The sequence below is a fragment of the Delftia sp. BGA-UO-ETr-SB1 genome (assembly GCF_059567865.1).
Map to the genome: position 1 here is coordinate 1,891,267 of NZ_JCAQOW010000006.1, position 57,671 is coordinate 1,948,937.

Genomic DNA, 57,671 nt, shown 5'->3' on the forward strand with positions numbered 1-57,671 from the left:
TGGGCGGGGTTGAAGGCCTTGCCGCCGGTATAGGCGTAGATGGCGTGGCCCTGAACATCGATCTTCATTGTTGGTGTCTCCCTTGTCGGCTCACGCTGCCTTTTCAGCGGCCTTGAGGGCGCGCTTGAGGTCATCGATCAGGTCGTCGGCATCCTCCAGTCCGATGGACAGGCGTATCGTGCCCTGGCCGATGCCGGCCTGGGCCAGTGCTTCGTCGCTCATGCGGAAATGCGTGGTGCTGGCCGGATGGATCACCAGGCTGCGGCAGTCGCCCACGTTGGCCAGGTGGCTGAAGACCTTGAGCGTCTCGATGAACTTGCGCCCCTGGTTGCGGTTGCCCTTGATGTCGAAACTGAACACCGAGCCCGCGCCGCGCGGCAGCAGCTTCTTGGCGAGTTGGTGCGAGGGATGGGTCTCCAGCAGCGGGTGGCCCACGCGGCCCACCAGCGGATGGCTGGCCAGGAATTGCACCACCTTCTCGGTATTGCGGATGTGGCGCTCCATGCGCAGCGGCAGCGTCTCTATACCCTGCAGGATCAGCCAGGCCGTGTGCGGGCTCATGCAGGCGCCGAAGTCGCGCAGGCCTTCGCGCCGCGCGCGCAGCAGGAATGCGCCGGTGCTGCTTTCCTCGCTGAACACCATGTTGTGGAAACCGTCGTAGGGCTCGGTCAGCTCCGGGAAGCGCCCCGACTTTTCCCAGTCGAAGCTGCCGCCATCCACCACGATGCCGCCGACCACGGTGCCGTGGCCCGACAGGAACTTGGTGGCCGAGTGGTAGACGATGTCCGCGCCATGCTCCAGCGGCTTCATCAGCCAGGGCGAGGTCAGCGTGGAGTCCACCAGCAGCGGCACGCCGGCCTCATGTGCAATGGCGCTGATGGTGGGGATGTCCAGCACATCCAGGCCCGGGTTGCCCACCGTCTCGCCGAAGAACAGCTTGGTGTTGGGGCGCACTGCGGCGCGCCAGCCGTCGATGTCGCCGGGCTTGACGAAGGTGGTTTCTATGCCGAAGCGCGCCAGCGTGTAGTGCAGCAGGTTCTGCGAGCCGCCGTACAGCGCCGTGCTGGCCACGATATGGCTGCCCGCGCCCATGAGCGTGGCCACCGACAGGTGCAGCGCCGCCTGGCCGCTGGCCACGGCGATGGCGCCCACGCCGCCTTCCAGGGCCGAGACACGCTGCTCCAGCACGGCATTCGTGGGGTTGGAGATGCGGCTGTAGACGTGCCCTGGGCGCTCCAGGTTGAACAGCGAGGCCGCATGGTCGCTGGACTCGAACACGAACGAGGTCGTGAGGTGGATGGGCGTCGCGCGCGCTCCGGTGGCGGGGTCGGGCTGTGCGCCCGCGTGCAGCGCCAGGGTGTCAAAGCCGGGGTCCGAGTAGCCGGGCATTCCTGTCTCCATGGTTGTCAAGGCAAGCGGGCATTGTGGGCTATATTTCCTGTCAGACACGGGCTTGCCGCAACCACGGCGACACAGACAAATTTGGAGATACGGCATGAAAGTAAGTGACATCCTGCGCGTCAAGGGCAACACCCTCTACACGGTGTCGCCGGACGAAAGCCTGGCCAGCGCGGTGCAGGTGATGTCGGAGCGCGATATCGGCTCCCTCGTGGTCATGGAGCACGGCGACGTGGTCGGCATGCTGACCTTCCGCGAAGTGATCCAGGGCTTCGTCAAGCATGGCGGGGTGGGCGAGACGCTGGTGCGCTCGGCCATGGACGACGCTCCCATGACTTGCACCATGGAAACCGACATGGACGAGGTGCGCCGCATGATGCTGGACCGCCACGCACGCTACATGCCGGTGATGGACAAGCGCATGCTCATGGGCGTGATCAGCCTGTACGACGTGGCCAAGGCCGTGGTGGACAGCCAGAACTTCGAGAACCGCATGCTCAAGGCCTACATCCGCGACTGGCCCGAGGGCGAGCGCCAGGGCGCGGACTGATCATCGGGTCGATATCTACCGACCGTTCGACCATTTCACTTTGGGCAGCAAGGCCTCCGAACGCAAAATGCGGCGGAGGCCTTTGTCTTTGCGCGCAGGGCGCAAAGCAGACAGTCGCGTGAACAGCGAATGGATGGGCCGCAGGACCTGTCAGTGCACCCGGCGGCGTTTGGGCTTGAGCAAGGCGCTGGGCGGCACGTCATAGGCCTGTCTGAAGACACGGCTGAAGTGCGAGAAGCTGGTGAAGCCACAGGCCAGCGCCACATCGGTCACGCGCCGCGCATTGTCTGCCCGAAGCAGCAGGTGCGCCTGGGCCAGCCGTTCGTTCCAGAGCCAGCGGCTAGGGGTCAGGCCTTCGGTGGCAAACAGCCGCGCCAGGCTGCGCAGCGACATGCCCATGTCCTGGGCTACCTGCAAGGGCTTGAGCTCGGGGTCGTCGAGCCGGGCCCGCATGTACTGCTTGGCCTGGGCAAGCCTGTTGCGGGTTCTGAAATCGCCAGGGCTGGACGATGTCAGCAGCACATTCAGCAGCGAGGGGCGAAGGTCCTGCTCCTCGTCCTTGTGCTGAAGGCCTGGCGATGCCGGTGGAGTGCTGCGCGCAGGGTCGCTGTGATCCTGGCTTTGCGTTGAGTCGTAAGAGGCCTGCATTTCACGAACCTCCCGCAGTTTGCGGCTGGTGCCTGTGTGGTGATCCGCAGGCGGTTGAAAAAGGGTGGATTGCAATTTTAACTATGAATATTTGCAATCCGATAGCTATATTTGTTATCGCCGGGCGATGGCTGCCTGCGCAATGCACCGCCGCCGCGGGCACGGCGCTTGCGGGCTACCCGGGCATAATCGTCGGCCTATGAGCGGAAACACCTTCGGCACCCTATTCACTGTCACCAACTTCGGCGAATCGCATGGCCCGGCCATAGGCTGCGTCATCGACGGCTGTCCGCCCGGCATGGCGCTGAACGAAGCGGATATCCAGCAAGAACTGGATCGCCGCCGTCCCGGCACCAGCAAGTTCGTGACCCAGCGCAACGAGCCCGATGCGGTGGAAATCCTCTCGGGCGTCTACGAAGGCCGCACCACGGGCACGCCGATCGCGCTGCTGATCCGCAATACCGACCAGCGCAGCAAGGACTACTCCAACATTGCGCAGAGCTTTCGTCCCGGCCATGCCGACTACGCCTACTTCCAGAAATACGGCATCCGTGATCCACGCGGCGGCGGCCGTTCCTCGGCACGGCTGACGGCCCCCACGGTGGCCGCTGGTGCCGTGGCCAGGAAGTGGCTCAAGGAAAAGTTCGGCACCGAGTTCCGCGCCTGCATGACCCAGGTGGGCGAGTTGTCCCTGCCCTTCGAGAGCTGGGAGCATGTGCGCAACAACCCCTTCTTTGCGCCGGTGGCCGATGTGTCCCAATACGAGGAATACATGGATGCGCTGCGCAAGTCGGGCGACTCCTGCGGCGCGGCGTTGCGCGTGCAGGCCAGCGGCATGCCGGTGGGCCTGGGCCAGCCGCTGTATGACCGCCTGGATGCCGACGTCGCCTACGCCATGATGGGCCTGAACGCGGTCAAGGCCGTGGAGATCGGTGCCGGTTTCGACAGCGTGGTCCAGCGCGGCACCACGCACGGCGACTCGCTGAGTCCCGAAGGCTTTCGCAGCAACAACGCCGGTGGCATCGTCGGCGGCATCAGCACGGGTCAGGATCTGGAAGTGCGCATAGGCATCAAGCCCACCAGTTCCATCATCACGCCGCGCGAATCCATCGACGTGCAGGGCCAGAGCACCGAGGTCATCACCAAGGGTCGCCACGACCCCTGCGTCGGCATCCGCGCAGCGCCCATCGCCGAGGCGCTGCTGGCCCTGGTGGTGATGGACCATGCGCTGCGCCACCGCGCACAGTGCGGTGACGTGGATTCGGGCTTGGCTCCCATCCCTGCCGCCGCACCCTGAAAGCACTGCCAGGCCACCAAAGAAAAAGCCGCCCAAGGGCGGCTTTCTTGCGTCCTGCCGGCCTGATCAGCCGGGATTGCGCACCTCATCCATGACGTTCTTGAAATCGTCCACATCCTCGAAACTGCGGTAGACGCTGGCGTAGCGGATGTAGCCGACCTTGTCGAGCAGCTTGAGCTCGCGCATCACCATCTCGCCCAGGCGGCTGGAGAGCACTTCGCGCTCGCCCAGGTTGCGCAGCCGCTCCTCGATGCGCTCGATGGCGGCATCGATCTGCTCTGTGCTCACGGGGCGCTTGCGCAGCGCGATCTTGAACGAGCCCAGCAGCTTGGCGCGCTCGTACTCGATGCGTCGCCCGTCCTTCTTGACGATGGCGGGAAAGCTGACCTCGGGCCGCTCGTAGGTGGTGAAGCGCTTGTCGCAGCCGCCGCACTGGCGGCGGCGGCGGATGAAGCCCCCATCCTCGGCCTCGCGGGTCTCCACGACCTGGGTGTCCGGATGGCTACAGAACGGGCACTTCATGGCAGGCCTCTATGCGTGCAACTCAGGCGCCGTAGACCGGGAAGCGGGCCGTCAACTCGGCCACCTGGGCGCGCACGCGGGCCAGGTTGGCTTCGTCGGCGGGGTTCTCCAGCACGTCGGCCAGCAGGTTGGCTGTCAGGCGGGCTTCCTCTTCCTTGAAGCCGCGCGTGGTCATGGCGGGCGTGCCCACGCGGATGCCGCTGGTCACCATCGGCTTTTCGGGATCGTTGGGGATGGAGTTCTTGTTGATCGTCATGTGGGCGGCACCCAGCGCGGCTTCGGCCGCCTTGCCGGTGATGCCCTTGGCGCGCAGGTCCACCAGCATGACGTGGCTTTCCGTGCGGCCGGAGACGATGCGCAGACCGCGTGCCGTCAGCGTTTCCGCGACAACCTTGGCGTTCTTCACGACCTGTTCCTGGTAGGTCTTGAACTCGGGCGACAGCGCTTCCTTGAAGGCCACGGCCTTGCCGGCGATGACATGCATCAGCGGGCCGCCTTGCAGGCCGGGGAAGATGGCGCTGTTGATGGCCTTCTCGTGCTCGGCCTTCATCAGGATCACGCCGCCGCGCGGGCCGCGCAGGCTCTTGTGCGTGGTGGTGGTGACCACGTCGGCGTGGGGCACGGGGTTGGGGTACACGCCTGCGGCGATCAGGCCGGCATAGTGGGCCATGTCCACCCAGAAGATGGCGCCGACTTCCTTTGCGATCTTGGCGAAGCGCTCGAAGTCGATGGCCAGGGCGTAGGCCGATGCGCCGGCCACGATGATGCGGGGCTTGTGCTCGCGCGCCAGCGCTTCCATCTTGTCGTAGTCGATGGCTTCTTCGGCATTCAGGCCGTAGGAGACCACGTTGAACCACTTGCCCGACATGTTCAGCGGCATGCCGTGCGTCAGGTGACCGCCTTCGGCCAGGCTCATGCCCATGATGGTGTCGCCGGGCTTGGCAAAGGCCATCAGCACGGCCTGGTTGGCCTGGGAGCCGGAGTTGGGCTGCACGTTGGCGGCTTCGGCGCCGAACAGCTTCTTGACGCGGTCGATGGCGAGCTGCTCGACCACATCGACGTTCTCGCAGCCGCCGTAGTAGCGCTTGCCCGGATAGCCTTCGGCGTACTTGTTGGTGAGCTGGGAGCCCTGGGCTTCCATGACGGCAGGCGAGCAATAGTTCTCGCTGGCGATCAGCTCGATATGTTCTTGTTGACGCAGGTTCTCGGCCTGGATGGCGGCAAAGACTTCGGCGTCGACCTTCTCGACGGTATTGGTGCGTTGAAACATGGCAGTCCTGTGAACTTGAAATTCCCTTGAGGCCAAGGGCTGCCCAGGCGAACGGCGGAACACTCCAGATCCCGCGTGCGCATGGAGGCTGGGCGGTACGCTCCCCGGTGGTTCACAGAAGGTGGTCCTTCTCGGGCCTTCTGCTGGTTTCCACGTCAGCGGCAGCGGTGCGTGAAGCGGCTGCGCCTATCGCCAGTTGCGTACCCCGCTAGTGTAGCTGAGCCGGTGGCGCCGAAGACCTGGCAGGGGCGTTGCAGAAGGCGTTTGCGTGGGCCACCTGCAGTTGGATCGGGCATGAAAAAAGCTGGCCTTGGCCAGCTGTGCACTCACTATGCCGGGAAGTCAGGCTACAGCGCCGGCTCCTGGGACTGAAGGGCCACCTGCTCGGAGCGGGCAGAGGTGTTGCTCGAGCTGACCGGCACGGCTGCAGGCGCAGCCGCTGCTGCCGAGCCCGAGGCCTCGGCCACGGGGGTGGCCGGCTTGGTGGAGGCGATCTGTACGGCCTGCCGGGGCTGATCGACCTTGGCAGTCATCAAAGGCACGGCACGCAGGCCGGCGGCCATGCGCAGGCGCTGGTGCTCGGCCAGCACCTTGGCGGCGTAGCCACCGTCGGTGGGCAGGTTGGCCGCGCCCACGTAGTAGCGCAGACCTCCTTCGATGGAGCCGGCGCGCTCGATGCATTCCTTGAGCACGCGCACGCCCACGCGCAGATTGCTGACCGGGTCGAAGGCAGCATTCTGGCCACCGAAGTTCTCATACTTGTCGGTATGCACCGTGGTCATCACCTGCATCAGGCCCTGCGCGCCGACAGCGCTTTGCGCAAACGGGTTGAAGCTGGACTCGATGGCCATGATCGCCAGGATCAGCGTGGGGTCCAGGCGGTTGACCTTGCCCAGGTCATAGGCCTCGCTGACCAGTGCCGCGATCGGCTCAGGCGCCACGCGGTACTTCTTGCTGAGCCAGAAGGCCACGGCTGCCTGCTCCTTGGGCAGGTTCTTGGGATTGGTCGCCGTCGCCCGATCGCTGGCAGCGAGTTCGACGGGAACACCCAGCTCGGCCATCTGGCGAGCGGTCAGCCAGGAGCGCAGCTGGCTCTCTCCGGCATCGCGCAGGTCAGGGCGGGCGAACAAGGTGATGGCCATGAAGGCCACAGCAAGGCCCAGCAGGGCGAAGCTGTTGTGGATGATGGCAAGAAAACCGTTGGCCACATCGATGGCGAACGTTCGCGCGGCGGCGAAAAATTTTCCTGACGCTGGCATAGCTTTTTCCTTTCTAGGGGCACCAACCCGAAACGGCCTTCGCCGAAGCGAAGGCCGGTGAGGCTGACACCCTGGATTGGGTGCTGCGGATCCGGGAGGCTGGCGCTTGGTGCGCCATTGCGTTGTAGGCCTGCGGGATCTGCTCAGTCGTGAGGCAGCAGAAACAAAAAACGCTCTATTCGAGCGCTGGCGGATTCTAGGAGTTCACCAAATACACGGTCAACACTATGAAATCAACTTTTTAGATCAATGAATAATAACAAACCATGGATGCAAACACAGTTTTGAGGTCTTGAAGAGCGGGTGGCGTGCTACCGATGTACGCCGCTTCCGCCGTTTTCAGAGTGCGTCATGAAATTGCAATGAAATGCAAAAGCACTGGCAGGCCGACCCTGCGTCCTTCTATATTGGAGGCGACTGCTCCTGCAGTCGTCTCGCCAAGGTGGAAGACAGGTAAAAGTGGTGTTCGATAGTGCGAACACCGTGGTTCAAGTCTTCTTCCGCGGCCTTCCTGGAAGCAATCTCTTGCTTCCAAGCAGCAAGGACCATCCTCTCCTTGACTGCGGAAAACGGTCGGGACTTGTGCCCGCCGTAAAGCCCGGAAGCCGGTTCACGGCTTCCGGGCTTTGTCGTTCAAGGATGGCCGCAACGTCAAGAAATGTGCCGTGGTGCGGACCCAGCCGTTGCTGCCGCCCCAATTTCTGGTGCAATGCAGCCGTTGCCCTGTCCTGTATCCCAGGATGAGGGCTGTACTAGTTACCAGAGCCCCATGCAATCTCTCTTCAAGCACCGCTGGCTGCGCAGGCTGACCATCGCCCTTGTGGCGTTCCTTTTGCTGTGGCTGCTGCTGTGGGCGCTGGTGCCCGTTGTGGCCAAGAGTCAACTGGAAAAGCAGGCATCGGCCAAGCTGGGCCGTCAGGTCCGTGTGGGTGCAGTGGAGTTCCGGCCCTGGTCGCTGGAGCTGACCCTGCGGGACCTGAGCATTGCCAGGAGCCAGGCGGAAGGCGCGGCGCCGGAGTCCGTGCCGTCTGCATCTTCGTCCCCCCAGCTTCAGATCGACCGCATCTATGTCAATGCCAGTATCCAGTCGCTGTTTCGGCTGGCGCCGGTGCTGGATGCCATCGAGGTCGATGCGCCGGTGCTGCGCCTGACCCAGCAGAGCCTGGGGCATTTCGATGTGGACGATGTGCTGGCCAGGCTGGCCGAACCCGGCGACACGCCGCCCTCCAGGCCCGTGGGCTTTGCGCTGTACAACATTGCGCTGCGCGACGGCCGCGTGGAATTGCAGGACGAGGTCCAGCAGCGCCAGCACATGCTCGAGCAGTTGCAGCTGCGCCTACCATTCATCAGCAACCTGGAGTCCAAGCGCGAGATCAAGGTGCTCCCGCACCTGTCCTTTGCGCTCAACGGCAGCCGGTTTGAATCCAGCGCCCAGAGCACGCCCTTCACCGAGCAGCGCCAGACCGCTGTCGATCTGAACTGGCAGGGCGTGGACCTGACACCTTATTTGGGCTATGTGCCCGTCACCGCGCCTGTCAAGCCGCGTTCCGGTGTGCTGGATGCCAACCTGCACATCTCCTTTGAGCAGGCCGAGCAGGCCGTGGTCCGCATCACCGGGGAGGTCAGCCTGTCCGGCGCCGAGCTGCACGACCGCGACGGCGCCCCCCTGCTGCGCTTCGAGCGCCTGGCCGCCGTGCTCAAGAACGTGCAGCCGCTGCAATCGGTTGCGGAGCTGGAGTCCGTGCAGTGGAGCGCTCCCGAGATTTTTGCGGCCCGCGATGCGCAAGGCCGCATCAATTGGACGGCGATGGGGGGGGCTTCCTCCCCGGATGCCAGGCCGGCAGCGGAAAAGCCTGCCTCCGACGCGCCCCAGCCGTGGAAGGTCAGCCTGGACAGGCTGTCCGTTGCCAATGCCACGGTGCACTGGCGCGATGCCGCTCCCGACGCTGGAAAGTCGGGCGCTGCGCTGCAGGCGCGCGAGCTGTCGTTGCAGGTGCGCGATATCCGCTGGCCCCTGGAGCAACCGCTGCAGCTTGCTGCCAGCATGCAGGTGCAGCCCGAATCGGCGGGGGAGGGGGCGAAACCTGCCGAGTTGCAGCTGAGCGGGGCCTTGACCGACAAGCAGGGCCAACTGGCCATCTCCGCGCGGCAATTGCCGCTGCAACTGGCAGCACCGTACCTGTCCGCCCATCTCAAACCCGAGCTGACGGGTCTGTTGAGCACCGATGCAGGCCTGGGCTGGAACGGTTCCGCCATGGTGGTTCAGGTGGCCGGGCTGGGCGTGGAGCAGTTGAGCCTCAAGGACAAGGCCGCGCCCGTCGATATCGCGCACCTGCAGCTGGAGCAGGTGCAGGTCAATCTGGCCAGCCAGCAGGTCTCCGTTGGCCGCCTCGCACTGCAAAAGCCGCAGCTGGCCGTGTTGCGCGATGCCCAGGGCCGGTGGATGTACGAGCAATGGCTGCCGCCCGCCTCCTCGGCACCCGCATCGCAGGACGCCGGCAAGGACAAGTCCCGGCCCTGGGGCCTGAAGCTGCAAGCGGTGGAGGTCGATGGCGGCGCCATTGCGCTGCGTGACGAAGCGCCCGTGCGCAACGCGGATTCGGCGCGCACCGTGTCGCTGGACCTGGGTTCACTGCGCCTTCGCATGGGCGCCATCGAGCCGCTGGCCGCAAAATCCGCGCCCACGCCGCTGGAGCTGTCCGCCCAGGTCGGCTCGGGCCGGCGCGTCCAGGCGGGCTCGCTGAGCCTGCGGGGGGACCTGGGGCTGGCGCCGCTGTCGCTTCAGGGCAAATTGCAGGCGCGCAGCCTGCCGCTGCATGCGCTGGAGCCCTACTTTGCCGACATGCTCAATGTGGAGTTGGTGCGTGCCGACGGAAATTTCCTCGGACAACTGCGCTTTGTCAGCCAACCGGCCGGCCCCGAGCTGGCGGTGCAGGGGGATATCGAGCTCGTGGATCTGCGCATGCGCTCCGCGCTGGCCTCTCCCGTGCAAGCGGCGGGCGAGGCCGCAGGGCAGGGCGCGCCACGCACGGCGGCAGGTGCCGTGGCTGCCGTGCTCAGCGAGTCCACGGCCGACCGGGCCAAGGCCCAGTCGGTTGCCTTGGGACTCGGCCTGCGCGATGAACTCGTGGCCTGGAAGACGCTGGCCGTGCGCGGCCTGGACCTGCAGATGCAGCCTGCCCAGCCGCTGCGCCTGAGCGTGCGCGAGACGGCGCTCAGCGACTTCTTTGCGCGCGTCATCGTGCAGCGCAACGGGCGCATCAACCTGCAGGACATCGTCAAATCGGCGAAGTCCCAGCAGTCCCTGGAGCAGAACGCCACGCCGGCTGCGGATGGCACGGCGGCTTCCGCCGAACCGGCGCCGCCGCAGGCTGCCTCCGGGCCTGCGCCCGTCATCAAGATCGGGCCGATTGTGCTGACGGGCGGCAGGGTCCAGTTCTCCGACTACTTCATCCAGCCCAACTACTCGGCCGACCTCAGCGAGCTGGCGGGCCGCCTGAGCGCCTTCTCGTCCGAGCAGCCTGCCAGCCAGCAGGCGCCGCAACTGGCGGATGTGGAGCTGCGCGGCCGCGCCCAGGGCACGGCTTCGCTGGAGATCACCGGCCAGGTCAATCCGCTGGCCAAGCCGCTGGCCCTGGACATACGTGCCCAGATGCGCGACCTGGAACTGCCCCCGCTGTCGCCGTACTCCATCAAGTACGCGGGCCACGGGATCGAGCGCGGCAAGCTCAGCATGGACGTCAACTACAAGATCGAGCCCGATGGCCAACTCACGGCGCGCAACAAGCTGGTGCTGCATCAGCTCACTTTCGGCGAAGCCGTCGAAGGCGCGCCCGCCTCGCTGCCCGTGCGCCTGGCGGTGGCGCTGTTGGCTGACCGCAACGGAGTCATCGACCTGGACCTGCCGGTCAGCGGCTCGCTCAACGACCCGCAATTCAGGCTGGCGCCGGTCATCTTCAAGATCATTGGCAACCTGATCATGAAGGCCATCACCTCGCCTTTCTCGCTGCTGTCGGGCGCTTTTGGGGGCGGCAGCGAATCGGGCGTGGTGGCCTTTGCGCCGGGGCGTGCCCAGATCGACGGCAAGGCCCGCGAGAGCCTGGACAAGGTGGTTGCCTCCCTCAAGGATCGCCCGGCCCTCAAGCTCACCGTGATCGGCGAGGCGCGCGAGGCGCAGGACAAAGAGGCCTGGAAGCAGGCGGAGCTCGATCGCCTGCTGCTCGCCCAGAAACGCCGCCAGGTGCTGCGCGACGGCAAATCGGCAGAGTCCGTGACCGAGTTGCCCGCCTCCGAAGTGCCGGCCTTGACCAAGGCGCTGTACAGTCGCGCAGACTTTGCCAAGCCGCGCAATGTCATCGGCATGGCCAAGGACCTGCCCACCGACCAGATGCGCAGTCTGCTGCTGGAGCAGATTGCCGTGCCCGACGATGCCATGCGCGAACTGGCGCTGGCCCGCGCCGTGGCCGTGCGCGACTACCTTGCCCAGCAGCAGTTGCCGCTTGAACGCCTGTTTCTGGGGGCTCCAAAACTGGACTCCGACGACCAGGAATGGAGTCCGCGCGCCCAGCTCAGCCTGTCCACGCAGTAGCCCGGTTTTGGCTCCGCTTCAAATAACGGCGAGAATATGGTTTTCCCGGTCCGGCTAGCATGCCCGCATGCGGCCTGGCCGGCCGCGTCTGGCGGCCCGCGGCAGCCAGACATTCAACGATTGATTCATGTCTTCTCTTTCCCCCCGCAGCACCATGTCCGATGCACCTGAAGTGAGCCCTGCTTCTGCCAAGAATCCCGAACAACACCCCTTGGATGTGCTCACGGGCGGTGCCTTCTCCGCCGAAACCTCGGGTGATCGCGCCGCGCGCATCCGCGACTGGCTGGCAACCCAGCCTTCGGTCGAGCAATTGCAGGACGTCCTCAAGGAACTGAGCGCGCGCGACAAGGGCGCGGCCCGTGCCGTGCGTGAGCGCCTGGACGAGATCCGCCGCACCAAGGACCAGGAAAAGATCGCAGTGGAGTGGGCTGAAAAGGCCCAGGCGCTGCTGGTCGCATCGCCCTTCAATGCCGCCGACGCCATCGCCTGGCAGCGCGACGCCGCCAAGGCGGGCGCTCCGCTGTCGCGTGAACCTCTGTCGCAGCACAAGGCCCAGCTGGCCGAGCGTGTCAAGGCCATCGAGGAGCTGCAGCACCGCGTGCAGGTCCAGCGCGAAGTGGCCGTTTTGCTGGCTCAGCGCATCGAGGTCCTGTCCACCAAGCCCTGGCGCGATGCCCAGGCTGTGCTCGACAACCTGCGCGCCGACGTGGCCCGTTGGCAGGAGCAGGCCGGCGAACTGACTGGCGATGACAACTGGGCCAGCGTGGACGGACGTTTCCCGCCCCAGCTGGAAGCCGCCAGCGCACAGCTGATCCTGGTCTGGGAGGCCTTCCAGTCTGCACTGGCGCTGACCGAAGCTGCCGCCGCCGACGAAGCCGCTCCGCTGCCCACCGTGCCCGTGTGGGCCGATGAGCTGCGCGTGGCGCGTGGCCTGCCTCCCGAGGCAGCGGCTGCCGAGCCGTCCAAGCCCGCTCCTGCTGCCCGCAGCACAGCCCAGCCCAAGGCGAAGACATCGCCTGAGCAAGTGGCTGCCGCCAGCAGTGCACTGACCCAGGCGCTGGAGCAGCTCCAGGCCGAGACGGCTGCCGGTGAAAGCAAGGCGGGTTCCGCCGCCGTGCAGGCCGTGCGCGCCGCCATCAAGGCCCATGGCCGTCTGGTGGACGATGCACTGGTCACCAAGGTGCATGAGGCCCTTCTGGCAGCTGGCGAGTCCGAAGGCTGGCCGCGCCAGAACGCCGACAAGCTGCGCGAGGAACTGGTTGCCAAGGCCGAAGCCCTGCTGAATCGCCCTGAAGGCCAGGCGCTGGGTGGCCGCAAGATCCAGGAATCGCTGCGCAGCCTGCGCGAGCAATGGAAGCTGGCCGATCAGGGCAGCGCAGCCAACCACGCACTGTGGAAGAAGTTTGACGAAGCCTGCAACACGGCCCACAAGGTGGTCGAGTCCTGGCACGACAAGCTGCGCACCGAAACCACCCAGTCCAAGGCACAGCGCCTGGCGCTGATCGAAGAGATCAAGGCCTGGGCAGCACAGCAGACCGCCAGCGAAGATCTCAAGGGCGCGGCGCGCGCACTGCGCCAGTTCGCTGAACGTTGGCGTGAAAGCGGCCACATCGGCGAGAAGCTGTTTGCCGAACTGCAACCCCAGTTCAAGCAGGCCATGGCCCTGGCCGAGGCTCCGTTGCATGCCGCGCAAAAAGCCAGCCTGCAGCGTCGCCACGCCATGATCGACGAGGCCACGGCGCTGGGCGCAGCGCCCAACTTGCGCATCGACGCCGTCAAGGCCCTGCAGCAGCGCTGGCAGGCCGAGGCGCAGGCCGTGCCTCTGGACCGCAAGCACGAGCAAAAGCTCTGGGATGCCTTCCGCAAGCCACTGGACGAAGCCTTCAACCGCAAGGGCACCGAGCGGGGCCCTCGTGCCGCAGCCGTGGCACTCAGCGACCATGATCGCCGCGTGCTGGAAGCGTCGCAGGCCGTGGAAGCTGCCAACACCTCGGGTGATGTGCAGCAAATCCGCGCTGCGGTGGAGGCTCTGGAGCAAGCGCTGCGTGGCCGTGCCGATGCTTCCGTGAGTGCGGCCCAGCCAGCACAGGAGCCTGCCGCTGCTGCAGCGGGTTCGGAAGAATCCGAAGCCAAGCCGGTGCCAGTGCGCCCCGTGGTTGCCGTGCGCGGCGATGATCGTCCTGGCATGAAGAAGGAAGAGGGCAGTGCACGTGCTGCCCGTCCTGGCGACCGCCGCGATGGTGGCCGTGGCCGCGACGGCCGGGATGGCCGAGACAGCCGCGACAGTGGCCGTTTCAGCCGCGAGCCGCGCGAAGAGCGCGGACCGCGCCTGGCGGACCCCGCCTTCCGCGCCCAGCGTGAAGCCATGGAACATGCCCAGGACGCCCTGCGCAAGCTCGCGGCCCAGGCCCATGGTGAGGCACTGACCCAGTTGATGGCGGCGTGGGAGTCGCGTGATGCTGCCCAGATGCCGGCTGCCCAGCAGCTTGGCGGCCGCGTGTCTGCACAAGTGCGCAGCGCCTGGTCGCAGGCCTTGGGTCAGGCACCCAAGGGAGACGCGGGCGAAGCCCTGCTGCGCCTTGAAATGGCCGCCGACGTTCCCACGCCTGCGGAACATCTGAGCGCCCGCCGTGCCCTGCAACTGCAGCTGCTGACGCGCCGCAACGATCCTGCTCCGCAGGAAACCTGGGGCAACGATGCCGCCCGGGTGCTGGCATCGCCGCGCGATGATGTCAGCGCGCGCCGCCTGCAGAACGTGCTCAAGCAACTGCTGCGCAAGTGATGCACGGGAGGTGATCCTCTCATCCAGGAAGGGAGCCGCTGGCTCCCTTTTTTTGCGCCATGGATGCGGCCTTCTGGGGTCGATGCGTCTGCAGCGCCCAAGAAAAAAGGCCGTTGCATGTGCAACGGCCTTTTCATGTTTGGTGCCCAGGAGAGGACTCGAACCTCCACGGAGTTACCCGCTAGTACCTGAAACTAGTGCGTCTACCAATTCCGCCACCTGGGCATTTCAGAGTGAGCAAATTATATAGCGCGAAATCTCCGTCTGAAGCCGATTTCCCAAGTTTTTGAGAAATTTCTGCGGGATGGTGCAGGGGCTTGCGACGGTGCTGGCGAGGCAAGGAAAAAAGGCCGTTGCGTGTGCAACGGCCTTTTCATGTTTGGTGCCCAGGAGAGGACTCGAACCTCCACGGAGTTACCCGCTAGTACCTGAAACTAGTGCGTCTACCAATTCCGCCACCTGGGCATTTCAGAGTACGCAAATTATATAGCGTGAAAGCGATGTGCCGGGCAGGTTTGCAAAAATTTTCCTGAACTTTTCTTGGCGAGATGCCCTTGCCATCGGCTTTCAGCGATCAGAAAAGAAAAAGGCCGTTGCGTGTGCAACGGCCTTTTCATGTTTGGTGCCCAGGAGAGGACTCGAACCTCCACGGAGTTACCCGCTAGTACCTGAAACTAGTGCGTCTACCAATTCCGCCACCTGGGCTTGCTGAAGCTGAAATTCTACTGCATTTTTTGCAGAATTATCCCGATCTTCGATTTTTTCTTGAGACTGTCATCTGCCAAGTCATGAAGCCAGGGAACTGCCTTCTGCTGAAGATAGTTCCTTAGTTCACCGCAACCTCTGCAGGTTGTCGTTAAACTTGGTGCCCAGGAGAGGACTCGAACCTCCACGGAGTTACCCGCTAGTACCTGAAACTAGTGCGTCTACCAATTCCGCCACCTGGGCATCTCAGGAAAGATTTAGATTGTATACCAAGAAAATGAACCCTCACGCCAAAAGCGCCGATGTGAACGACGAAATCGAGGGCAGTGTGCAGGGGCACCGCGACGGACATGGCTTCGTCATCCGCGATGACGGCGAAGGCGACATCTTCCTTCCCCCCAATGAAATGCGTGCCGTGCTGCACAAGGACCGCGTGAAGGTCCGCATCGTGCGCCAGGACCGCCGCGGCCGGCCTGAAGGCCGTGTGGTCGAGATCATCGAGCGCCCTGCGCACAACATCATTGGCCGCTTCTTGCAGGAAAGCGGTGTGTGGCTGGTGGCGCCCGAGGACAAGCGCTACGGCCAGGACATCCTGATCCCCGCCAATGCCACAGGATCGGCCAAGATCGGCCAAGTGGTGGTGGTGGAACTGACCGAGGCGCCTGCGCTGTTCGGCCAGCCCGTGGGACGCATCATCGAAGTGCTCGGTGAAGTCGATGATCCCGGCATGGAGATCGAGATTGCGGTGCGCAAGTACGGCGTCCCGCATGTGTTTTCCGATGCCTGCCTGGCACAGGCCAAGGCGCTGCCGGACAGGGTGCGGCCTGCCGATTGCAAGAAGCGCATCGACCTGACCGATGTGCCCCTGGTGACCATCGATGGCGAGGACGCGCGCGATTTCGACGATGCCGTCTACTGCGAGCCCGCCAAGGTCGGGCGCAGTAAGGGCTGGCGCCTGCTGGTGGCGATTGCCGATGTGAGCCACTACGTGACCACGGGCAGCGCCATCGACATCGATGCCTATGACCGCGCCACCAGCGTCTATTTCCCGCGCCGCGTGATCCCCATGCTGCCCGAGAAGCTGAGCAATGGCCTGTGCTCGCTCAACCCCGATGTGGACCGCCTGTGTATGGTCTGCGACATGCTGATCACCGCCAAGGGCGAGATCCATGCCTATCAGTTCTATCCGGCGGTGATGCACAGCCATGCGCGCTTCACCTATACCGAGGTGGCGGCCATCCTGGCCAATACGCGCGGTCCGGAGGCTGCCCGGCGCTCGGAGCGCGTGGGTGACTTGCTCAATCTTCACGGCGTCTACCAGGCGCTGCTCAAGTCGCGCGAGGCGCGCGGCGCCGTGGACTTCGAGACCACGGAGACGCAGATCGTCTGTGACGAGAACGGCCGCATCGAGAAGATCGTGCCGCGCACGCGCAACGAGGCGCACAAGCTGATCGAGGAGGCCATGCTGGCCGCCAATGTCTGCAGTGCGGACTTCATCGAGCAAAGCGGTCGCGTCGGCCTGTTCCGCGTGCACGACAAGCCCTCGCTGGAAAAGCAGGACATTCTGCGCAACTATCTGAAGGCCATGGGGGTCGGTGTGGCGCTGAGCGAGAACCCGGCCACGTCCGAGTTCCAGGCCATTGCCAACGCCACCAAGGACCGTCCCGATTCCCAGCAGATCCACACCATGCTGCTGCGCTCGATGATGCAGGCCTTCTACACGCCCGAGAATTCGGGCCACTTCGGCCTGGCATTCGACGCCTATACGCACTTCACAAGCCCGATCCGCCGCTATCCCGATTTGCTGGTGCACCGCGTGATCAAGGCCGAGCTCGAAGGCACACACTATCGCCTGCCCGAGCTGCCCACCCCCGGAGAAGCCGAGGCCAAGCTGGCCAAGCGTCTGGCATCACGCGTCAGCCCTCCCGGCCAGAAGCCGCGCAAGCGCGCGCCCGCTGCCGAGGTCCAGGCCTGGGAAGCCGCCGGCCTGCACTGCAGTGCCAACGAGCGCCGGGCCGACGAGGCCAGCCGCGATGTCGAAGCCTGGCTCAAGTGCAAGTACATGCGCGAGCATCTGGGCGAGGAGTTCGGCGGCATGGTCTCTGCGGTGACCACCTTCGGCATCTTCGTCACGCTCGACGCCATGTATGTGGAGGGGCTGGTCCACATCACCGAGCTGGGTGGCGACTATTTCCGATTTGACGAGGCGCGCCAGGAACTGCGCGGCGAGCGCTCGGGCATTCGCTATGGCATCGGCACGCGGCTGCGCGTGCAGGTCAGCCGCGTGGACCTGGATGGCCGGCGCATCGATTTCCGCCTGGTGCGCGATGGCGAAGAGCAGCCGGCCTCGGGCCGGCCCGGCAGGACGCCGGCGCGCACGGAAACCCATCAGGGCGAAAAATGGGGCCGCCGCGATGCCAAGGAAAAGCGGGCGCAGCGCAACTCGGGAGGCTCCGGCGGTGCAAGGCCTGAGTCTGATGCAGCGGCGTCGGCCGGCAAGCAGGGGCGCAAGGCGTCTAAAAAGGCCATGGTCAAGGGGGTGAACCTGGCCGCGCTGGAAGCTGAATATGCGAATGCCCAGCCGCGCCCGGCTACCACGGCGCGGCAGAGCGATATGGGCGAGGCGGTTGCGGAGCCATCATCCGCTGGCTCCGCTGCGCGACCCCGCAGAGGCCGGGCGTCCGAGGCGCGCAAGTCCGAGGCACGCAAGCCTGCGGCCACGGATGCTGCTGCCCACGGCCTGCCGCAGCTGCCTCCACCGTCGCCGGTGCAGGCACTGCGCGCCTTGGGCAAGAAGGCCTTGGGTGCCGTCAAGTCCAAGGTGACGGGCAACACATCCAAGCCCCGGCGCAAGTCCTGAGGGTTTTTATGCCCTGAGCTGCTGGGCCAGTGCGCTGGCGCTGAACGGGATGTACGCAGGCCAATGGTCTGCTGCAAATCCATGGCGCCAGGCCGCCAGGGCTGCTGCCTGCGTGGGCTCCAGGCCCTGGGCCCACAGCGCAGCAATCAGCCCGGCGAGCACATCGCCGGTTCCTCCGGTCGACAGGCGGGCGTTTCCCGTGGGATTGATCCAGCAAGGCGGTGCATCACTCTCTTCCTGGGGTCCGGCGATCACGGTGCCGGAGCCTTTGAGCAGCGCGGTGCAGTCGAAGCGTTGCGCCAGCTGCCTGGCGGCGTGCAGCCGCTGTGCTTGGACCTGTGCGGTGTTCGTCTTCAGCAGGCGGGCGGCCTCCAGCGGGTGTGGCGTCAGCACCGTGTGCAGGTCGCGCTGGCGGCGCTCTTTCAGGAGCGAGGCCAGCGATTCATCTTCGGCAATGGCATTCAGTGCGTCTGCGTCCAGCACCAGCCTGGGGGCTTGTTCCAATATCTGGGGCAGCCATGCGCGCACCGCCACGCCGCCCCCGCATCCGCAGGCCACGGTGGTGCTGCGCCAGTCCTGCGCTTCAGGGCTGCGCAGCATGATTTCGGGCCAGGGCGCGGTGGCCTGGCCTGACCCGGCCGAGGCATCGAGCAGGGCGAGCATCACGCGCCCCGCGCCCCCATGCAGCGCGGCCAGGGCAGCCAGCCAGGCGGCGCCGGTCATGGAAAGGCCGCGCTGTCCCAGCCCCTCTCCGCCAAGGATGGCCACGTCGCCAAAGCTTCCCTTGTGGCTGGCATGCGGGCGCGGGGCGCTGGCGCCTGGTGAAAACAGTTGTGCGCAGGGCAGGGGAGTGAGGATTGGCTCGCCTTTCGCCAGTCCCGTGTCCAGGTCATCCCACCATATCTGGCCGCAGGCATCGCGGCCAATTCCTGTGAACAGTCCGGGCTGCAGCGTCAGCAGTGCCAGCGTATGCCGTGCGCTGGCTGGGGCGTTCGGGGGTGCGAATCCAGTTAGGTACTGCCCGGTGTCGGCATCCAGTCCGGAGGCTATGTCCGCGCAAAGGACCGGGCTGGTGCTGGATTGCAGGCTGCGCAGCAGAGTGAGCAGGCGCTCATTCGTGCCGGTGTGTGGGCTTGCGGCGTCTGGCTGGCGCAGGCCGATGCCCAGCAATGCGTCAATGCACAAGTCCTGTGGTTCCATGTCGGCGGGCATGTGCTCGGTCCATTGCACGCCGGCTTCGTGGGCGTCGTCCCAGGCGGCGCGTGCATCGGTGGGCATGTGGGCGCGTTCGCGCACGCAGCTGACCAGAATGCGGCAAATGCGGGCCTTTTCTGGCGCCGCATTCAGGCTTTGTTGCAGCCAGGCGGCTGCCTGCAAGCCATCGCCGCCGTTGTTGCCGGGGCCACAGGCTATCCAGATGCAGCGTGCATGGGGAGCGATGGCGCGTGCCAGGCGTGCCAGGCCCGCGCCTGCGCGTTGCATGAGGCTGTGCGCGGGCAGTCTGGCTGCCGCCTGCTGTTCCAGGGTGCGAGTGGCCGCCGTATCAAACAGCGGCAAGGCGGTGGATGTGGGAATGCGCAGCATGGACCGAGCATAGCGGTCCGCCGCCCGGTGGTGGATGGGGCGATCAGCCGAGGCGGCGCGGGTCGAGCAGTGCGCTGTCCAGGAAGCTGGCGCGGTTGTCCATCAGGTCGCTCAGCATGCTTGCGCACCCCTGCGCGATGGCGGCGCCGCAGCTGCCGTGTCCCAGGTTGAGCCAGATGCCGGGCAGTCCGCTGGCGCCCACCAGCGGCAGTCCATCGGCCGTGCACATGCGCGTGCCATGCCAGATCTGTACGCCCGAGGCCAGCACCGCGCTGCCGGGAAAAACCATGTTGAGGCGGTGATACATGCGCTGCAGCGTGGCCTCATGCATGGGGCTGCGGCGGCCCAGCTCTGCGCCGGCCACGATGCGCATGCGCTGGCCCAGGCGGACCAGGGTCATCTGCTCACTCCAGTCCACGATGGCGTGGCGGGGGGCATAACCTTGTTCGCGCAAAGGGGCGCTGACGCCATAGCCGTGCAGGGCGATCATGGGTGGGCGCAGGCCCAGCGGCGTGAGCAGGTTCGCGGCCTCGGCGCCGGCGCAGACGACGATGGCGTCGTGCGAACGGGGGGTGTCTTCGCCCAGCAATTGCAGGCGTGCGGTGCGCCCGGCGCCGCCGGGCTGCAATTTCTGCACCAGGCGCTGCGTCTCGAATCGTGCTCCTGCCGACTGCGCTGCCTGGCGTTGCATCAGCGTGGCAAGGCGGCCATTGGCTGCGCCGGCCTGTGGAAAATACAGGGCGCCTGCGAGCGTGGTTTCCTCGCCCAGGGCGGGTTCGCGCAGCCGGGTCTGGGTGGCATCCAGTGCCTCGCAGCGTGTGCCGGCCTCGGCCAGTGCGTCCAGCGCAGGCTTGAGTTGTTCGTGCTCGGCCTCGCTGCCCAGCAGCACCAGGCTTCCGGCGACATATTCCGGGTCAAACTCCCATTGCCGCCACAGCGATTGCTGGAACTGCTGGCTGCGCTGGGTGAGCGCCTCCAGCGCTGCCATGGCGGCTGTGGGCACGTTGCCTTTGCGCAGTTGCCGTCCGGCCTGGCGCCATTGCCATAGCCAGCGCAGCTGGGCTGCGAGGTTTCCAGAGCCCAGTCGCGGCAGGGCCTGCCGGCCGGGGAGGGTGGGGGAGCGTTCGGCGGTCGAAAGGCCGGGGACGCTCCAGGGCTGGAGCAGGCTGGGGCCCAGCCAGCCGGCATGTCCGAAGCTGGCTTCTTCGGCTGCGGTGCCGTGACGCTCGTAGACGGTGACCTCGTGGCCGGCCTGTGCCAGTGCGTGGGCTGTCGCAACGCCAATGCTGCCGGCGCCCACAATCGCGATGTTCATTTTTGGGTGGAATCTGCTGAAGTGCCCGGATTATCAAGCGGATGCAGCTATCACTACAGGAGTGTGTGCATGTTGTGCAACTGCCGCGGCCGTGAGGGGTGGTGAGCGCGCTTTGAGAGCGAAGCCTCGGTTGAGGGGTGGCGTGTGCTAGAATCTTGCGGCTTTGCTAGGGGTTCCCCCTGATTTTCTCCGCGATTGCCGGGGGTCAGGCGAAAGCTTTTGGGTGCGGGGTGTTCGTCAAGAACGCCTGCCCATGCTTGGGGATCCTGCGCAAAGTCAATCGCAAACCAGTCCCTTCAAGGTGTTGCGCCCTGTGTTTCAGGGGGCAATTGTCGGGCTGGATTTTAGACCTAACCTTTGAGGTATTCATATGTCCGTCACTATGCGCGAGATGCTGGAAGCAGGCGTCCACTTCGGTCACCAGACCCGTTTCTGGAACCCCAAGATGGCCCCCTTCATCTTCGGTCACCGCAACAAGATCCACATCATCAACCTGGAAAAGTCGCTGCCGATGTTCCAGGACGCCCAGAAGTTCGTCAAGCAACTGGCGTCCAACGGCGGCACCATCCTGATGGTCGGCACCAAGCGCCAAGCCCGCGAAATGGTGGCTGCTGAAGCCCAGCGCGCTGGCGTGCCCTTCGTTGACCAGCGTTGGCTGGGCGGCATGCTGACCAACTTCAAGACCGTCAAGACGTCCATCAAGCGTCTGAAGGAAATGAAGGCCCAGCAAGAAGCCGGCCTGGAAGCCATGAGCAAGAAGGAACAGCTGATGTTCGTTCGCGAACTGGAAAAGCTGGAAAAGGACATCGGCGGCATCCAGGACATGAACAGCCTGCCCGACGCCATCTTCGTGATCGACGTGGGCTTCCACAAGATCGCCGTGGCCGAAGCCAAGAAGCTGGGCATCCCCCTGGTTGGCGTGGTTGACTCCAACCACAACCCCGAAGGCATCGACTATGTCATCCCCGGTAACGACGACTCTGCCAAGGCTGTGCAACTGTACGCCCAAGGCATCGCCGACGCGATCCTGGAAGGCCGCGCTGCTGCACTGACCGACGTGGTCAAGGCTGCATCCGGCGAGAGCGGTGACGAGTTCGTGGAAGTGGAAGAATCCGCTGCCTGATTGAGCTTGTCCGGCTGAGCGACCTCGTCGCTGAATAAGAAGCGGGGCTCAGGGTAGCCCCGTTTTTTTAGCCGAAATCCTGTAACGAATCGAACTGACATTGGAGAAATACGATGGCTGCAATTACCGCAAGCATGGTGGCTGAACTGCGCGCAAAGACTGACGCGCCCATGATGGAATGCAAGAAGGCCCTGACCGAAGCCGAGGGCGATCTGGTCAAGGCCGAAGAGCTGCTGCGCGTCAAGCTGGGCACCAAGGCTGGCAAGGCTGCCTCGCGCGTGACCGCCGAAGGCGTGATCACCGCCTTCATCGATGGCAACAAGGGTGCCATGATCGAAGTCAACAGCGAAACCGACTTCGTGTCCAAGAACGACAGCTTCATCGCGATGGCCAATGCCGCCGCCAAGCTGGTCGCCGAGCAAAACCCCGCTGACGTGGCCGCGCTGAGCGCCCTGGCCTATGAGCAGGACGGTTTTGGCCCCACCCTGGAAGATGTGCGCAAGGGCCTGATCGGCAAGATCGGCGAGAACATGTCCTTCCGCCGCTTCAAGCGTTTCGACGGCACCAGCCTGGCTTCGTACCTGCACGGTTCGCGCATCGGCGTGATCGTCGAGTTCGAAGGCGATGCAACCGCTGCCAAGGACGTCGCCATGCACGTGGCTGCCATGAAGCCCGTGTCCGTGACCAGCGCTGACGTGCCTGCCGAGCTGATCGAAAAGGAACGTACCGTTGCTGCCGCCAAGGCTGCCGAATCCGGCAAGCCTGCCGAGATCGTCGCCAAGATGGTCGAAGGCTCGGTTCAGAAGTACCTGAAGGAAGTCTCGCTGGCCGACCAGGTCTTCGTGAAGGCTGCCGACGGCAAGCAGACCGTGGCCCAGATGCTCAAGGCCGCCAACACCAACGTCAAGGGCTTCACCCTGTACGTGGTCGGCGAAGGCATCGAAAAGAAGGTTGACGACTTCGCTGCCGAAGTGGCTGCCCAAGTGGCCGCTGCCAAGGCCGGCGCCTGATTCGTCTGAGCGCCTGAACCGTTCCCTTCACCATCCACCACCATCCACCTTTCGGAGAAACACCATGTCCAACGCCGCACCGGCCCACAAGCGCATCCTGCTCAAGCTGTCCGGTGAGGCGCTCATGGGCGACGACTCGTTCGGCATCAACCGTGCCACCATCGAGCGCATGGTCTCCGAAATCGCCGAAGTCACCCGCGTGGGTGTCCAGGTGGCCGTGGTGATCGGTGGAGGGAATATTTTCCGTGGCGTGGCTGGTGGTTCGGTCGGAATGGACCGGGCCACCGCCGACTACATGGGCATGCTGGCCACCGTGATGAATGCCCTGGCCCTGGCCGATGCCATGGACAAGCAGGGCCTCATCGCCCGTGTCATGTCGGCCATTGCCATCGAGCAGGTCGTGGAGCCCTATGTGCGCCCCAAGGCCCTGCAGTATCTCGAAGAGGGCAAGGTGGTGGTGTTCGCCGCCGGCACCGGCAACCCGTTCTTCACGACCGATACGGCCGCGGCACTGCGCGGCGCGGAGATCGGTGCCGAAGTGGTGCTCAAGGCCACCAAGGTCGATGGTGTCTACACCGACGACCCGATGAAGAATCCCAACGCGACCCGCTATCACAAGCTGGCTTTCGACGAGGCCATTTCGCGCAACCTGGGCATCATGGACGCCACTGCCTTTGCGCTGTGCCGCGATCAGAAGCTGCCGATCCGGGTGTTCTCCATCATCAAGCCCGGCGCGCTCAAGCGCGTGGTCATGGGCGAGGATGAGGGCACGCTGGTGTACGCTTGAGCGTTTTGATCCCGCGTTTCACAGCTCTTCAAGGAACAAGAACATGACGATTGCAGACATCAAGAAGACCACCGAGTCCAAGATGGGCCAGTCCATCGAAGCGCTCAAGAACAATCTTGCGCGTGTGCGTACCGGCCGTGCCAACCCCTCGCTGCTGGACTCCATCCATGTGGATTACTACGGCTCCATGGTGCCACTGTCCCAGGTGGCCAACGTGAACCTGCTCGATGCGCGCACCATCAGCGTGCAGCCCTGGGAAAAGAGCATGTCCGCCAAGGTGGAGAAGGCCATTCGCGAAAGCGATCTGGGTCTGAACCCTGCCTCGCTGGGCGATTTGATCCGCGTGCCCATGCCTCCGATGAGCGAGGAACGCCGCAAGGAAATGACCAAGCTGGCCCGCAACGAAGGCGAAGCTTCCAAGATCGCCGTGCGCAACCTGCGCCGCGACGCCAACGAAGCCGTCAAGAAGCTGGTCAAGGACAAGGAAGCCTCGGAAGACGACCAAAAGCGTTGCGAAGCCGATGTCCAGAAGATGACCGACAAGCACATCACCGAGATCGACGCGCTGGTGGCTGCCAAGGAACAAGACATCATGGCGGTCTGAGGCGTTCTGCCTCGCTTGCCTCAGGGCCCGTACCTTTGACAAACCAAGACTCCGGCGCGGTGCCGCGCCATATTGCCGTCATCATGGATGGCAATGGACGCTGGGCCAATCGCCGCTTTCTGCCGCGACTGGCCGGCCACAAGCAGGGCGTGGAATCGCTGCGCCGCTGTGCCCGCGCCTGCGTCCAGCGCGGCGTGCAGGTCCTGACCGTCTTCGCTTTCTCTTCCGAGAACTGGAACCGCCCCGAAGAGGAGGTTTCCGGTCTCATGGGCCTGCTGGCCAATGCCCTTGCCAAGGAAGTGCAGCAGCTGAGCCGCGATGGCGTGCGTCTGCACTTCATCGGCGACCGCAGTGGCCTGAGCGAGAAAGTGTGCGCAGGCCTGGCCCAGGCCGAGCAGGTCACTGCACACAACAACCGCCTGGTGCTCAATGTCTGCTTCAACTACGGCGGGCGCTGGGACATTGCCCAGGCCGCAGCCCGGCTGGCAGAGCAGGGCGAGCCCATCACCCCGCAGAGCCTGGACCGCGCACTCGCGCTGGCCCATGTGCCCGACCCGGACCTGCTGATCCGCACTGGCGGGGAGATGCGCATCAGCAACTTCCTGTTGTGGCAGGCCGCGTATTCAGAGCTCTTCTTCAGTGCCAGCCTGTGGCCTGATTTCGACGAGGCCTGCCTGGACGAGGCCATTGCCGCCTTCACTTCGCGCGAGCGGCGCTTCGGCCAGACCTCCGCGCAAGTACACCAATCACAATCGAAGTCGTCCCATCAACAGACGACCTGAACAAGGGGGAGCCATGCTCAAGCAGCGAGTCATCACCGCCCTGATCCTGCTGGCCATCTTGCTGCCTGCGCTGTTCTATCCGACGGGCGTTCCGTTCGCCGTGGTGGTGCTCGTGCTCATGGCGGCGGGTGCCTGGGAATGGGGCCGTCTCAACGGCTTTGGCTCCGCTGGAGCCATCGGCATAGGTGCCATCTGCACGGCGATGTGTGTGGGGACCTGGGCCGCGGGCTGGCTGGAGCGTCCTCTGACCGCGGTCTGGGTGGTCGCTGGCTCCGCCTGGGTGTTGGGCGGCGCGGCACTGCTGCGCGCAGGCGTGGCCGGCTGGCCGCGCATTGCAGGGCCTGTGCGACTGGTTGGCGGAGTGCTGGCCCTGTGGCTGGCCTGGGTGGCCGTGGTGCAGGCGCGCATGATGGGCATCAATTTCCTGCTGTCGGTGCTGGTGCTGGTCTGGGTGGCCGATGTCTTTGCCTATTTCGCAGGCCGGACCCTGGGCCTGAAATTCACCAAGTCCAAGCTCGCGCCGTCCATCAGTCCCGGCAAGAGCTGGGAAGGCGTGTGGGGCGGCATGGCCGGCGTGCTGGTGCTGGCCTTGGCCTGGGTCTGGGCGGACCGCCACTACGCGGTGGCCGTGCCCAGTTTCTATTCGTTGCTGTTGGCGCGCGGGGCCTGGTTCCTGCTGCTGGCGGTTGTGTTCATGGCCGCGATGAGCGTGGTCGGCGATCTGGTCGAATCCCTGGTCAAGCGCAGCGTGGGCGTCAAGGACAGCAGTGGTCTGCTGCCCGGCCATGGCGGCGTGCTTGACCGCGTCGATGCCCTGCTGCCGACCCTGCCGCTGGCCATGATGCTTTCCTCTTTCGCGCATTCATGAAGCAGAAAATCACCGTCCTGGGCTCCACGGGCTCCATCGGTACCAATACGCTGGACGTGGTGGCGCGCCACCGCGAGCACTACGAGGTCTTTGCACTCAGCGCGGCCACGCAAGTGGACCTGATGCTGCGCCAGTGTGCCGAATTCAAGCCCGCCTATGCCGTCATGGCCAGCGCGCCACACGCGAAGCTGCTGGCTGAGCAGCTGCGCAGCAATGGATTGGCGACCGAAGTGCTGCAGTCGCCAGACGCGCTGGAGCAGATCGCCTCGCATCCCGAGGTCGATGCCGTCATGGCGGCCATCGTCGGTGCGGCGGGCCTTGCGCCTTGTCTGGCGGCCGCGCGCGCGGGCAAGCGCCTGCTGCTGGCCAACAAGGAGGCTCTGGTCGTTGGCGGCGCATTGTTCATGGACACGGTCAAGCGCCACGGCGCGACCCTGCTGCCCATAGACAGCGAGCATTCGGCCATTTTCCAGTGCCTGCCGGAAGACCGAGCCAGCTGGCCCGATCGCGTGGACAGTCTGCTGCTCACGGCGTCGGGCGGACCCTTTCGCCTGCGCGATCCGGCCACCTTGTCCGAGATCACGCCGGAGCAGGCCTGCGCGCACCCGAACTTCTCCATGGGGCGCAAGATCTCCGTGGACTCGGCGACCATGATGAACAAGGCGCTGGAGGTCATCGAGGCACGCTGGCTGTTCGACATGGCTCCCGACAAGATCAAGGTCGTCATCCATCCGCAGCAGATCGTGCACTCCATGGTGCAGTTCAAGGATGCCTCGGTGCTGGCACAACTGGGCACGCCCGACATGCGCGTGCCCATCGCCTGCGGCCTGGCCTGGCCACGGCGCATCGCCAGCGGCGCGGCGCCCCTGGATTTCGCGAAGCTGTCGGCCCTGACCTTTGAAGAGGCGGATGCCGTGCGCTTTCCGGGCCTGCATCTTTCCTGGCAGGCGCTGCTCGCCAGCGAGGGAACTACGGCGGTTCTCAATGCTTCCAATGAAGTCGCCGTTGCCGCCTTCCTGGAGCGACGCCTGGCATTTGACCGTATCCACGCTGTGAATTTGCGCACTCTCGAAACCTTGCTGCCGCCTACACTGGGCAGCCTGGACGACCTGCTGGCCCTTGACGCCCAGGCCCGCGAAATCGCGCACACCGTGGCGCGGCAGTGGCAGCTGTAATGCCGGCTTCGCGGGCCAGACCGGGTTTCTCGGTGGGCCTGCGGCGGTATCCAGGTGCGCATTGGATTCAAAGGAGTATCAATTGTTGCTGACCGTAGTTGCATTCGTGGTCGCGCTGGGCGTGCTGATTGCCGTCCACGAGTGGGGCCACTACCGCGTCGCTGTGGCCTGCGGCGTGAAGGTGCTTCGGTTTTCCGTCGGCTTCGGTCGCCCCATCCTGCGCTGGAAGCGCAAAGGTTCGGACACGGAATTCGTCATCGGTGCACTGCCGCTTGGCGGCTATGTGCGCATGCTCGACGAGCGTGAGGGCGAAGTCCCTGCCGACCAGCGCCATCTGGCATTCAACACCCAGCCGCTGCGGTCACGTGCGGCCATCGTGGCGGCAGGCCCGGTGGCCAATCTCGTGCTGGCCATTGCGCTGCTGGCCATCGTCAATTGGATGGGCATGCAGGAGCCCGTGGCGCGATTGGCCACGCCGCCGGCGGGCACGGTGCTGCAGATGGCGGGCGTGCAGGGCGGCGATCGCGTGCTGCGCATCGCCTTGGGCGACCAGGAGTGGGAAGAGGTCCGCTCCATCAATGATCTGCGCTGGACACTGACGCGCGCCGCGCTCGATGACGAGTCGGTGCGCATGGAAGTGCTCCAGGGTCGGCGCACCGCACCGTCCGAACTGCGGCTGGCGCTGGCCGGGCAGGTGCAGGGCGAGCCCGATGCCGCTTTCTTCGAGCGCCTGGGCCTGCTGGGGCCCTGGACGCAGCCTGTGCTGGACAAGGTGATTGCCGGTGGTGCCGCCGAAAAGGCCGGCTTGCGCCAGGGGGACCTGGTGCTGCGCGTGGGCAGTACACCGGTGGATGATGGCACCCAGCTGCGCAATCTCATCCGCAAGATGGGTGCATCGGGCCAGGTCCAGCAGCAGGTCTGGCTGGTGGAGCGCGATGGCAGGCAACTGCAGATCCCCGTGCTGCCCGATCTGGGCCGCTCGGAAGATGGCAGGGAGAGCATTGCCCGCATCAGTGCCTACATCGGCAGTGCTCCCGAGATGGCTCTGGTGCAGCGCGGCCCGCTGGAAGGCCTGTGGGCTGGCGTGCAGCGCACCTGGGAGCTGTCGTCGCTGACGCTGCGCATGATGGGCCGCATGGTGATAGGCGAGGCATCGCTCAAGAACATCAGCGGCCCCTTGACCATTGCCGACTATGCGGGGCGCTCGGCCAGCATGGGCCTGGTTCAATACCTCTCGTTCCTGGCGCTGATAAGCATCAGCCTGGGGGTTCTCAACTTGCTCCCCCTGCCGGTGCTCGATGGCGGGCACCTGATGTATTATCTTTGGGAGGGCGTGACTGGCCGAAGCGTGTCGGAAGTCTGGGCCGGGCGCTTGCAGCGTGCAGGCGTGGCGGTTTTGATGATGATGATGTCCGTCGCCTTTTTCAACGATATCAACCGGCTTTGGGGCTAACTTTTCAGCCGTTTTCGGCAAGCCGCAGCGGCGGCAAATCCATTCATGACTAAACGTATCAATCGCCTGGGCGTGCGCGCTGCATCGACCCTGGCTGCCATGGTTTTGGCTGCCAATGCAGCCTGGGCGCTGGAGCCCTTCCGGGTACAGGACATCCGCATCGAAGGCCTGCAGCGCGTGGAGCCGGGCACGGTCTTCGCATCCATCCCGCTGCGAGTGGGCGACCAGTATGACGATGACAAGGGCGCAGCTGCGATCCGCTCGCTGTTCGCGCTGGGATTGTTCAAGGACATCCGCCTCGAAGCCAATGGCAATGTGCTCGTTGTCGTCGTCGAAGAACGCCCGACCATCGCCGAGGTGAACTTCGCCGGCACCAAGGAGTTCGACAAGGAAACCCTGCAAAAGGCCATGCGCGATGTGGGCCTGGCCGAGGGTCGTCCCTTCGACAAGGCCCTGGCCGACCGTGCCGAGCAGGAGCTCAAGCGCCAGTACATCAACCGCAGCCTTTATGGCGCGGAGGTCGTCACCACGGTCACGCCCATCGAGCGCAACCGCGTCAACCTGACCTTCACGGTGACCGAGGGCGATCCGGCCCGCATCAACGAGATCCACATCGTCGGCAACAAGGCCTTCAGCGAATCCACGCTCAAGGACCTGTTCGATCAGGACACCGGCAACTGGATGAGCTGGTACACCAAGTCGGACCGCTATGCGCGCAACAAGCTCAACGCCGACCTGGAAACGCTGCGCTCGTACTACCTGCAGCGTGGCTACCTGGAGTTCCGCGTGGACTCCACCCAGGTAGCCATCTCGCCCGACAAGCAGACCATTTCGCTCACGCTCAACGTCCATGAAGGCGAGCGCTTCGTCGTCTCCGGCGTCAAGCTGGAGGGCAACTACCTCGACCGCGACGACGAGTTCAAGTCCCTGGTCAAGATCAAGCCCGGCGAGCCCTACAACGCCGATCAGGTCACGGCGACGACCAAGGCCTTCACCGAGCACTTCGGCAACTTCGGCTTTGCCTTTGCACGCGTCGAGGCCGTGCCGGATATCGACCGTGCGACCAACCGGGTGGCCCTGGTGCTGCACGCCGAGCCTTCTCGCCGCGCTTATGTGCGACGCATCAATCTCAGTGGCAACAACCGCACGCGCGACGAAGTGATCCGCCGCGAATTCCGCCAGTACGAGGCCTCCTGGTACGACGGCGACAAGATCCGCCTGTCGCGAGACCGTGTGGACCGCCTGGGCTTCTTCACCGAGGTCAATGTCGAGACCCAGGAAGTGGCGGGCTCGCCCGACCAGGTGGATCTGGTCATCTCGGTGGCTGAAAAGCCCACCGGCTCGCTGCAGCTGGGCGCTGGTTTTTCCAGCGCTGAAAAGGTTTCGCTGTCGTTCGGCATCAAGCAGGAAAACGTGTTCGGCTCAGGCAACTACCTGGGCGTGGACGTGAACACCAGCAAGTACCGCCGCACCATGGTGCTGTCCACCACGGATCCGTACTTCACGGACACCGGCATCTCGCGCACCTACGACCTGTACTACCGCACTGACCGTCCCTACTACGACGATGCGGCCTACAAGATCGTCACCTCGGGCGGCAGCGTGCGCTTTGGCGTGCCCTTCAGCGAGATCGACACGGTGTATTTCGGCGGTGGCGTGGAGCGCTCCGAAATCAAGCCCGGCACCTATCTGCCCCAGGCGTACAAGGACTATGCCGACAAGTACGGCTACTCCAACACGGGCATACCGCTGACCCTGGGCTGGTCGCGCGACAGCCGTGACAGCGCGCTTGCGCCCAACTCCGGTCTCTACCAGCGCCTGAACACCGAGTGGTCGGTGGGTGGCGAGGCCCGCTATGTGCGAGCCAACTACCAGATCCAGCAGTACATCCCGCTGAGCAAGAAGTACACGCTGGCACTGAACGGTGAACTGGGCTACGGCAAGGGCCTCAATGGCCGTCCGTTCCCGCTGTTCAAGAACTTCTTCTCGGGTGGCCTGGGCTCGGTGCGTGGCTTCGAGCAGGGCTCGCTGGGTCCGCGCGACACCAAGGAAAACCTGGCGCTTGGCGGCTCCAAGAAGGTGACCTTGAACGCAGAGTTCATGATTCCCTTCCCCGGTGCCGGCAATGACAGGACTTTGCGTCTTTTTACATTCCTCGATGTGGGCAATGTCTACGGGGCCAACGAGAACTTCGATCTCGGGGAGCTGCGGGCTTCCACGGGCCTGGGCATCAGCTGGATTTCCCCGCTGGGCCCCTTGCGTCTCGCCTTTGCTCAACCCATCCGCAAGCAGACCGGGGATAAAATCCAGCGACTGCAATTCCAAATCGGAACCTCTTTCTAATGAAATCTCTATCTAGCCATTTTTCCCTGGCTGTGCTGCTTGGCGCCATGGCTGTTTCTGCGCACGCTCAAGAGTTCAAGGCCGGCTTTGTGAACACGGACCGCATCTTCCGTGAAGCGTCGACGGCCAAGGCTGCGCAGTCCAAGCTGGAGCAGGAATTCTCCAAGCGTGAGAAGGAACTGGTCGACCAGGGCAATACGCTCAAGAGCGCTTCGGAGAAGTTCGAGCGTGAAGCGCCCACCATGGCCGAAAGCCAGCGCGTCTCCCGTCAGCGTCAGCTGGTGGACCAGGACCGCGAGTTCCAGCGCAAGCGCCGTGAGTTCCAGGAAGACCTGAACTCCCGCAAGAACGAGGAACTGGCCCAAGTGCTGGAGCGCGCCAACAAGGTGGTCAAGCAAGTGGCCGAATCCGAGAAGTACGACGTCATCCTCCAGGAAGCCGTCTACATCAACCCCAAGTACGACATCACTGACAAAGTGATCAAGGCGCTGAACGGCGGCGGCAAGTAAGCCAGCGTCCAGGGCTGCATGCCGTGAGCGTATTGTTGGGTCAGATCCTCGATGCACTCGGTGGCGAACTGGTCGGTGGCGAAAGGGAGATGCCCATCTCCCGCATCGCGCCGCTGGATTCCGCCGGGGCCGGGGATCTCAGTTTTCTGAGCAACCCCCGCTACCGCCAGCAACTGGCCGCCTCCGAGGCGGCCTGCGTTATTGTGGCGCCCGCCATGCGTGAGCTGGCGCAGCAGCGGGGTGCCTGCATCGTGGTCCCTGACCCGTATGCCTACTTCGCCAGGGCCACGCAGTGGTGGAAGCGGAACTGCAGGTCTGTGGCGCCGGTCGGTATCCATCCAAGCGCGGTGGTGCACGAGAGTGCCATCGTTGATGCCTCTGCCACGATCGGCCCGCTCTGCGTGGTTGAAGAGGGTGCCACCATCGGTGCCCACACCGTGCTCAAGTCGCGCGTCACCATTGGCGAGAACTGCCATGTGGGGGCGCGCTGTCTGCTGCATTCCGGCGTGGTGCTGGGAGCGGACGGCTTCGGGTTTGCGCCCGAGAACGGAGCATGGGTGAAGATCGAGCAGCTCGGTGGCGTGCGGATCGGCGACGATGTGGAAATCGGCGCCAATACCTGCATAGACCGCGGAGCGCTGGACGACACGGTGATCGAGGACGGGGTCAAGCTCGACAACCTGATCCAGATCGGTCACAACGTGCACGTCGGCAAGCATACGGCCATGGCCGGTTGCGTGGGGGTGGCCGGCAGCGCGCGCATTGGCGCGCATTGCACCGTGGGAGGCGGCGCCATCGTGCTGGGCCATCTGCAGCTGGCCGACAGGGTGCATATTTCGGCAGCGACGGTAGTGACCCGTTCGCTGACACAATCAGGTGTTTACACGGGCATGTTTCCCGTGGATGAAAACGCCAAATGGGAAAAAAATGCTGCGACGCTGAAGCAGCTGCACTCCATGCGCGATCGCATCAAGGCCCTGGAGCGGCAACTGCAGCAATCGGCGGATCAAGGCCATAACGGAACGCAATGATGGATATTCACGCAATTCTCAAGCAACTGCCCCACCGCTACCCCTTCCTGCTGGTGGACAAGGTCACGGAGCTTGAGCGCAATACACGCATCAAGGCGATCAAGAACGTCACGTTCAACGAGCCCTATTTCATGGGCCATTTCCCAGGCCGTCCCGTCATGCCGGGCGTGCTCATCCTGGAGGCGCTGGCGCAGGCTGCCGGCCTGCTGGCCTTCGATGCCATGGGCCAGGTTCCCGACGAAAACAACATCTACTACTTCGTGGGCATCGACGGTGCGCGCTTCAAGCGCCCCGTGGAGCCGGGCGACCAGCTGGTGCTGGAGATCACCATCGATCGCGTTCGCGGCGGCATCTGGAAGTTCAAGGGCGTGGCCCGCGTCGAGGACGAAGTGGCCTGCGAAGCCGAGCTGATGTGCACCATGCGCAACGTGGGCTGACGGGCGCATGGCTGGCATTGAACGCATCCATCCCACGGCACTGATAGATTCCGCTGCACAGCTGGATTCATCGGTGTCGGTCGGCCCCTATGCCGTCATCGGGCCGCATGTGGAAATCGGCGCCGGCACTGCGATTGGCGCGCATTGCGTTGTCGAAGGCCATACCCGCATTGGTTGCGACAACCGGATTTTCCAGTTCGCGTCCCTGGGCGCGCAGCCCCAGGACAAGAAGTACGCAGGCGAGCCCACGCGGCTTGTCATCGGTGACCGCAACACGGTGCGCGAGTTCTGCACCTTCAATGCGGGCACCGTGCAGGACCAGGGTGTCACGGTCATCGGCCATGACAACTGGATCATGGCCTATGTCCATGTGGCCCACGACTGCGTCGTGGGCAGCCACACCATCCTGGCCAACAACGCCACCCTGGCTGGCCACGTGCATGTGGGCGACCATGTGATCCTGGGCGGCCTGACGGGCGTGCACCAGTTCACCAAGGTGGGCGCCCATGCCATGGCGGGCTTTGCCAGCCATATCTCGCAGGATGTGCCGCCCTTCATGATGGTGGATGGCAATCCCCTGGCCGTGCGTGGCTTCAATATCGAAGGCCTGCGCCGGCGCGGATTCGGGCCGCAGCGTATCCAGGCCATCAAGCAGATGCACCGTCTGCTGTATCGCCAGGGGCTGACCCTGGAGGCCGCGCGCGACGCCATTGGATCGCTGGCTGGCGAGCAGCCCGAGGCCGCTGCCGATGTATCGCTGATGCTGGATTTTCTGGCCGCTTCGACCCGGGGCATTGCGCGCTGATCCGGCGCGCGAAAGGACGGCATGACAGAGAACGCGGCGCCATTGGCGCGCCTGAGTCCATCGATTGCCATGGTCGCCGGGGAAACCTCAGGCGACCTGCTGGCGTCCTTGCTCCTGGGTGGGCTGCAGGCCCGCTGGCCCGAGGCTTCGGCCTTTGGCATCGGCGGGCCCCAAATGCAGCAGCGCGGTTTTGAGGCATGGTGGTCCTGCGAGCGGCTGGCCGTGCATGGCTACAGCTGGGAAGTGTTTCGCCGACTGGCCGAGATTCTGAACATCCGCCGGCAGTTGCGCCAGCGCCTGCTCAAGCAGCCGCCAGCCGTTTTTGTCGGCATCGATGCGCCCGACTTCAACCTGGGCCTGGAGACCGATCTGCGGGCTGCGGGCATCAAGACCGTGCATTTCGTCTGCCCCTCGATCTGGGCCTGGCGTGCTGATCGCGTCGAGAAAATCCGGCGTGCGGCCGACCATGTGCTGTGCATCTTTCCCTTCGAGCCCGAGTTGCTGGCCCGTCACGGCATAGATGCCACCTACGTGGGCCATCCCCTGGCCAGCGTGATTCCGCTGCAGCCCGACCGTGCCGCCGCGCGCCGTCGGCTGGGTCTGCCGGAAGATGGTCTGGTGCTGGCCGTGCTGCCCGGCAGCCGACGCTCCGAAATCCGCTATCTTGCAGCCCGTTTCTTTCAGGCTGCAGCTTTGGTCCGGAAGGCGCTGCCAGCTATTAAAATAGTAGTGCCTGCCGTGCCTTCGCAACTGGACGAGTTGCGGCGCATTGCCCAGGAGTCCGGCATGGCCTCGTCGCTGCACATCGTGCGCGGCCAGTCCCATGATGCATTGGCAGCCTGCGACGTGACGTTGATCGCCAGCGGCACGGCCACGCTGGAAGCCGCGTTGTACAAGCGTCCCATGGTGATCGGCTACAACATGCACCCCTGGAGCTGGCGCCTGATGCGTGGCAAGCAGTTGCAGCCCTGGGTGGGCCTGCCCAACATCCTGTGCGGCGATTTCGTCGTGCCCGAGCTGATCCAGGATGCGGCAACGCCCCAGGCGCTGAGCGCGGCTGTGCTGCAATGGCTGCAGGCGTGCGAACATTCCCCTTCAACCGTCGAGGCGCTGGTACAGCGCTTCACAGCGCTGCACCATGAATTGCGGCGCGATACTGCCGAACTGGCCGCCCATGCGATCGAGAAAATCATTGCCCCCACTGCCGCCTGAACAGGCGTGCCTGCCCTGGCATCCGCCGGGGTTGGTTGCGGGCGTGGACGAAGCGGGCCGCGGCCCGTTGGCCGGCCCTGTCGTGGCCGCTGCTGTCATTCTTGACGATCTCAATCCCATCGAGGGCCTGAACGATTCCAAGAAGCTCACGGCTGCGCGCCGCGAGGCACTCTATGACGAGATTCGTGCCAAGGCGCTGTGCTGCAGCATTGCCGAGGCCTCGGTCGAAGAGATTGATCGCCTGAACATCCTGCAGGCCACGCTGCTGGCCATGCGCCGCGCGGTGCTGGGCCTGCGCCTGAAGCCGGTGCTCGTGCTGGTGGATGGCAACCAGCTGCCCGTGCTGGATGTGCAGGCCGAGGCCATCGTCAAGGGGGACTCGCTGGTGCAGGCCATCTCGGCCGCCTCCATTCTGGCCAAGGTCACGCGCGACCGCTGGTGCGAACGGCTGCATGAGCAATATCCGGAATATGGCTTCGACGGCCACAAGGGCTACGGCACGGCGGCCCACCTTGCGGCGCTGCGCCTGCACGGTGCCTGCGAGGAGCACCGGCGAACCTTCGCGCCGGTGGCCCATGTCGTGAGCATTGCCCGCATGGCCGAGCCCCTGGCCGCTGCCCGCGTGGCAGCTGCGGCGCAGGGCGCGCAAGCCTTGCTGCTGTCAGCCTGATTGCCTTTGCCGTTTCTTTCTGCGCCCGTGGCGCGCTGTTCCCTTTGCCCGAAAGCCTCACCATGAGCCGACAACCCGCCGCCACATTGATCCAGTCCCGTGACAACGTCCTGGTCAAGGATTTGCGCAGGCTTGTCCAGGACAGTGGGGCCTATCGCAAGCAAGGGCGCGTCTGGCTGGAGGGGGACCATCTGTGCCGTGCCGCGCTGGCGCGTGGCATGCAGCCCTCCGTGGCCGTGGTGGCCGAATCCTTCTGGCCGCTGGTGCCGCTGGAATGGGTGCGGGGCGCAGGCAAGTGCGTGGTGCTGGCAGATGCCCTGTTTGCCGAAGTCAGCGGCCTGGAGTCCCCGGCGCGCATCGGTTTTCTGATGGACTGGCAGGCATCGGCGGTCATCCGTGCAGGCGTGGCCACGGTGGTGTTGGATCGCGTGCAGGACGCAGGCAACGTGGGCTCCATCCTGCGCAGTGCCGCTGCCTTCGGTTTCAGCCAGGTCGTGGCCCTGAAGGGCACGGCTGCGCTGTGGAGCCAGAAGGTGCTGCGCGCCGGCATGGGGGCGCATTTCGGTCTGCAACTGGTCGAGTCGGCCTCGCCCGAAGACCTGGATGCGCTTGGCTTGCCCCTGATCGTGACCAGCTCCCACCAGGGCGAGCTGATCCAAAATGCCGCGCTGCCCTGGCCTTGTGCCTGGGCCATGGGCCATGAAGGGCAGGGCGTTGGCGAGGCGCTGATGCAGCGGGCAGCGCAGCATGTGCGCATCGGCCAGCCAGGCGGTGAGGAGTCGCTGAACGTGGCTGCTGCAGCGGCGATATGCCTGCACGCAAGCAGCGTGAGTGCCGGCTCACGTCAAGGGTAATCCCGCCTCCTGTCAGGAGGCTGAAGCACGACCAGCCTATAATGGGCGGCTTTCAAGCATTCCACACTACGCCTAGCGACGCTTCCTCGCCACCCCCTGCAGACAAGCTATAACCCGCCCGGATCCGTCCGTGCGGCACGCTGGGCGTAACCGTAATTAGAACCGGAGAACCCAGTGCTTTTGTCTCTCAAGGGAGCATTCCCATCCGCCATCCTGGCGCTCGCAGACGGCACGGTCTTTGTTGGCAACTCGATCGGTGCGCAAGGCACCACGGTTGGTGAAGTCGTTTTCAACACGGCAATCACCGGCTACCAGGAAATCCTCACCGACCCCAGCTACTGCCAGCAGATCGTGACGCTCACGTATCCGCACATCGGCAACTACGGCGTCAACGCAGAGGATGTCGAGGCTGGCAAGGTCCATGCGGCGGGCCTGATCATCAAGAACCTTCCGCTGCTGGCCAGCAACTTCCGCAAGTCCGAGACCCTGCCCGACTACCTCACGCGCAGCGGCACGGTGGCGATTGCCAACATCGACACGCGCAAGCTCACACGGCTGCTGCGCGACAAGGGCGCACAAAACGGCGCCATCGTCGGTTTGGCCGCTGGCGAAGAAGTGACCCAGGCGCGCATCGACGAGGCACTGGCTGCGGCCAAGGCGGCCCCCAGCATGAAGGGCCTGGATCTGGCCCAGGTGGTGAGCGCAGCCCAGCAGTACGAATGGACGGAAACCGAGTGGAAGCTGGGCGAAGGCTACGGCCAGCAGCAGGCCCCGCGTTTCCATGTGGTGGCCTATGACTTCGGCGTGAAGTTCAACATCCTGCGCATGCTGGCCGAGCGCGGCTGCAAGCTGACCGTGGTGCCGGCCAAGACGCCCGCCAAGGATGTGCTGGCACTCAACCCCGACGGCGTTTTCCTGTCCAACGGCCCTGGCGACCCGGAGCCCTGCGACTACGCCATTGCCGCCACCAAGGAACTGGTGGAGTCCGGCAAGCCCGTCTTCGGCATCTGCCTGGGTCACCAGATCATGGCCCTGGCCGCCGGCGCCAAGACCTTCAAGATGGCCAACAGCCACCACGGCGCCAACCACCCCGTCAAGGACCTGGACAACGGCCGGGTCAGCATCACCAGCCAGAACCACGGTTTTGCCGTGGAGATGGAGTCCCTGCCCGACACGCTGCGCGCCACGCACATCAGCCTGTTCGACGGCACGCTGCAAGGCCTTGAGCACAAGGACAAGCCGGCGTTCTGCTTCCAGGGCCACCCCGAGGCTTCGCCCGGCCCGCACGATATCGCCTACCTGTTTGACCGCTTCACGGCGCTGATGGAGAAACACAAAAATGCCTAAGCGCACCGACCTCAAAAGCATTCTGATCATTGGCGCCGGTCCCATCGTCATCGGCCAGGCCTGCGAGTTTGACTACTCCGGCGTGCAGGCCTGCAAGGCGTTGCGCGAAGAGGGCTACAAGGTCATCTTGATCAACAGCAACCCTGCCACGATCATGACCGACCCGGCCACGGCCGACGTCACCTACATCGAGCCCATCACCTGGCAGACGGTCGAGAAGATCATCGCCAAGGAGCGTCCCGACGCCATCCTGCCGACCATGGGCGGCCAGACCGCGCTGAACTGCGCGCTGGACCTGTGGCGCAACGGCGTGCTGCACAAGTACAAGGTCGAGCTGATCGGCGCAACTCCCGAGGCCATCGACAAGGCCGAGGACCGCCTCAAGTTCAAGGATGCGATGACGCGCATCGGCCTGGGTTCGGCACGCTCGGGCATCGCCCATTCGATGGACGAAGCCTGGGCCGTGCAAAAGGAAATGGGCTTTCCCACCGTCATCCGCCCCAGCTTCACGCTGGGCGGCACGGGCGGCGGCATTGCCTACAACCCCGAAGAGTTCGAGACCATCTGCAAGCGCGGCCTGGAAGCGTCCCCGACCAATGAGCTGCTGATCGAGGAATCGCTGCTCGGCTGGAAGGAGTACGAGATGGAAGTCGTCCGCGACAAGGCGGACAACTGCATCATCATCTGCTCCATCGAGAACCTGGACCCCATGGGCGTGCACACCGGCGACTCGATCACCGTGGCACCCGCGCAGACGCTGACCGACAAGGAATACCAGATCATGCGCAACGCCTCGCTGGCGGTGCTGCGCGAGATCGGTGTGGACACGGGCGGCTCCAACGTGCAGTTCTCGGTGAACCCGAAGGACGGCCGCATGATCGTCATCGAGATGAACCCGCGCGTGTCGCGTTCCTCGGCGCTGGCCTCCAAGGCCACGGGCTTCCCCATCGCCAAGGTCGCTGCCAAGCTGGCCGTGGGCTACACGCTGGACGAACTCAAGAACGACATCACGGGCGGCAAGACGCCTGCGTCGTTCGAGCCCTCGATCGACTACGTGGTCACCAAGATCCCGCGTTTCGCGTTCGAGAAGTTCCCCGCTGCCGACAACCGCCTGACCACGCAGATGAAGTCCGTGGGCGAGGTCATGGCCATTGGCCGTACCTTCCAGGAGTCCTTCCAGAAGGCGCTGCGCGGCCTGGAAGTCGGCGTGGACGGCATGAACGAAAAGACCCAGGACCGCGAAATCCTCGAAAAGGAACTCGGCGAGCCAGGTCCGGACCGCATTTGGTATGTGGGCGATGCCTTCGCTGCCGGCTGGACGCTGGACGAGGTGCACAACATCACCAAGATCGACAAGTGGTTCCTCGTGCAGATCGAAGAGATCGTGAAGATCGAACTCGAGCTGGACCAGGTCTACGAGGAAAAGGGCGATGCCGCGCTGGCCGCACTGGATGCCACCACGCTGCGCACGCTCAAGCAAAAGGGCTTCTCCGACCGTCGCCTGGCCAAGCTGCTGCACAGCAATGAGAAGGCCGTGCGCGAAGCACGCAAGGCACTGGGCGTGCGCCCCGTGTTCAAGCGTGTGGACACCTGCGCTGCCGAGTTCGCCACCGACACGGCCTACATGTACTCCACCTATGACGAGGAGTGCGAAGCCGAGCCGACGAACAAGAAAAAGATCATGGTGCTGGGCGGTGGCCCGAACCGCATCGGCCAGGGCATCGAGTTCGACTACTGCTGCGTGCATGCTGCGCTCGCCATGCGCGAGGACGGCTATGAAACCATCATGGTCAACTGCAACCCCGAGACCGTGTCCACCGACTACGACACGTCGGACCGCCTGTACTTCGAGCCGCTGACGCTGGAAGACGTGCTCGAAGTCGTGGCTGTCGAGAAGCCTGTTGGCGTCATCGTGCAGTACGGCGGCCAGACGCCCCTGAAGCTTGCGCTGGGTCTTGAAAAGGAAGGCGTGCCCATCATCGGCACCACGCCCGACATGATCGACGCGGCCGAAGACCGCGAGCGCTTCCAGAAGCTGCTGCATGAGCTGGGCCTGCGCCAGCCGCCCAATGCCACGGCCCGTACCGAGCCCGAAGCGCTTGAAAAGGCGGCCGGCCTGGGTTACCCCCTGGTCGTGCGTCCCAGCTATGTGCTGGGCGGCCGTGCCATGGAAATCGTGCACGAGCAGCGCGACCTGGAGCGCTACATGCGCGAAGCCGTCAAGGTCAGCAACGACTCGCCCGTGCTGCTGGACCACTTCCTGTCCAACGCCATCGAGTGCGATGTGGACTGCGTGCGCGACCGCGAAGGCGCCGTCTTCATCGGCGGCGTGATGGAGCACATCGAGCAGGCTGGCGTGCATTCGGGCGATTCCGCCTGCTCGCTGCCGCCTTACTACCTCAAGCCCGAGACCGTGGCCGAGATCAAGCGCCAGACTGCCGCCATGGCCAACGCGCTGAGCGTGGTCGGCCTGATGAACGTGCAGTTCGCCATCAAGGAAACGGCTGACGGCGACGTGATCTACGTGCTGGAAGTCAACCCGCGCGCCTCGCGCACCGTGCCCTTCGTCTCCAAGGCCACCGGCATCCAGCTGGCCAAGGTGGCTGCGCGCTGCATGGCCGGCGACACGCTGGCCCAGCAGGGCATCACCAAGGAAGTCACGCCGCCGTACTTCAGCGTCAAGGAAGCCGTCTTCCCGTTCGTGAAGTTCCCTGGCGTGGACACCATCCTCGGCCCCGAGATGAAGTCCACCGGCGAAGTCATGGGCGTGGGCAAGACCTTTGGCGAAGCCTTCGTCAAGAGCCAGCTGGGCGCCGGCGTCACGCTGCCGACCCAGGGCAAGGTCTTCCTGACCGTGAAGAACGCCGACAAGCCGCGTGCCGTGGCCGTGGCCAAGGAGCTGGCTGCGATGGGCTTCGTGCTGTGCGCCACGCGCGGCACGGCAGCGGCCATCTCCGAGGCCGGCATCGAGGTGCAACTCGTCAACAAGGTGACCGAAGGCCGCCCCCACATCGTGGACATGATCAAGAACGGCGAGATCGCCATGGTCATCAACACGGTGGAGGAGCGCCGCAACGCCATCGCCGACTCGCGCGCCATCCGTACCAGCGCCCTGCTGGCGCGTGTGACCACCTTCACGACCATCTTCGGTGCAGAAGCTGCCGTCGAAGGCATGAAGTCCATGGGCAACATGGAAGTGCACTCGGTCCAGGAATTGCACGCCCAACTGCAGGCTGCCTGAGATCCTTCCATTGCCGCTGCGCCTGTTTTTTGATGGCGCGCAGCGAGCGGCACTGTCCGACAGTGCCGCCGGGTTATCCCACCATTTCGGGTGGGTAAACACGGCATAATGGAATGAATCATTCGATGAAACCGCCGCGCGGCAACGTGCGGCGGTTTGCTTTTGGGGTGCAGGTCCAGCCGCAAAGTCGCCGGCCCGCCTGTACCAAAGAAACCGCGCAGCGCGCGGCGTTCGCTGAACATGGAGACTTTTCAATGGCCACCATTCCCATCACCAAGCGCGGAGCCGAGAAGCTCAAGGACGAACTGCACCGCCTGAAAACCGTGGAGCGTCCCTCCATCATCCAGGCCATCGCCGAGGCACGTGCCCAGGGCGACCTGAGCGAAAACGCCGAATACGAGGCCGCCAAGGACCGCCAGGGCTTCATCGAAGGCCGCATTGCCGAGGTCGAGAGCAAGCTGTCGGCTGCCCAGATCATCGATCCCTCTTCCGTGGATGCCGGTGGCCGCGTGGTCTTCGGTGCAACGGTGGAGCTCGAGGATGAAGACAGCGGCGACACGGTCAAGTACCAGATCGTCGGCGAGGACGAGGCCGACCTCAAGCTGGGCCTGATCAACGTCTCCAGCCCCATCGCGCGCGCGCTGATCGGCAAGGAAGAGGGCGATACCGCCGTCGTGCAGGCGCCGGGCGGCGAGCGCCGCTATGAAGTGGTGTCGGTGCGCTACCTCTGATGCGTCAGCGCCTGTGCCTCGATCATTGAGGAAGGCCTAAGCCCATGAGCAACCTGTACGAACGCGTTCCCCTGCTGGCTGCTGCCCTGTGGTGGGGCAGCCTGTCGGCCATCGGTTTCATGGCCGTGCCCATGCTGTTCGCCCAATTGCCCACGCCGGCTGTCGCGGGCTTCATGGCAGCCAAGCTGTTTGCTGCGCAGACCTGGGTGTCCATCGCCTGCGCGGCCCTGCTGCTGGTCCTGTCTCGGCGCAACAAGGAGCCGGTCCTGCAGCCCTGGGCCAAGGCCTGTCTGGGCTTTGTGATCGCAGGCATGCTGCTGGCATTTCTGGTCCAGTACGGCGTGTCGCCGCGCATCGTTGCACGCGACAACCTCAAGCTGTGGCACGGCGTGGGCACGGTGATGTATGCGCTGCAGTGGCTGTGTGCGCTCGTCGTACTGTGGCGCATAGGCAGTCCGTCTCAAGCGAAAGCCGAGGCCACGGCCTGATCCCGGTCCTGCCGGTTCGGTGCCATGCCAAACGAAAACGCCCGCAAGCGCGGGCGTTTTTTTGTGGGTCGAACTGCTCACTCGTGCCAGTGCTCGGCCACCCAGGTGGCAGGCCGGATATAGCGAAAGCGCCGATTGCGCCGGCCGGCCAACGCGTCAGGCGGGTTGCATTCTCCGTGGAAGATCACCACGCGTGCACCATCCGGCACGAAGGGCGGCTTCCAGTAGTTCGTCGGCCATGCGGGAATGCAGTGGTACTTGAAGCTGGGGCACCAGGCCTGCGGCCAGTACTTGAGCTTGCCCTGCTTGTGCAGCATATCGGACAGGTAGGCCTGCTCGTTGCGGAAGCTGCTGCGGATCTCTTCGAAATGCGTGCGGAAGTAGTCCAGTACCTCGGGGTGGGCACCCAGCTCGAAGCGGTACACCGAGGAATTGCCCGTGATGCGCCAGGGACGCTTGTAGTCGTGGATGATCAGGAATTCGCCGGGCTCGGTGAAAAAATCGTCCAGCGGCCCGGTGATGACCACGTCCACGTCAAGAAACAGCGCCGTGCCGCGCAGGCCATGAAGGTCGGCACTGAAGGTGGCCAGCTTGTTCCAGCCGCGCTCGGGAATGCCGGCGGGCAGGTTCAGCGGCGGAATGGGCAGGCATTCAACTTCTTCACGAATCCCCACGCCGTCATCGGTCAGGCAGACAAGGCGAAAATCGCCCTTCAGATGCCGACGCACCATGGCGTAGAGCCTGTTGACATACTCCGGACCGTACTTCTTGCCCCACTTCATGCAGATCACGAAGCGCTGCTGCGCAGAGGGGGAGGCGGAGGGCGGTTGCGCGGCCTGGGCCACGCTGGCGGCATGGAATGCTACGGTCATGGATGCGGCGGACTCAGTCTGCCTGGCGCTTCTTGACCGACTTTTGCTTGGGCTTGGCGCGCTTGACCTGGCCGCCTGCCGTCAGGCGCTGGTTGCCCAGCACGCGGATCTGCTTGACCTCGGGTTTCTGGCCCGAGCGCTTGCTGAACTTGAGCAGCTTGACATCGCGAGGACCGGGCATGCGGTTCTCGTCGACGGCTTTTTCCTTTTCCGGCATGGGGCGCCAGAGCACCAGCAGCTTGCCGATGTGTTGAATGGGTGCAGCGCCAAGTTCGTCGCACAGCTGCAGATACATCTGCTCGCGTGCGGCGCGGTCGTCGTTGAAGACACGGACCTTGATCAGGCCATGTGCGTTAAGGCCGGCGTTGACCTCCTTTTGCACGGCAGCCGTCAGGCCGTCACCTCCGATGAGGACCACGGGGTCCAGGTGGTGTGCGTTGGCGCGGTGTTCCCGGCGCTCGGCGGGAGTCAATTGAATTTGGGGCATGGCCGTATTATCGAGGCTGAAAGAATCCAGCATGAAAGTCCAAACAAAAAGCAAGAAGGTCAACAAGGCTTGGCTCAACAGCCACGTCAACGATCCTTACGTCAAAGCCGCCCAGAAGGACGGCTACCGCGCTCGCGCGGCCTACAAACTCAAGGAGATAGACGAGCAGCTCAAGCTCATCCGGCCGGGTGCCACGGTGGTGGACCTGGGCTCTACGCCAGGAGCGTGGAGCCAGTATGTGCGCCGCTGTCTGTCGCCAGAAGGCGCGGCGGTGGGCGCGCTCAATGGCCGGATCATCTCGCTGGATCTGCTGCCCATGGAGCCTATCGAGGGCGTGCAGTTCATTCTGGGCGATTTCCGCGAGGAGCCGGTGCTGGCGCAGCTGCAGGAAGCGCTGGGCGGTGGCAAGGCCGATGTGGTGGTCTCCGACATGGCTCCCAACCTGTCGGGCAACGGTACGACGGATGCGGCGCGCATTGCGCTGCTGGTGGAGCTGGCGGTTGATTTTTCCATCCACCATATGAAACCTGAAGGGGCCTTGGTCGTGAAGCTCTTTCACGGCGGGGCCTACGACGACCTGGTAGCGCTGTTCCGGCAGACCTTCAAGGTGGTCAAGCCGATCAAGCCCAAGTCCTCGCGCGACAAGTCTTCGGAGACGTTTCTGGTGGGCATGGGGCTCAGGTAGCCCTGCACAGCCGCCCGGCGCGGCCCTGACGCGGGTCAAGACCGCATTCAAGCTATGGCTGCTATAGAGGGATATAGGCGACCAGCCAGCTTGAAACACCTAAAATGAACCGCAAATACGCTTCGAGCACGCTGGAAGTCGTTTTATCTGTATCCCCATTGGAGCCCCGCTTGAACAATCAGTGGTTTTCAAAAATTGCCGTCTGGCTGGTCATCGCCATGGTGCTGTTTACGGTGTTCAAACAATTTGACACCCGTGGCGGCGCCGGCGCGTCCCATGTCGGTTACTCCGAGTTCCTGGAAGAGGTGCGCAGCAACCGCATCAAGAGCGCCACCATCCAGGAAAGCCCCGGCGGCACCGAGATCGTGGCCACGACCAACGATGATCGCAAGGTGCGCACCACGGCCACCTACCTGGATCGTGGGCTCGTGGGCGATCTGATCAACAACAACGTCAAGTTCGACGTCAAGCCCCGCGAAGAAGGCTCGGTCCTCATGACCCTGCTCGTCAGCTGGGGCCCCATGCTGCTGTTGATCGGCGTGTGGGTGTACTTCATGCGCCAGATGCAGGGCGGCGGCAAGGGCGGTGCTTTCAGCTTCGGCAAGAGCAAGGCGCGCATGCTGGACGAGAACAACAACACCGTGACCTTTGCCGACGTTGCAGGCTGCGACGAAGCCAAGGAAGAGGTCAAGGAAGTCGTGGACTTCCTCAAGGACCCCAACAAGTTCCAGAAGCTCGGCGGCCGCATTCCGCGTGGCCTGCTGCTGGTCGGGCCTCCGGGTACCGGCAAGACGCTGCTGGCCAAGTCCATCGCTGGTGAAGCCAAGGTTCCGTTCTTCAGCATCTCGGGCTCCGACTTCGTGGAAATGTTCGTCGGCGTGGGCGCTGCCCGTGTGCGCGACATGTTCGAGAACGCCAAGAAGAACGCACCCTGCATCATCTTCATCGATGAAATCGACGCCGTGGGCCGCCAGCGCGGCGCAGGCCTGGGCGGTGGCAACGATGAGCGTGAACAGACCCTGAACCAGATGCTGGTCGAGATGGACGGCTTCGAAACCAACCTCGGCGTGATCGTCGTGGCTGCGACCAACCGTCCCGACATCCTGGATGCGGCGCTGCTGCGCCCCGGCCGTTTCGACCGCCAGGTGTACGTGACGCTGCCCGACATCCGCGGCCGCGAGCAGATCCTCAATGTGCACATGCGCAAGATCCCTGTCGGCCAGGACGTGAATCCGGGCGTGATCGCCCGCGGCACGCCCGGCATGTCGGGTGCCGATCTGGCCAACCTCTGCAACGAAGCAGCCCTGATGGCCGCGCGCCGCAATGCGCGTACCGTCGAGATGCAGGATTTCGAGAAGGCCAAGGACAAGATCATCATGGGCCCCGAGCGCAAGAGCATGGTCATGCCCGAGGAAGAGCGCCGCAACACGGCCTACCACGAGGCGGGCCATGCACTGATCGGCAAGCTGCTGCCCAAGTGCGATCCCGTGCACAAGGTCACCATCATCCCGCGCGGCCGTGCGCTGGGCGTGACGATGAGCCTGCCCGAGAAGGACCGCTACTCCTACGACAAGGAGTTCATGCTCAACCAGATCGCCATGCTGTTCGGTGGACGCATTGCCGAAGAAGTGTTCATGAACCAGATGACCACGGGCGCGAGCAACGACTTCGAGCGGGCCACGCAGATCGCACGCGACATGGTCACACGCTACGGCATGACCGACGCGCTGGGTCCCATGGTCTATGCGGAGCAGGAAGGCGAGCCTTTCCTGGGCCGCTCGATGAGCAAGACCAACAGCATGAGCGAGCAGACGATGCAGAAGGTGGACCAGGAGGTTCGCCGCATCATCGACGAGCAGTACGGACTGGCGCGCAAGCTGATCGAGGACAACTCCGACAAGATGCATGCCATGGCCAAGGCCATGCTCGACTGGGAAACCATCGACGCCGAGCAACTCGATGACATCATGGCCGGCCGCGAGCCGCGTCCTCCCAAGGACTGGGTGCCGCGCAACCCGCCGTCGTCCGACGGTGGCAACTCGTCCGGCGGCACGCCGGCAGTGGATGCCGACCCTGCGCCCACCACGGCCTGATCTGCTTGCCGCAGAATCTGCCAATCCCATGCAAAGGGCCCCGAGGGGCCCTTTTGCTTTGCTTGCAGGATGTGTTCAATCGCCCACAGCGGTGGCCGAGCGAGGGGCCCGGTCCGGCAAGCGCCTACCTTCAGGAAATCCCATGCCGCATCAATGGCAGACTTCGCGCTTTGTTCTAGACCTTCAGCGTCCACTGGTCATGGGCATCGTCAATGTGACGCCCGACTCGTTTTCCGACGGGGGGCGGCACAACACGGTGGAGCGGGCCTTGCGGCATGCAGAGCAGCTGATCGGTGAGGGCGCGCACATCCTCGACATCGGCGGCGAGTCCACCAGGCCCGGATCGCCGGCCGTGCCGCTGGACGAGGAGTTGCGGCGCGTGCTGCCCGTGGTGCAGGGCGCGGTGCAACTGGGCGTGCCGGTCTCCGTCGATACCTACAAGCCCGAGGTCATGCAGGCCGTGCTGGATCTGGGGGCCGACATCGTCAACGACATCTGGGCGCTGCGCCAGCCGGGCGCGCAGCAGGTGGTGGCCGCGCACCCGAGCTGCGGCATCTGTCTCATGCACATGCATGGCACGCCACAGGACATGCAGACCACGCCCATGCAAGGCGATGCCGTGCCCGCCGTGCGTGATTTCCTGCAGGCGCACACCGATGCCCTGCTGGCCCGGGGCGTGGCGCGCGAGCGCATTGTCTGGGACTACGGCATCGGCTTCGGCAAAAGCGTGGCACAGAATTTTTCGCTGCTTGCGCGCCAGCAGGAATTGCTGGGCCTAGACTTCCCGCTGCTGGCAGGCTGGTCGCGCAAGGGCTCGCTCGGGCAGGTCAGTGGCCTTGCGCAGGGCCAGCGCATGGTGCCCAGTGTGGCGGCGGCGCTGCTGGCGGTGGAGCGGGGCGCGCGCGTGGTGCGCGTGCACGACGTGGCCGATACGGTGGCGGCATTGACGGTCTGGCAGACCATGCACGACAACAACTGAACAACAAAGGAGCACTATGGCACGCACATATTTTGGTACCGATGGAATTCGCGGCCTGGTGGGCCGCTCGCCCATCACCCCCGACTTCGCGCTGCGCCTGGCGCACGCCGTGGGCCGTGTGCTGCGGCGCAAGGAAGCCCGCCCGATGGTGCTGATCGGCAAGGACACCCGGATCTCGGGCTACATGCTGGAAAGTGCCCTGGAGTCCGGCTTCAACTCGGCCGGCGTGGACGTGATGCTGCTCGGTCCCCTGCCCACCCCGGGCGTGGCCTACCTGACGCGCGCCCAGCGCGCCAGCCTGGGCGTGGTCATCAGCGCCAGCCACAACCCTTACTACGACAACGGCATCAAGTTCTTCAGCGCACAGGGCACCAAGCTGCCCGATGCCTGGGAGGAAGAGGTCGAGCAGGCCTTGACCGAAGATCCCGTGTGGGCCGACTCTGCCGCTCTGGGCAAGGCCCGGCGCCTTGAAGACGCGGCAGGGCGCTACATCGAGTTCTGCAAGAGCACCTTTGACCACGCGCTCACGCTCAAGGGCGTGAAGATCGTCGTCGATGCGGCCCATGGCGCGGCCTATCAGATCGCACCCAAGGTCTTCCATGAACTGGGAGCCGATGTGGTGGCCATAGGCTGTGCGCCCGATGGACTGAACATCAACGAAGACGTGGGTGCCACGCACCCCGAGGCTCTGGTGCTGGCCGTGCGCGCCAACAAGGCCGATTTCGGCGTGGCGCTGGATGGCGATGCCGACCGGCTGCTGCTGGTCGATGCGGCAGGGCGGCTCTACAACGGCGACGAACTGCTGTATCTGCTGGCAGCCGACCGGCTGGCGCGCGGCGAGGCCGTGCCGGGCGCCGTGGGCACGCTGATGACCAATATGGCCGTGGAGGTGGCGCTGAAGTCCCAGGGCGTGGGCTTTGTGCGTGCCAAGGTCGGCGACCGCTATGTGCTGGAAGAGCTGCACCGCCAGGGCTGGACCCTGGGCGGTGAGGGCTCGGGCCATTTGCTGGCGCTGGACAAGCACACCACGGGCGACGGCCTGGTCAGCGCACTGCAGGTGCTGCAGGCCTGCGTGCGCTCGGGCAAGAGCCTGTCGCAGTGGCTGTCGTCCGTGCAGCTGTTTCCCCAGGTGCTGCTCAACGTGCGGCTGCAGCCGGGCCAGGACTGGAAGCGCAACACCCAATTGGAAGAGGCCACCGAGGCCGTCCAGGCCGAGCTGGGAGATACGGGGCGTGTGCTCATCCGAGCCAGCGGCACCGAGCCTTTGCTGCGCGTGATGGTGGAGGCGCGCGATGGCGATCAGGCCAGCCGCTGTGCCGAGCGCCTGGCCAGCGTGGCCAAGAATTCGCCGGTTGCCTGAGCGGTTGCACGCTCCTGTGCATGGAAGGCCGAGGCTTCATGCCCCGGCTTTTTTTTCGTCTGGATTCCGGTGCGCGAGGTGATGCGATGCGCGCGGCGATGCGGCCCGGTCAGCCCTGGCTGCGCAAGAAGGACTCCAGCGCCTCTGGTGCCAGCGGGCGGCTGAAATGGTAGCCCTGGGCCTCATCGCAGCCTTGCTCGCGCAGGAACTCCAGCTGTGCCTCGGTCTCCACGCCCTCGGCCGTGGTCTGCATGCCCAGGGCCTGGGCCATGCGGATGATGGCGCTGACAATGGCGCGGTCGTTGCTGTCGTGGTCCAGGTCCTGGATGAAGGACTGGTCGATCTTGAGCTTGTAGATCTGAAAGCGCTTGAGCTGGCTCAGGGATGAATAGCCGGTGCCGAAGTCATCCATGGCCAGGCGCACGCCGTGCTCGCGCAGCCGGTCCATGGTGGCTGTCGCCTGGCGCGGATCATGGATGGCCACGCCCTCGGTCAGCTCCAGCTCCAGAGAATCGGCCGGCAGGTCGCTGTCGAGCAGGATGCGGTTGATGATCTCGGGCAGTTGCTGCTGATGGAACTGGATGGCCGAAAGATTCACGGCCACCTTCAGGTCGCAAAGGCCCGCATTGCGCCAGACCTGCAACTGCTGCATGGCGCTGCGCAGCACCCATTCGCCGATCTGCAGGATCTGGCCGCTGTCCTCGGCCACGGGAATGAACTCGGCCGGCGAGACCGAGCCCAGTTCCGGGTGCTCCCAGCGCAGCAGCGCCTCGACGCTGCGCACACGGCCCGTGCTCAGCGTGATCTGCGGCTGATAGTGCAGATACAGCTGATTGCGCTCCAGCGCCCGGCGCAGCGCATTCTCCAGCTGCAGGGCTCGCAGGGACTGGGCCTGCATCTGCGGAGTGAAGAAGCGGTAGGTGTTGCGGCCGGCCTGCTTGGCGTGGTACATGGCCGCATCGGCGGCCTGGGTCAGCGAGTCGATGTCGTGGCCGTCGCGCGGGTACAGCGCAATGCCCATGGACGGCGCAATGGTCAGCTCATGGCGGTCGATCTGGTAGGCCTGGCGCGACGCCTCCTGCAGCTTGCCGGCCACGCGGGCCGCACCCTGGGCATTGGCGCCGGGCAGCAGCAGCACGAATTCGTCGCCGCCGATGCGGGCCACCGTATCGCGGTCGCGCACGACGGCACGCAGGCGGCGGGCAATCTCCACCAGCAGGGCATCGCCCACGCGATGGCCCAGCGAATCATTGACATGCTTGAAGTGGTCCAGGTCCAGGAACATCACGGCCAGCGGCGTGTCGTTGGCCTTGGCCAGCTCGATGGCGCGGGCACTGCGCTCGGCCAGCAGCGTGCGGTTGGGCAGGCCGGTGAGCGCGTCGTAGTGCGCCATCCAGTAGATGCGTTCCTGGTCCAGCTTGCGGTCGGCAATCTCCCGGTGCAGGTTCTCCACCGTGGCGCTGAGTTCGCGTGTGCGGTCGCGCACCTGCTGCTCCAGCAGTTCGTGGGCCTGGCTCAGGGCCTGCTGGGCTCGCAGGCGGTCGTCGATATCGCTCACGATCCAGATCGATCCCTCGCGCGCATCGCCCGGATTGATGAGCCGCCCTGTGAGCTCTCCCCAGAACAGGCTGCCGTCCTTGCGGCGCAGGCGGCGCTGCGTGCGAAAGGACAGGCCGGCGCTCAGCGTGCGGTAGGCCTCGCGTCCCAGGCTGCGCAGCTCATCACGGCTGGGATGCAGGTGTTCGCTGTTGATGCCCACCAGCGCATGCTCGCCCGCGTAGCCGAAGATGTCTGCGTAGCACTGGTTGCAGCGGACGATGACGCGTTGGCGAATGAAGACGATGCCGACGCCGGCATTGTCGAGCAGGGCCTGCTGCTCGCGCAGGCTGCGTTGCAAGGACGCCGCCATCATCGAAGACGGACGTTCGAGTACAGGGTCGTACGCAATCGTCGGCGCGGACATGGCGAAGCGGTGGGGCGGTAATGAAGGGAGGGTGGGAAGCTTACAAAGTGTAGCACTTGTGCGGAAAACACTCTATCGGCCTTCCCTGACGCAAGCAGGGCCTGGGCCGTCATGGGCCGTCATGGGCCGGGTGCAACTTGCCTGCGCCTGTGTTTTCCGGAGGCTTCGGCATCCAGCCGATCGGCCAGCTCATACAGCACGCCATGCCGCAGGGCGCCATGCGTCACGCGCATGCGCTCGATGCCCAGGCTGGAGAAGATCGCCCGCATCACGCTCATGCCGCCGCCGATCATGGGACGCAGTTCTTCCTTGAGCCCGTCCATGTTCACGCGGCTGACATGCCCTGCACGCAGCAACTGCGCCTGCAGCCAGTCCAGTCCCTGCCGCGTGATCCAGCCGGCCGTGCCATCGGGTGCATGTGCCAGCACCTTGACGATGGCACCGGCCGTGCCGGAGGACCCATAGGCATGGCTCCACTGCCCGGCGGCAAACCGCGCGGCTTCGGGCGCAATGATGTCGGCCACCGCCGCTTCGGCCTGGGACAGTGCCTGGGCCGACAGCTCTCCATCGGGAAAGTGGCGCAATGCCCAGGTCACGCTGCCGAAGGCGAAGGAGCGTGCCTGCAGCACCTGCCGCTGCTGGCCAAGGCACAGCTCGGTCGATCGGCCACCGATGTCCACCACCAGCCGCCGCTGGGGACCGGGCGGCAGCAACTGGGCAACGCCACGATAGATCAGGCGCGCTTCTTCCTCGCCGTCGATGACTTCGATGGCGCAGCCCAGGATGCGCTGGCCTTCGTCCAGGAAGACCTGGCGGTTCGATGCCTCTCTCAGCGTCTGCGTGGCCACGGCACGAACGCGGTGGCGGGGCAGGTCGCCCAGCACCTGCGCATAGCGCTCCAGGCAGGCCCAGCCACGCTGCATGGCCTCCAGGCTCAGGGCTCCCTGTGCGTCCAGGGCGCTGCCCAGGCGTATGGCTTCCTTGCGGTGGCTGAACAGCTGTACCTTTGCGCCGTCGCTGCGGGCCATGGCCAGCAGGCAGCTGTTGGAGCCAATGTCGATGGCGGCCAGGCGGCTTTCGGGGGGATTGGAAGAGGGCATGCGCGAAAGGCGGACGACGACACGGCTGCGGCAGGTTTGCAGCAGCCAACGCCATCCAGGGGGATGGCAGTGAGCTTAGCACCCTGGCGATACAGCGCGGCCCTCGTGGCTGCGTGACCTCGTCATGACCTTTGCATGACAGCGCCAGCGCAGCCCTTCATTGCCGGAAGTCGCTTGTATGACAGGTGTCATGCGTGGATGGGATCTATGTCATGAACATGTCACAAACCCGGGGCAGACTGCCCGAATCCCCGGTCCACGGGGTGACTACCGGGTCCTGCACAGGCCGGGCCCCTGCATCCATGCCCCAGACATTCACGCCGATTCCCGCCAGCGCCTCTGCCGCGCCTGCCGAGCCAGAACATGAACAGGGGCTGCGCACCATGCCCGCAGGGCCGGCCTCGCTGGGCATGGCCCGAGAGACAGCGCCCATACCCGTCTCTGCACCCTTGAATGTCCCGATGATGCCCCTGGCCAAAAGCCTTTCCACCGCCCTGCTGGAATTGCAGGGCCAGGCGATGCCAGCGTCTGCCCCGGTCTCTGCTGCGGGGCTGGTCGCCGCGGCATACACTGGCCTGTACGCCACAGCCGAAAGCGGTGAAGTGCAACAGCAACAGCAGCAGCAACAACAGTTTCTGGACCGCGACCATTGCATCCTGGCGTTCAACGAACGCGTGCTGGACTGGGCTGTGCGCGAGGATGTGCCGCTGCTGGAGCGGCTGCGCTACCTGTGCATCGTCTCTTCCAATCTCGACGAATGGTTCGAGGTGCGCTGCGCCCCCCATGTGACGGCGGCCAAGGCCGGCGACGCCAAGGGCCTGTATACGCTGCAGAGCTTTCGCTCGCTGATGGACAAGGCGCATGAGCTGGTATTGCGCCAGTACACGCTGTACAACCAATCGCTGATTCCTGCCTTTGCGGGGCAGGGCATACGCGTGGTCTCCCATGGCGAGCGCAGCAGCGCCCAGCGCAAATGGGTGCGCGAATACTTTCTGCGCGAAGTCCAGCCCCTGCTCATGCCGGTGGGCCTGGACCCATCCCATCCATTTCCCCAGGTGGCCAACAAGGCGCTGAACTTCATCGTGCGCCTCAAGGGTGTAGATGCCTTTGGCCGCGCCAACGAGGTGGCCATCGTCAAGGTTCCGCGCGCCTTGCCTCGCCTGGTGCGCCTGCCGGAGAAGATCGCGGGCAAGCAGCGCCTGTTCGTGAGCATCTCCAGCATCGTGCGCGCCCATCTGGTCGAGCTGTTCCCGGGGCGTGAGGTGGCGGAGTTCGCGCAATTCCGTGTCACGCGCCATTCGGACCTGGCGGTGGATGAGGACGATGTCAGCGACCTGCGCATGGCGCTGCGCCAGGGTCTGCACCACCGACACTACGGCCAGGCCGTGCGGCTGGAGGTGTCCTTTGCCTGCTCGCCCATGTTGTCCGACCTGCTGCTGGGCCAGTTCGGCCTGCCGACCGAGGCACTGTTCCGCGTCAAGGGGCCCGTGAACCTGGTGCGCCAGTCGCAGCTGGTCGATCTGGTCGATGACCCCGCGCTGCTGTTCCCGCCGTGGCGTCCGGCATGGCCGCGCCAGCTGCAGCCGGGCCGCTCGGTGATGGCCCAGATCCGCAAGCGTGCTGTGCTGATCCACCAGCCTTTCGAGAGCTTCGACGGCGTGCTGGAGCTGCTGCGCGAGGCCGTCAACGACCCCGAGGTGCTGGCCATCAAGCAGACCATATACCGCACCGGGTCCGACTCCGAAATCATGCAGTTGCTGGCCGAGGCCGTGCGCCGCGGCAAGGAGGTGCTGGCCGTGCTGGAGCTCAAGGCCCGCTTTGACGAAGAGGCCAACATCAACTCCGCCGAGAAGCTGGAGGCCCTGGGTGCCCAGGTGGTCTACGGCGTGCTGGGCCTGAAGACGCACGCCAAGATGCTGCTGATCACGCGCCGCGAAAAGCGCAGCGGGCAGCTCAAGCGCTATGGACACCTGTCCACCGGCAATTACAACGTGCGCACGGCGCGCCTGTACACGGACATCAGCCAGCTGACCTGCGATGCGCAGATCACGGCCGATATGGATGCCGTGTTCAGCCACCTGTCCAGTCACAACCGCCTGCCCAAGCTGCACCAGCTGGTGATTGCGCCGTTCCAGCTGCACGACCGCATGCTGGCGCTGATCAACCAGGTGGGCGAGGCGGCGCAGCGCGGCGAAGAGGCGCGCATCGTGCTCAAGATGAATGCGCTGACCGATGAGCTGCTCATGCAGGCCCTGGTGCGTGCCGGCCAGCAGGGCGCGCGCATCGATCTCATCGTGCGCAGTGCCTGCATGCTGCCGCCGCAGCGCAAGGGCTGGACCGACAACATCCGCGTGCGCTCCATCATCGGCCGTTTCCTGGAGCACTCGCGCGTCTTCTACTTTGCCTGGGGCAAGCAGCAGGAGCTGCTGCTGTCCAGCGCCGACTGGATGAACCGCAACATGATGCGCCGGGTGGAACTGGCCTGGCCCGTGCGCGACCCCGTGCTGCGCCAGCAGGTGATAGACGAATGCCTGGTCGCTGGCCTGTATGACAACCGCGATGCCTGGACCCTGGAGGCCAATGGTGCCTACCAGCGTGCACCCTATCCGACCACGGGCCTGGGTGCGCAGTGCGCCTTGATGGAGCGCTACGGGCCCCAGGTCTGAGCTGCGTCACGGCCGGCGGGCCGGCCGCCCCGCGCCATCCCGGCGCAAGCCGAAGCGGGTGGCCGTGCTCAGTGCAGATGCAGCTGCAAGGTCCAGGGCGTCTTCTGCCAGGCCACGGCCTCGGTGCGCAGCAACTGGGCGGACTGGGGATAGCTTTTGGCCCAGCCTTCCGGCACGGTCAGGTGAAAGACGCTGTCCGAGCGATGCAGGCGCATGCCCTGCAGATCGGGGTCACGCCGGGCATGGCACAGCTGCACGGCCAGCCGCAGTGCGAGCAAGGGCCAGGCCACGGCCTGGTCCTCGATGGCGGCTTCCAGCTTGCGCAGCTTGCCCTGGTGGCCGAGCACGAGCTGGGTGATGCGCGCGCGCAGCTCCACAGGCCATGTCGCGGCACCGCAGTGCTCGGTGATGTAGGCGCCGTGCCGGTGGTAGGCGCTCAGGGAGATGCGCATGCCGATCTCGTGCAGGCTGGCGGCCGTGTCCAGTGCATGCGTGGACAGGGCATCGGGCGGTTGTTGTGCGTGCAGCGATTGCCAGGCCCAGCGTGCCACCTTGCGCACGCGCAGCGCATGCGGGACGTCAATGCCGAAGTCCTGCTGCAGCGCGGCAATTTCGGCTGCCTCGCGGTCGGCGGGGGGCTCGTGCTCCAGCAGGTCGTGCAAAACGCCCTGGCGCAGCGCGCCCTGGGCGACTTCCAGTTCATTGATGCCCAGCAGGCCCAGGGCCGCAATCAGGATGCTCAGGCCTCCGGCGATGACGGCGCGGCGGTCTTCCTTGAGTCCGGCCAGCCGGATGCGGTCCACATGGCCGGCCTCCATCAGCTGCTCATGCAGCCAGCGCAGGCTGTCGGGCGTGATCAGCCCGCCGGAATATCCGTTGGCAGCCAGGATGTCGCCCACGGCGTTGGCCGTGCCTGACGAGGCATAGGCGCAGTCCCATGCAGTGGCCGGGTAGGCCGAGACGGTCTGGGTGAGGGCCGCCTGCGCGGCCTTGATGGCGGCCGAGAAATGTGCGCGCGACAGCGTGCCTTCGCCAAAGAACTGCGTGCTCCAGGCGACGCTGCCTATGGGGTAGGAGGCCACCTGACGCGCCTCGCCATGCTGGCCGATGATGACTTCGGTCGAGCGGCCGCCAATGTCCACCACCAGGCGCCGCTGCTGCGAGGGTGGCAACAGGCTGGAGACGCCGCGATAGATCAGCCGGGCCTCTTCCTCGCCCGAGATGACCTCGATGGGAAAGCCCAGCAGGGCGCTGCCGCGTGCGATGAAGACATCGCGGTTGCGGGCCTCCCGCAGGGTTTGTGTGGCCACGGCGCGGACCTGGTCGGCAGGAAAGCCGGCCAGGCGCTCGCCAAAGCGTGCCAGGCAGTCCCAGCCGCGTTGCATGGCCTCGTCGGTCAGCTCATGGTGCTCGTTGAGCCCATTGCCCTGGCGCACGGTCTCCTTGAGATATTCCACGCGCTCTATGCGCTGGTGGCTGCCGACGCGGCCTATTTCTAGGCGAAAGCTGTTGGATCCGAGGTCAACGGCGGCGAGCAGGGATTCTGGTGCCATGAAAGAAACGCCAATCAAGATTCGTCGAGCAGGAGTGCGCAGCGGTGCCGGGTGGCAGGGCTGCGCTTGTCTGGTGCCGGCTCGTGCGAGGCACAAGACTAAGACGGAATTGTGACACCGCGATGACCCGGGTCTTACAGACTATGGCCCAGCATTTGTGACGCCTTTTCTTCGTGTCATATCAATGTCACAAAGCCTTCTTACAGTCCAGCCATCGCATCTTTCAACCCCTAAGAGGTCTGTACATGAAGTTGTCTGTGATTCACATTCTGGTGGCTGGTGCTCTGTCTGCGGGCGGTATGGGCCAGGCCCTGGCCCAGCAGGAAGCCACCGGCGCCGGCGCCAGCTTCCCTGCGCCGCTGTACTCGAAGTGGGCCGCCGATTACCACAAGGCCACCGGCGTGAAGATCAACTACCAGTCCGTGGGCTCCAGCGCCGGCATCAAGCAGATCGAAGCCAAGACCGTGGACTTCGGTGCTTCGGACGAGCCGCTCAAGGACGACGAACTGGCCAAGAAGGGCCTGGTGCAATTCCCCACCGTGATCGGCGGCATCGTGCCCGTGGTCAATATCAAGGGCATCCAGCCCGGCCAGCTCAAGCTGACCGGCCAGGTGCTGGGCGACATCTACCTGGGCAAGATCACCAAGTGGAACGACGAGGCCATCAAGGCCCTGAACCCCGGCGTGACCCTGCCTGACGCCACCATCGCTCCCGTGCGCCGTGCTGACGGCTCGGGCACCACCTTCGGCTTCACGAACTACCTGTCCAAGGTCAATGCCGAGTGGAAGGAAAAGGTTGGCGAGGGCAAGGCCGTGAACTGGCCCACGGGTGCCGGCGGCAAGGGCAATGAAGGCGTGGCCGCCTTCGTGGGCCGCCTGCCCAACTCCATCGGCTACGTCGAGTACGCCTATGTCAAGCAAAACAAGCTGACCTACACGCAGCTGCAGACCGCTGGCGGCGCCTTCGTGTCGCCCGACGACGCCACCTTCAAGGCCGCTGCCGCCGGTGCCGACTGGGCCAAGAGCTTCTACCAGATCCTGACCAACCAGCCCGGCAAGGATGCATGGCCCATCACCTCGGCCACGTTCATCATCATGCACAAGGCCCAGGACAAGCCCGCACAGGCCGCTGCCTCGCTGAAGTTCTTCGAGTGGGCCTACAAGTCCGGCGACAAGACCGCCACCGACCTGGACTACGTGCCCATGCCTGACGCCGTCAAGAACGTGATCTTCCAATCCTGGGGTCAAGTCAAGGACGCCTCGGGTACCGCGATTTCCCTGAAGTAAACCCTGAAAAGGGGCCGTGGCGCACCGCCGGCAGGTGCATCATGGCCCCCCTGATCTCCCCACAAACCGCGAATAAAGGCGCCTCACGTGTCCACAACGTCGCCCTCGAACTCGCTGGCCGCCTCTGCACAGGCTTCCCAGCGACGCACACCTTCTCCGCTACGCCCCCCGATGCTGTCGGGGCGCGTGGCGGATCGCTTGTTTGGCGCTCTCGCGCGTCTGGCCGCGCTGCTGACGCTGGGCCTGCTGCTGGCCATCCTGGCTTCGCTGCTGGTCGGCGCCTGGCCCGCCATCTATGAATACGGCCTGAGCTTTCTGGGCCGCAGCGTCTGGGACCCCGTTCGCAACGAATATGGCGGCCTGGTCATGATTTACGGCA

Annotated in this window: 45 protein-coding genes, 4 tRNA genes and 1 riboswitch (2 of these 50 only partly in view); of the genes, 32 read left to right on the forward strand and 17 right to left on the reverse strand. The window is 64.8% G+C overall.

What is annotated here, in order from left to right; all coding sequences use genetic code 11:
• On the reverse strand, nt 1–68 hold the beginning of the coding sequence (locus AC57B5_RS27275) for an alpha/beta fold hydrolase (RefSeq protein ID WP_496400686.1). The gene continues 742 nt to the left of window position 1, outside the view; the window shows 68 of its 810 coding nt (coding positions 1–68); its start codon is at nt 66–68; the stop codon falls past the left edge of the window.
• 22 nt (nt 69–90) lie between these two features.
• A complete protein-coding gene (locus AC57B5_RS27280) occupies nt 91–1,389 on the reverse strand; it encodes an O-acetylhomoserine aminocarboxypropyltransferase (protein WP_012206759.1) in 1,299 nt (432 codons plus the stop codon).
• A gap of 106 nt (nt 1,390–1,495) precedes the next feature.
• On the opposite strand from AC57B5_RS27280, the gene AC57B5_RS27285 reads away from it, so the two are divergent.
• Nucleotides 1,496–1,948, forward strand: a complete 453-nt coding sequence (locus tag AC57B5_RS27285; protein ID WP_012206758.1) for a CBS domain-containing protein — start codon at nt 1,496–1,498, stop codon at nt 1,946–1,948.
• Between the two features lie 150 nt (nt 1,949–2,098).
• On the opposite strand, the gene AC57B5_RS27290 is transcribed toward AC57B5_RS27285, so the two are convergent.
• A complete protein-coding gene (locus tag AC57B5_RS27290) occupies nt 2,099–2,596 on the reverse strand; it encodes a helix-turn-helix domain-containing protein (protein ID WP_099733099.1) in 498 nt (165 codons plus the stop codon).
• A 199-nt stretch (nt 2,597–2,795) separates the two neighbouring features.
• Between AC57B5_RS27290 and aroC the strand changes: the two genes are divergently transcribed.
• A complete protein-coding gene (gene aroC, locus AC57B5_RS27295; protein ID WP_013801440.1) occupies nt 2,796–3,893 on the forward strand; it encodes a chorismate synthase in 1,098 nt (365 codons plus the stop codon).
• Between the two features lie 66 nt (nt 3,894–3,959).
• Here the strand turns inward: aroC and nrdR are convergent, their stop codons facing one another.
• The 3 genes from nrdR to AC57B5_RS27310 all read right to left on the reverse strand — a co-directional run bounded on the left by nrdR (nt 3,960) and on the right by AC57B5_RS27310 (nt 6,944).
• Nucleotides 3,960–4,415, reverse strand: a complete 456-nt coding sequence (gene nrdR / locus AC57B5_RS27300; protein WP_012206755.1) for a transcriptional regulator NrdR — start codon at nt 4,413–4,415, stop codon at nt 3,960–3,962.
• A gap of 22 nt (nt 4,416–4,437) precedes the next feature.
• Nucleotides 4,438–5,685 carry a serine hydroxymethyltransferase gene (glyA, locus tag AC57B5_RS27305; RefSeq protein ID WP_012206754.1) on the reverse strand — a complete coding sequence of 416 codons (1,248 nt, stop codon included), beginning with the start codon at nt 5,683–5,685 and terminating at the stop codon, nt 4,438–4,440.
• Nucleotides 5,686–5,719: 34 nt separating this feature from the next.
• Nucleotides 5,720–5,895, reverse strand: a riboswitch (ZMP/ZTP riboswitch).
• 137 nt (nt 5,896–6,032) lie between these two features.
• Nucleotides 6,033–6,944, reverse strand: a complete 912-nt coding sequence (locus tag AC57B5_RS27310; RefSeq protein WP_492386589.1) for a transglycosylase SLT domain-containing protein — start codon at nt 6,942–6,944, stop codon at nt 6,033–6,035.
• Between the two features lie 769 nt (nt 6,945–7,713).
• Here AC57B5_RS27310 and AC57B5_RS27315 point away from each other — a divergent pair.
• Together AC57B5_RS27315 and AC57B5_RS27320 are read left to right on the forward strand one after the other, a co-directional pair.
• Nucleotides 7,714–11,532, forward strand: a complete 3,819-nt coding sequence (locus AC57B5_RS27315) for a DUF748 domain-containing protein (RefSeq protein WP_496400687.1) — start codon at nt 7,714–7,716, stop codon at nt 11,530–11,532.
• A 154-nt stretch (nt 11,533–11,686) separates the two neighbouring features.
• Nucleotides 11,687–14,314, forward strand: coding sequence for a DUF349 domain-containing protein (locus tag AC57B5_RS27320; RefSeq protein WP_496400881.1), 2,628 nt, complete (start codon nt 11,687–11,689; stop codon nt 14,312–14,314).
• Between the two features lie 140 nt (nt 14,315–14,454).
• On the opposite strand, the gene AC57B5_RS27325 is transcribed toward AC57B5_RS27320, so the two are convergent.
• From AC57B5_RS27325 to AC57B5_RS27340, 4 genes are all read right to left on the reverse strand, one after another.
• A tRNA-Leu gene (locus AC57B5_RS27325) sits at nt 14,455–14,539 on the reverse strand.
• A gap of 155 nt (nt 14,540–14,694) precedes the next feature.
• Nucleotides 14,695–14,779 (reverse strand) — tRNA-Leu (locus tag AC57B5_RS27330).
• Between the two features lie 155 nt (nt 14,780–14,934).
• A tRNA-Leu gene (locus AC57B5_RS27335) sits at nt 14,935–15,019 on the reverse strand.
• Nucleotides 15,020–15,177: 158 nt separating this feature from the next.
• Nucleotides 15,178–15,262, reverse strand: a tRNA-Leu gene (locus tag AC57B5_RS27340).
• A 34-nt stretch (nt 15,263–15,296) separates the two neighbouring features.
• On the opposite strand from AC57B5_RS27340, the gene rnr reads away from it, so the two are divergent.
• Entirely contained in the window at nt 15,297–17,879 is a 2,583-nt protein-coding gene (gene rnr / locus AC57B5_RS27345; RefSeq protein WP_043782527.1) for a ribonuclease R, read from the forward strand.
• A gap of 6 nt (nt 17,880–17,885) precedes the next feature.
• Here rnr and AC57B5_RS27350 read toward each other — a convergent pair whose 3' ends face one another.
• Both AC57B5_RS27350 and AC57B5_RS27355 read right to left on the reverse strand, forming a co-directional pair.
• A complete protein-coding gene (locus AC57B5_RS27350; protein WP_496400688.1) occupies nt 17,886–19,463 on the reverse strand; it encodes an NAD(P)H-hydrate dehydratase in 1,578 nt (525 codons plus the stop codon).
• Nucleotides 19,464–19,506: 43 nt separating this feature from the next.
• Nucleotides 19,507–20,778, reverse strand: coding sequence for an FAD-dependent oxidoreductase (locus tag AC57B5_RS27355; RefSeq protein ID WP_496400689.1), 1,272 nt, complete (start codon nt 20,776–20,778; stop codon nt 19,507–19,509).
• Between the two features lie 370 nt (nt 20,779–21,148).
• Here AC57B5_RS27355 and rpsB point away from each other — a divergent pair, with 370 nt between their 5' ends.
• The 20 genes from rpsB to AC57B5_RS27455 all read left to right on the forward strand — a co-directional run bounded on the left by rpsB (nt 21,149) and on the right by AC57B5_RS27455 (nt 42,248).
• A complete protein-coding gene (gene rpsB / locus AC57B5_RS27360) occupies nt 21,149–21,901 on the forward strand; it encodes a 30S ribosomal protein S2 (RefSeq protein WP_012206747.1) in 753 nt (250 codons plus the stop codon).
• A 113-nt stretch (nt 21,902–22,014) separates the two neighbouring features.
• On the forward strand, nt 22,015–22,911 hold the full coding sequence (tsf, locus tag AC57B5_RS27365; protein WP_013801447.1) for a translation elongation factor Ts: 897 nt from the start codon (nt 22,015–22,017) through the stop codon (nt 22,909–22,911).
• A gap of 64 nt (nt 22,912–22,975) precedes the next feature.
• A complete protein-coding gene (gene pyrH / locus AC57B5_RS27370) occupies nt 22,976–23,698 on the forward strand; it encodes a UMP kinase (protein WP_012206745.1) in 723 nt (240 codons plus the stop codon).
• Between the two features lie 43 nt (nt 23,699–23,741).
• Nucleotides 23,742–24,302: a ribosome recycling factor gene (gene frr, locus AC57B5_RS27375; RefSeq protein ID WP_012206744.1), complete on the forward strand. Its 561-nt coding sequence runs from the start codon at nt 23,742–23,744 to the stop codon at nt 24,300–24,302.
• Nucleotides 24,303–24,337: 35 nt separating this feature from the next.
• Nucleotides 24,338–25,084 carry a polyprenyl diphosphate synthase gene (gene uppS / locus AC57B5_RS27380; protein ID WP_034396177.1) on the forward strand — a complete coding sequence of 249 codons (747 nt, stop codon included), beginning with the start codon at nt 24,338–24,340 and terminating at the stop codon, nt 25,082–25,084.
• A 13-nt stretch (nt 25,085–25,097) separates the two neighbouring features.
• On the forward strand, nt 25,098–25,952 hold the full coding sequence (locus AC57B5_RS27385; protein WP_063325296.1) for a phosphatidate cytidylyltransferase: 855 nt from the start codon (nt 25,098–25,100) through the stop codon (nt 25,950–25,952).
• Nucleotides 25,949–27,127 (forward strand): 1-deoxy-D-xylulose-5-phosphate reductoisomerase, encoded by a 1,179-nt coding sequence (gene ispC, locus AC57B5_RS27390; protein ID WP_043819021.1) that lies wholly within the window; start codon nt 25,949–25,951, stop codon nt 27,125–27,127. The genes AC57B5_RS27385 and ispC overlap by 4 nt, the downstream gene beginning before the upstream one ends.
• 82 nt (nt 27,128–27,209) lie before the next feature.
• Nucleotides 27,210–28,580, forward strand: coding sequence for an RIP metalloprotease RseP (rseP, locus tag AC57B5_RS27395; protein WP_492802200.1), 1,371 nt, complete (start codon nt 27,210–27,212; stop codon nt 28,578–28,580).
• A 45-nt stretch (nt 28,581–28,625) separates the two neighbouring features.
• Entirely contained in the window at nt 28,626–30,923 is a 2,298-nt protein-coding gene (bamA, locus tag AC57B5_RS27400; protein WP_071956501.1) for an outer membrane protein assembly factor BamA, read from the forward strand.
• Nucleotides 30,923–31,432: an OmpH/Skp family outer membrane protein gene (locus AC57B5_RS27405; RefSeq protein ID WP_013801453.1), complete on the forward strand. Its 510-nt coding sequence runs from the start codon at nt 30,923–30,925 to the stop codon at nt 31,430–31,432. Before bamA ends, AC57B5_RS27405 begins: the two co-directional genes overlap by 1 nt.
• A 23-nt stretch (nt 31,433–31,455) precedes the next feature.
• Nucleotides 31,456–32,463, forward strand: coding sequence for a UDP-3-O-(3-hydroxymyristoyl)glucosamine N-acyltransferase (gene lpxD, locus AC57B5_RS27410; protein ID WP_496400690.1), 1,008 nt, complete (start codon nt 31,456–31,458; stop codon nt 32,461–32,463).
• On the forward strand, nt 32,460–32,900 hold the full coding sequence (gene fabZ, locus AC57B5_RS27415; RefSeq protein ID WP_012206736.1) for a 3-hydroxyacyl-ACP dehydratase FabZ: 441 nt from the start codon (nt 32,460–32,462) through the stop codon (nt 32,898–32,900). Before lpxD ends, fabZ begins: the two co-directional genes overlap by 4 nt.
• A gap of 7 nt (nt 32,901–32,907) precedes the next feature.
• Nucleotides 32,908–33,705, forward strand: coding sequence for an acyl-ACP--UDP-N-acetylglucosamine O-acyltransferase (gene lpxA / locus AC57B5_RS27420; RefSeq protein WP_496400691.1), 798 nt, complete (start codon nt 32,908–32,910; stop codon nt 33,703–33,705).
• 21 nt (nt 33,706–33,726) lie between these two features.
• A complete protein-coding gene (gene lpxB / locus AC57B5_RS27425; RefSeq protein ID WP_034396164.1) occupies nt 33,727–34,917 on the forward strand; it encodes a lipid-A-disaccharide synthase in 1,191 nt (396 codons plus the stop codon).
• Nucleotides 34,880–35,587 carry a ribonuclease HII gene (rnhB, locus tag AC57B5_RS27430; protein WP_012206733.1) on the forward strand — a complete coding sequence of 236 codons (708 nt, stop codon included), beginning with the start codon at nt 34,880–34,882 and terminating at the stop codon, nt 35,585–35,587. The genes lpxB and rnhB overlap by 38 nt, the downstream gene beginning before the upstream one ends.
• Nucleotides 35,588–35,649: 62 nt before the next feature.
• On the forward strand, nt 35,650–36,441 hold the full coding sequence (locus AC57B5_RS27435; RefSeq protein WP_071956499.1) for a TrmH family RNA methyltransferase: 792 nt from the start codon (nt 35,650–35,652) through the stop codon (nt 36,439–36,441).
• Nucleotides 36,442–36,615: 174 nt separating this feature from the next.
• The gene (gene carA / locus AC57B5_RS27440; RefSeq protein ID WP_016447475.1) at nt 36,616–37,788 is read left to right on the forward strand and encodes a glutamine-hydrolyzing carbamoyl-phosphate synthase small subunit; all 1,173 of its coding nucleotides are present in this window, start codon (nt 36,616–36,618) and stop codon (nt 37,786–37,788) included.
• Entirely contained in the window at nt 37,781–41,029 is a 3,249-nt protein-coding gene (carB, locus tag AC57B5_RS27445; protein WP_496400692.1) for a carbamoyl-phosphate synthase large subunit, read from the forward strand. Before carA ends, carB begins: the two co-directional genes overlap by 8 nt.
• Before the next feature lie 254 nt (nt 41,030–41,283).
• A complete protein-coding gene (greA, locus tag AC57B5_RS27450; RefSeq protein WP_012206729.1) occupies nt 41,284–41,760 on the forward strand; it encodes a transcription elongation factor GreA in 477 nt (158 codons plus the stop codon).
• Between the two features lie 44 nt (nt 41,761–41,804).
• Complete coding sequence (locus AC57B5_RS27455) at nt 41,805–42,248, forward strand: DUF4149 domain-containing protein (protein WP_496400693.1); 444 nt, start codon at nt 41,805–41,807, stop codon at nt 42,246–42,248.
• Between the two features lie 77 nt (nt 42,249–42,325).
• Here the strand turns inward: AC57B5_RS27455 and AC57B5_RS27460 are convergent, their stop codons facing one another.
• Both AC57B5_RS27460 and AC57B5_RS27465 read right to left on the reverse strand, forming a co-directional pair.
• Nucleotides 42,326–43,120 (reverse strand): glycosyltransferase, encoded by a 795-nt coding sequence (locus tag AC57B5_RS27460; RefSeq protein WP_496400694.1) that lies wholly within the window; start codon nt 43,118–43,120, stop codon nt 42,326–42,328.
• 13 nt (nt 43,121–43,133) lie between these two features.
• Entirely contained in the window at nt 43,134–43,607 is a 474-nt protein-coding gene (locus AC57B5_RS27465) for a YhbY family RNA-binding protein (RefSeq protein ID WP_013801462.1), read from the reverse strand.
• A 31-nt stretch (nt 43,608–43,638) separates the two neighbouring features.
• Between AC57B5_RS27465 and AC57B5_RS27470 the strand changes: the two genes are divergently transcribed.
• From AC57B5_RS27470 to glmM, 4 genes are all read left to right on the forward strand, one after another.
• Nucleotides 43,639–44,292 (forward strand): RlmE family RNA methyltransferase, encoded by a 654-nt coding sequence (locus AC57B5_RS27470; RefSeq protein ID WP_097201689.1) that lies wholly within the window; start codon nt 43,639–43,641, stop codon nt 44,290–44,292.
• Nucleotides 44,293–44,462: 170 nt separating this feature from the next.
• Complete coding sequence (ftsH, locus tag AC57B5_RS27475) at nt 44,463–46,385, forward strand: ATP-dependent zinc metalloprotease FtsH (protein ID WP_016447469.1); 1,923 nt, start codon at nt 44,463–44,465, stop codon at nt 46,383–46,385.
• A gap of 142 nt (nt 46,386–46,527) precedes the next feature.
• Nucleotides 46,528–47,364, forward strand: coding sequence for a dihydropteroate synthase (folP, locus tag AC57B5_RS27480; protein ID WP_496400695.1), 837 nt, complete (start codon nt 46,528–46,530; stop codon nt 47,362–47,364).
• 16 nt (nt 47,365–47,380) lie between these two features.
• Entirely contained in the window at nt 47,381–48,724 is a 1,344-nt protein-coding gene (glmM, locus tag AC57B5_RS27485; protein ID WP_043819007.1) for a phosphoglucosamine mutase, read from the forward strand.
• 109 nt (nt 48,725–48,833) lie between these two features.
• On the opposite strand, the gene AC57B5_RS27490 is transcribed toward glmM, so the two are convergent.
• Together AC57B5_RS27490 and AC57B5_RS27495 are read right to left on the reverse strand one after the other, a co-directional pair.
• Nucleotides 48,834–50,687 carry an EAL domain-containing protein gene (locus AC57B5_RS27490; protein WP_034396146.1) on the reverse strand — a complete coding sequence of 618 codons (1,854 nt, stop codon included), beginning with the start codon at nt 50,685–50,687 and terminating at the stop codon, nt 48,834–48,836.
• Nucleotides 50,688–50,806: 119 nt separating this feature from the next.
• The gene (locus AC57B5_RS27495) at nt 50,807–51,787 is read right to left on the reverse strand and encodes a Ppx/GppA family phosphatase (RefSeq protein WP_013801468.1); all 981 of its coding nucleotides are present in this window, start codon (nt 51,785–51,787) and stop codon (nt 50,807–50,809) included.
• A gap of 212 nt (nt 51,788–51,999) precedes the next feature.
• Between AC57B5_RS27495 and ppk1 the strand changes: the two genes are divergently transcribed.
• Nucleotides 52,000–54,453 (forward strand): polyphosphate kinase 1, encoded by a 2,454-nt coding sequence (ppk1, locus tag AC57B5_RS27500; protein WP_496400696.1) that lies wholly within the window; start codon nt 52,000–52,002, stop codon nt 54,451–54,453.
• Between the two features lie 68 nt (nt 54,454–54,521).
• On the opposite strand, the gene AC57B5_RS27505 is transcribed toward ppk1, so the two are convergent.
• On the reverse strand, nt 54,522–56,006 hold the full coding sequence (locus AC57B5_RS27505; protein ID WP_496400697.1) for a Ppx/GppA phosphatase family protein: 1,485 nt from the start codon (nt 56,004–56,006) through the stop codon (nt 54,522–54,524).
• Between the two features lie 245 nt (nt 56,007–56,251).
• Between AC57B5_RS27505 and pstS the strand changes: the two genes are divergently transcribed.
• Together pstS and pstC are read left to right on the forward strand one after the other, a co-directional pair.
• Complete coding sequence (gene pstS / locus AC57B5_RS27510; RefSeq protein WP_012206717.1) at nt 56,252–57,292, forward strand: phosphate ABC transporter substrate-binding protein PstS; 1,041 nt, start codon at nt 56,252–56,254, stop codon at nt 57,290–57,292.
• Nucleotides 57,293–57,463: 171 nt separating this feature from the next.
• Nucleotides 57,464–57,671: the 5' portion of a phosphate ABC transporter permease subunit PstC gene (gene pstC / locus AC57B5_RS27515; RefSeq protein ID WP_012206716.1), read on the forward strand. Its footprint extends 731 nt past the window's final position; 208 of the gene's 939 nt are visible here — the first part of the coding sequence; the start codon lies at nt 57,464–57,466; its stop codon lies off the right edge, out of view.

Coding starts and splice junctions, on each gene's coding strand:
- AC57B5_RS27280 (WP_012206759.1), bottom strand. CDS start 1,389: ATGCCCGGCTACTCGGACCCCGGCTTTGACACCCTGGCGCTGCACGCG.
- AC57B5_RS27285 (WP_012206758.1), top strand. CDS start 1,496: ATGAAAGTAAGTGACATCCTGCGCGTCAAGGGCAACACCCTCTACACG.
- AC57B5_RS27290 (WP_099733099.1), bottom strand. CDS start 2,596: ATGCAGGCCTCTTACGACTCAACGCAAAGCCAGGATCACAGCGACCCT.
- aroC (WP_013801440.1), top strand. CDS start 2,796: ATGAGCGGAAACACCTTCGGCACCCTATTCACTGTCACCAACTTCGGC.
- nrdR (WP_012206755.1), bottom strand. CDS start 4,415: ATGAAGTGCCCGTTCTGTAGCCATCCGGACACCCAGGTCGTGGAGACC.
- glyA (WP_012206754.1), bottom strand. CDS start 5,685: ATGTTTCAACGCACCAATACCGTCGAGAAGGTCGACGCCGAAGTCTTT.
- AC57B5_RS27310 (WP_492386589.1), bottom strand. CDS start 6,944: ATGCCAGCGTCAGGAAAATTTTTCGCCGCCGCGCGAACGTTCGCCATC.
- AC57B5_RS27315 (WP_496400687.1), top strand. CDS start 7,714: ATGCAATCTCTCTTCAAGCACCGCTGGCTGCGCAGGCTGACCATCGCC.
- AC57B5_RS27320 (WP_496400881.1), top strand. CDS start 11,687: ATGTCCGATGCACCTGAAGTGAGCCCTGCTTCTGCCAAGAATCCCGAA.
- rnr (WP_043782527.1), top strand. CDS start 15,297: ATGAACCCTCACGCCAAAAGCGCCGATGTGAACGACGAAATCGAGGGC.
- AC57B5_RS27350 (WP_496400688.1), bottom strand. CDS start 19,463: ATGCTGCGCATTCCCACATCCACCGCCTTGCCGCTGTTTGATACGGCG.
- AC57B5_RS27355 (WP_496400689.1), bottom strand. CDS start 20,778: ATGAACATCGCGATTGTGGGCGCCGGCAGCATTGGCGTTGCGACAGCC.
- rpsB (WP_012206747.1), top strand. CDS start 21,149: ATGTCCGTCACTATGCGCGAGATGCTGGAAGCAGGCGTCCACTTCGGT.
- tsf (WP_013801447.1), top strand. CDS start 22,015: ATGGCTGCAATTACCGCAAGCATGGTGGCTGAACTGCGCGCAAAGACT.
- pyrH (WP_012206745.1), top strand. CDS start 22,976: ATGTCCAACGCCGCACCGGCCCACAAGCGCATCCTGCTCAAGCTGTCC.
- frr (WP_012206744.1), top strand. CDS start 23,742: ATGACGATTGCAGACATCAAGAAGACCACCGAGTCCAAGATGGGCCAG.
- AC57B5_RS27385 (WP_063325296.1), top strand. CDS start 25,098: ATGCTCAAGCAGCGAGTCATCACCGCCCTGATCCTGCTGGCCATCTTG.
- ispC (WP_043819021.1), top strand. CDS start 25,949: ATGAAGCAGAAAATCACCGTCCTGGGCTCCACGGGCTCCATCGGTACC.
- bamA (WP_071956501.1), top strand. CDS start 28,626: ATGACTAAACGTATCAATCGCCTGGGCGTGCGCGCTGCATCGACCCTG.
- AC57B5_RS27405 (WP_013801453.1), top strand. CDS start 30,923: ATGAAATCTCTATCTAGCCATTTTTCCCTGGCTGTGCTGCTTGGCGCC.
- fabZ (WP_012206736.1), top strand. CDS start 32,460: ATGATGGATATTCACGCAATTCTCAAGCAACTGCCCCACCGCTACCCC.
- lpxA (WP_496400691.1), top strand. CDS start 32,908: ATGGCTGGCATTGAACGCATCCATCCCACGGCACTGATAGATTCCGCT.
- lpxB (WP_034396164.1), top strand. CDS start 33,727: ATGACAGAGAACGCGGCGCCATTGGCGCGCCTGAGTCCATCGATTGCC.
- rnhB (WP_012206733.1), top strand. CDS start 34,880: ATGCGATCGAGAAAATCATTGCCCCCACTGCCGCCTGAACAGGCGTGC.
- AC57B5_RS27435 (WP_071956499.1), top strand. CDS start 35,650: ATGAGCCGACAACCCGCCGCCACATTGATCCAGTCCCGTGACAACGTC.
- carB (WP_496400692.1), top strand. CDS start 37,781: ATGCCTAAGCGCACCGACCTCAAAAGCATTCTGATCATTGGCGCCGGT.
- greA (WP_012206729.1), top strand. CDS start 41,284: ATGGCCACCATTCCCATCACCAAGCGCGGAGCCGAGAAGCTCAAGGAC.
- AC57B5_RS27455 (WP_496400693.1), top strand. CDS start 41,805: ATGAGCAACCTGTACGAACGCGTTCCCCTGCTGGCTGCTGCCCTGTGG.
- AC57B5_RS27460 (WP_496400694.1), bottom strand. CDS start 43,120: ATGACCGTAGCATTCCATGCCGCCAGCGTGGCCCAGGCCGCGCAACCG.
- AC57B5_RS27465 (WP_013801462.1), bottom strand. CDS start 43,607: ATGCCCCAAATTCAATTGACTCCCGCCGAGCGCCGGGAACACCGCGCC.
- AC57B5_RS27470 (WP_097201689.1), top strand. CDS start 43,639: ATGAAAGTCCAAACAAAAAGCAAGAAGGTCAACAAGGCTTGGCTCAAC.
- folP (WP_496400695.1), top strand. CDS start 46,528: ATGCCGCATCAATGGCAGACTTCGCGCTTTGTTCTAGACCTTCAGCGT.
- glmM (WP_043819007.1), top strand. CDS start 47,381: ATGGCACGCACATATTTTGGTACCGATGGAATTCGCGGCCTGGTGGGC.
- AC57B5_RS27490 (WP_034396146.1), bottom strand. CDS start 50,687: ATGTCCGCGCCGACGATTGCGTACGACCCTGTACTCGAACGTCCGTCT.
- AC57B5_RS27495 (WP_013801468.1), bottom strand. CDS start 51,787: ATGCCCTCTTCCAATCCCCCCGAAAGCCGCCTGGCCGCCATCGACATT.
- ppk1 (WP_496400696.1), top strand. CDS start 52,000: ATGAACATGTCACAAACCCGGGGCAGACTGCCCGAATCCCCGGTCCAC.
- AC57B5_RS27505 (WP_496400697.1), bottom strand. CDS start 56,006: ATGGCACCAGAATCCCTGCTCGCCGCCGTTGACCTCGGATCCAACAGC.
- pstS (WP_012206717.1), top strand. CDS start 56,252: ATGAAGTTGTCTGTGATTCACATTCTGGTGGCTGGTGCTCTGTCTGCG.